Source organism: Rhizobium leucaenae USDA 9039, assembly GCF_000426285.1.
In the GTDB taxonomy this organism is placed as follows: domain Bacteria; phylum Pseudomonadota; class Alphaproteobacteria; order Rhizobiales; family Rhizobiaceae; genus Rhizobium; species Rhizobium leucaenae.
On sequence record NZ_AUFB01000028.1, the window covers coordinates 1 to 48,838 of the forward strand.

The window sequence follows — 48,838 nt, forward strand, 5'->3', positions numbered from 1 at the left end:
TAGAGCGCGGCGATCCGCACCAGCGCCTCGTCGACGATGGGCGATCCACTCTTTGGCGCGGCCTTGATCAGCTTTCTGCGCCCGTGCGCCCAACAGAAAGCCAGCTTCAAGGGATCACCGCCCATCCGGTCCGACGTGGCGAGGTGAGAGTAACCACCGTAGGCATCCACCTGGATTGTCCCGTTGAACCCGTCGAGGATTTCAGCGGCATATTCGCCTTTACGCCCGGGCCGATAATGGAACACCACGCCCGGCGGCGCAGAACCGTTCCAGCCGCGGTCGTCACGCAACACGGCCCAGAGATAACCGGTCTTCGTCTTGCCTCGCCCCGGATCCAACACCGGAGCCGTGGTCTCGTCGACATAGAGCCGCGTGCTTTCAAACAGCAGCCGTTTTGCCATGTAGTCGACCAATCTTGTGAGCGTTGATCCGGAAGTTGCCGCGAGCAACGGGCGGGCGCTCTTGCTGGTTTCGAACTTGATGGAATTGGCCAACATGGTGGAACACCTTTGTGACAGGTTGGCAGCGCGGTGGCGAGCGGAGTGTAAGGACAATTATGCCGCTAATGTAAACGAGATTATGCCGCAAGAGGACTCGCTGTATGGCATATTTCCCTAATTTGCTCAGAGAATGTCCTTGATACAAATCAGAAGTGCGGTATAATTAGCATTACATTAATGCTCGATCTCATACCCGGAGCCCGCAATGCCTGCGAAGTACGGCGGCAAGCGATCAAAGATGGATGCCCTCATCGACGAGGGCACCTTCAATCCAAATTCCGAGAAGGTGCGCGACCCGAAGTTCCGCGGCAGCGAGTTCTTCGATCCGCGCGACGCCGTCCAGGTCAAATACGAGATGCTGCGACGCGTCTCCGTCGACAACGTCTCGGTAACGGACGCTTCCGACGAGTATGGTGTTTCCAGACCGACCTACTACCAGGCCAAGGCAAACTTCGACACGAGTGGGATTGCTGGACTGGTGCCGGCAAAGCCGGGTCCCCGCGGGCCCCACAAGGTCGACGACAAAGTCCTGGCATTTCTGCAGGCAAGGCTGGTTCCGGGCGTACCCGTTCATGCACGCGAGCTCGCCAAGATGGTCCGCAACGAACTCGATATCGAGCTTCATCCCAGGACGATCGAGCGGGTGTTAAAAAAAACGATCCGCTAGACGTTGCCACGGGACCGGCATGTTCATTGCCGGCCATCGCGGACCAGTACGAGATGCTGCGCAGTGCAGCTCTCGGCGAAGTTCTGCCGCTCAAGGCCCGTAGCGGCCTCATGCTTTTTCTGCGCCGCGGCATGTGGGGATGGGCCCGTGCACTGCCTGCGGCGGCAAGCCCTGATCAAGACCCGTTTTACCTGTCATTGGCCACCCGACCGGCGCGCGACGACCTCAGCGCCGTCGTTCATGTCCTGGCGACCATCGCCATGAGCATCCACCAACGGAGAGCACCATGAACATGAATGTACACCTCAAAGTCCAGTCCCATCACCGTGAACGCAGCGCCTACCTCTACATCCGCCAATCTTCGATGCGGCAAGTCATCGACAATACCGAGAGCGCCATGCGGCAATATGCGCTTCGCGGGCGCGCTATCGCACTTGGTTGGCGCGAGGAGCAAATTATCGTCATCGATAACGATCAGGGTGAATCCGGCGCATCGGCGGTCTGGCGCGAGGGATTTCAGCGGCTGGTCAGCGATGTCGGCATGGGGCATGCCGGGATCGTCATGGGTCTGGAGGTCTCCCGGCTGGCGCGCAACAATGCCGACTGGCAGCGTCTACTGGAGATCTGCGCCCTTGCTGACACCCTGATCCTCGACGAGGACGGTGTCTATGACCCGGCAAGTTTCAACGACCGCCTCCTGCTCGGCCTCAAGGGAACAATGAGTGAGGCCGAACTGCATGTGATCAAGGCAAGGCTGCGCGGCGGTATTCTCAACAAGGCACGGCGCGGCGAGTTCCGTTGCCCCCTGCCAACCGGACTGGTCTATGACCATTCCGGCAATGTGGCTCTCGATCCGGACATGCAAATTAGAGAGACGATTGCTCATTTCTTTGAGACGTTCTCTCGCGTCGGATCCGCCTCCCAGACCGTCAAGGCCTTTCGTCAGGAAGGTATTCTCTTTCCCTCCCGCCTGCACGATAGCCAGACTGTTTTTCGGCCACTGACGCCTTCGACGGCGATGCGCGTGCTGCATAATCCACGTTACGCCGGAGCCTATGCCTATGGTCGCCGTCGCTATCGACGAACCATCGATGGCAAAAAGCTCGTCCGTGAACAAGGTACCGACGATTGGACGGCGTGTATTCCAGATGCCCATCCCGGCTATATCAGCTGGGAGCAGCACCAAGAGAACCTGAGGATTCTAAAGTCGAACATCTGCCATAAATGGAACGCCGGTGTCGCATCGCCTCCGCGGGAAGGACCGGCGCTGCTGCAGGGACGGGCCGTGTGTGGGCAATGCGGCAGGCATTTTCACATGCGCTACGCTGCCCGACGCGGTCGACAGGAAGCCTGGTACGTTTGTGACCGCGCCCGTAGCAATCGCGGAGAACACGTGTGCCAGGCGATCGCTGCTCCTCCCGTCGACGAAGCCATCGGCATGTTGATCGCGGATCAGATGACGCCGGCAGCCGTCGAACTGGCAATTGAAGTCCGCAAAGAAATCGAAGCGCGACATGAAGAGGCGGACCGGCTGCGCTGTCGCGCAATCGAGCGCGCCCAAACCGAGGCCGATCTCGCCCAGCGCCGTTTCATGCTCGTCGATCCCAATAACCGCCTTGTCGCCGACACGCTCGAAGGGGAATGGAACGAGAAGCTCCGCATCTTGGCTAATGCCCGCGAAGAGCGCGAGCGCGCCCAGGAGCACGATCAATTCATCCTCAATAAGGCCGTCCAAGAGCGGTTGGTCACAATGACGGCGGACTTCAAAAAGCTCTGGACCAATTCAGAGACCCCGAACCGCGAACGAAAGCGCTTGCTTGCCCACATCATTGAGGATGTCACCCTCCTCAAACTACCGAAGAGAGGCACAACCAAGGCTCATATTCGCTTCAAAGGCGGCAAAACCCAGACACTCGTCACCATCAGCCCAAAATCGCCCAGCCAGCAGGTCAAGACGAGCCCCGACGTCATCCAACTGATCGATAAACTCCTCGACGATCATATTTTTTCCGAGATCGCCGACATTCTCAACAATCAGGGATACCGTCCGGGCTCGGTGACGCGCCGTGACCAGCGCAACGCCCGCTTCACAACCAAACGCGTCACCTATCTTGTTCGCGAATACAAGCTGAGATCACGCTATGACCGGCTCCGGGATCGTGGGATGTTGACAAAGAAGGAGGCGGCTGCACACCTCAATATCCATGAGCATACCCTCGCCAGATGGGCTGAACATGGCCTCGTCACCAGCCATGCCTACAACGGACACTATTACCTGTACGAGCTTCCGAAGAGCGATTTACCGCAAAAGCAATGCAGTCGATGGAACCAACTCGTCGATCGCCTCGCCGCCCATAAGGAAAATGCCAGACACGCCAAAACCTTCAACTGAATCCGAAAGAGAGATGCAGTATGAATGCAGATCGTTGTAGGTTAGCACCATTCCGGTGCCATCCCACACCAGGATCTTCAGGCGATCGCCGCGCTTCGACCGGAAGATCACCGTCACCCCGGAATGCGGATCGAGCTTCAATTCGGTCTGCACCATCAGAGCCAGCGCCTGATGCCCACAGCGGAAGTCAACCGGCCGCGTTGCAATCAGGATCGGCAGGCGTTGGCCCGCGACGATCATGCCGTCCCTCGCATGGCTCGCACCAGAGCCGCCACACGTTCAACCGGCACATCGCCGGGAACCCGCATCACAACGTCCGGGCCGATCTCCAATGTCAAGACCGACGAAACCGTCGCCGGCAGCGGCGGCGCCAAAACACTCACAGCCTCGCTCGGCTCTGCCGCAATCGCCAAAGGCACAAATGCAGGCTCGGCATCGCCGCTCTCCGACTGGCCCGACATAGTCTCAAAAGGCAACGCCAGAATGCCCTCGCGCACTTGCCGGCGCCACAAGGAAAGCTGGTGCGCAACAACGTCATGACGGCGCGCGACATCAACAACACGAACGCCAGGCTCAAGGCTTTCCGCCACGATCCGCGCCTTCACATCGTCCGGCCAACGCCGGTTTCCGCGGCGCGGCTCGACAACTTCGTAACGCCCAACAAATCCATCATCTGCCATGCAAATCTCCAGATAGTCCTGGAAACCTTCTCGCACACCCGGCAAGCCTCAAAATATAGCCAATTCAATGGGGCGGAGACGGCGCTTACGCCGCAATCATAAAAATACGAAAGTTGATTCAATTTGAGAGGGCCATTGCCGATTACATCCGGATTGATGACATTGCCGACATAGCCGATCCAATCATTATATTGAGAGCCGGCGCGGCCGATGAGGAAACCACCAAGCGATATATTCGCCACAGGTAGATCGGCGCCGATCGTGCTACTATCGTCCGTATAATCGAACCGTAGAGTCGTCGTCGTCTTCAGGAGGCCATATTCAGTCTCCGTTGCCGCATTGACATAGATTTCGCTTCGCGTCAGCCAGGTGGTGCCGCTGGGTTCAACTGGGGCGTAAGGATTGTATGACGATGCCTGCGTGCGGACCATACCCCCGACTTGCATGCAGGTTTCAGATCCAGGGATATAGAAATAGCCCTTGCCGTAGGCATCGCAGATGCGGACAAGTTCAGCCGGTTCCGGCTCGACGGCGACGACTTGATCGATAGCGCATACGGAAGGCGCGACTGAAAGTGTTGCAATCCCGCCGAGAAGAATGGGTCTGATATTCACTGAAGCTCCGATGTTTGGGTCAAAGAGAAATTCATCGCCCGCGCTAAACGCGTGCTCAACAATCGTCCTGGAAAGCGAATTTTATGCATGAGATTTGGGATCAGGGATTCATTCCCATCCCTGAGCAAGCAAGGACTATCGTTACGTTTTCAAGAGAAGCAATTCGTCCTGAATATTCCTTGGTGACAAGACCAGATCTCTCCATTACGTCCGGAAATCTGATGGCAGGAGGTAGGCGGCGGCAGAGAGCATTTTGCTGACATTTTCGACATTTCCGCTCAGTTGACTTTGATCGTGAAGCGTTCGCAAATGGCTCGAAGCAATATGCATGCCGCAGGAAAAACCCTTTGTTTTGCAGTAACTTTCTTAAAGCAGCTCTCCGGCAAGTCCGCCATTGTCGCATGTCAGACAGACCTGAGCGACATCGGCGCATGATGTTTGCAGGTAGCAGCTTTTGAAACACGGGTGGATCGTCGATCAACCGTCTGCTTATCGCTTGCAGGTCTAAAGCCTCAGTTCACGCCGTGACTCCAACTGTATCGAATGAGCGGGTGATTTCCAGCGCACGTTCGGGGCATGATCGAGCACCCCGGGATGCGCGAAATTCGTTCCCTGCAGCAACGTCGATATTGCCGGGCAGGATATAACCATCCTCATCCAACTTGAAGATCTCCGGCGCTTGGAACCAGCATCGCGCGTGTCCCTGGCATTTGGCAGTGTGGACGATGATGTGCATGCCGCACCTCCGAAGCTGCATAGCGGCGCTCGAGTTATGACCATTCCAGGACCAGATTTTCGATCCCGAACACATGGCCGCCATGGGTTATGGGGGCCGTACCTTCTTTGATACGGAAATGAGGAATATGAGACAGCCATTCCTCCAAGCCGATGATGATCTCCCGCCGGGCAAGGTGCGAACCAAGACAACGATGGGGACCTGCGGCGAACGCGGTGTGGCAGTTGTCCTCGCGTGCCAGGTCAATCACGTTGGGATCCTCGAACTCCGCCGGATCACGATTGGCAATCATCGTAGCGCAGCAAACATAATCCCCTTTGCGAATCGGCGCGCCTTCGAAATCGATATCTTTCGTTGCCACACGAATCATCTGTACGGTCGAATATGCCCGCAACAATTCTTCGGTTGCGAGCACGATCCGTTCCGGTTCACTGCGCAACAAATTTTGGTCTTTTGGATTGCGTGCCAGATGGGCCAAGTCAAAGCCGATCGCGGCTGCGACCGTATCGAGCCCCGCGACGAACAATAGTACGCCGATGCCACGGACTTCGTTTTCGGCCAGCAGGCGGCTATCGATCTGTGCCTGCACGACGAAGGTCATGAAGTCGCCTGCAGGCTCTTTCCGGCGCAAGGCCGCAAGTTCATCGATAAACTCCAGAATAGACCGAGCGGCTGCCGATCGTTGGACCTTATCTCCGTGGAGCAAGGCCTTCGCCCAGCCGACAAATACGTCGAGCCGCTCGTTCGGTAATCCCAAAAACTGAAGAAAGACGCCAACTGTGAATGGAATGGCAAAATCTTTCATCACCTCGCAGCTTTTACCCGACACGGAGATCTTTTCGACAATGGTGATCGCTTGCGCACGGATAGACGCTTCCAGCGCCATCACTCGTTTTGGCGAGAACAGGGGGTTAAGCAGGGAGCGAAAGATGCCGTGGGCCGGTGGATCAAGCTCGAGTGGGATCAACGGCCAGTCGTCACCGAGCGCAGAGGCGAAAATGCTGCGATTGCTGGAAAAAGTATCAGGGTCCTGCAGCACTTTGCGTTGGTCTTTGGCCCGGGTTCTGAGCCACGTGCCACGACCATCACGCGTATTGTGGAGTGAATAAAACACTGGTGGTCCGGCGTGAACACGAGCGGCGGCTCCATGAGGATCTCCATTGGAGACGCGTTGCATGCCGGGTGACGTGAACAAGCTGAAGTCGCTCACCATTTCGCGCGGAACATGATCTGGAATTGGGTCACCCACGAATTGATTTCTCCTGAACGGCGGCTGGCTGCATTAGCCCGTCATGTTCTTTGACGGCTGAAGTCCCATTGCCGCTCTTCATCTGCCGATCGAAAAGCCAAGAGGGCGAGTGGCGATACTCGGCAACTCCGGCTATTGACCGTCGCGATCTGGTTGTCCGGTCGATCGCGACCCGACATCCCCCGATTATGAGGCCACTCAAGGTGCCGGCAGCGCTGATCGCCTCGCAGAGAGAGTTCAAAATTCATGCCAGTTCCCTTTGGTCGGCCGAAAAGCGATCTTCCCGTTGCTCTTCGGCTATTTGATCCCGAGCAAGCTGAAAAAGCTTGTGTCGAGGAGCTAACAAAAACCGGTGAAACGCGATCGCGCTCGCGCAAGCAACTTGGCGTAGAGGTCGACGAGCAAACACGCGACATTACGGTGTCGCGCTTCCGACAATGCCGGACACGGTCAAAGGCGCATGAGTAGCACTTCATTGTTTTAAAACGATGTTCTGCCTTGGCCTGAATAATGCCTGAACCGCCGCCGACTTGCTGGAGGAGGAAAATCCGACAGTCGGCCCCACACAAAAAGGTGGGTAGCTGCAAAGACACCGCCATACGTATGGCACAGAAAGCCGCCGCCACGATCCGTGCGCTCAATGCGACGGGCAAAAGAATTTTTTGCGCAAAAGTTTCGCCTGTCGCCAATCCATCGCCACCCACAGAGGAGAGCAATTGTGAGCTTTCTTGAAACGAGTTTGAAGCTGTTTCAACAAAAATATGCGCCAGACTTAGGTCCAGAACAATACGCTCACCACACTGGATGTGATCGGGACGGCAATTCGATGAGCGGCTCGCTGTTGTGGGCAAGGGCTGAAACCCAGAGGATGAACAATGCGTTGGATACCGGGACAACCAATATGGTCGACGCCGAGATCAAGTTGGCACGAGACCTTCAGCAGAGAGTAAAAGAGTATGTCCGATGGCCTCAGGGCAAGCGATCTCAAAAAGGGGTGTCAATTCTCGACTTTGGCCCCGGAACAGTGCGAGCATTTCAGCAGAAGACCCTTCCCCTTGCAACGGAGTTGCGCGGAAAAACCTCACGTTGCGTACTGGTTGATCGCTCGAACGAGTTCCTCTCGGATATAGAGCGATCGCCACCATCGTTCGACCTGAAGATCGAGTTCATACGAGATGACATTTTTTCCGGGCGGCGCTTTTTTTCCGATGAGGAAACGGCATTGGTCGTCATGTTCGGGCGGACTTTTGGGAATCTTGCCGCTTCCATAAGTGAGGCTCCTCCGGTTGCGGCGGTTGTCCAGGCGTTGAGGAGGATATCGAACAGCGCTGAGAAGTGCTGGCTTGCGATCTCAATAGGCTCGGATCTGAGGTGGAATGTCGCAAAAGCCTACTACGAAGCGCATCCAGAATTTCAGCTAAACGTATTTTATCGAATGAAGGCAGAATTACCCGTCGACGATAACTTTGATCCAGGAGTGTTTGAGTATGAGGCGGATATAAGAGGTGATGACAGCTTCATGCAGGTGATCCACACCGCGACGGTGAATAGAAATTTGTCGTTTCGACTCAAAGGAAAAAGCATCGAACTTAAAAATGGTGATCGGCTGCATTTGAAGAACTCATTTTCTTTTTCGGAAGAGTTTTTCAGAGAATGCGCGAACCTGGCAGGGCTTGTGTCGGTTGATGTGCTTTCAGATGCCGCCGGCTCAGACATTCACGTGCTGGAAAAGGCGACCTAAGAACAAGTCCTGCCGCCGCTGCCGGCGAAGAGCCAATCCTTCGCATGCTATTGGCAATAACCAGCCATTCCACCCATGTCTGGCAACGATTTGTCGTGCCCTTTCGGCCAAAGCGCGAGGGAATATCGGGCATAACGGATTGGGCAACATTCGCGGCCGAGACGCTCGGCCCCGAACTCGATGTCCCGGCGAGGAGGTCGGCAGCAGTCCCTCGCGCTCGTCAGGCGGTTAACGGGTCAAGATCACTTGGCCTTGTCCGATATGCGACAATCGATCGATATGCAACGCCGGGCGGTTTGATCGATTATGTTGAACAAGAAAACATTTTTTCCTTTGGCACGCATATTGCTGCGAAGCATTTGCAGACGCGTCACGGTCCGACGGTACCGCATGGAGATGTCGAAATGTTAGCGCCAAATTATCTGCCGGGACCTATGCCCGGTCATCCGAGAGCAGAAGGCTCCAGATCCCGAAGAAGGAACAGGCCATGTTCGCCGAGGAATATCGAACGGTGGCCACGCAGACGCATCAGGTTGTACCTGGGTGGTCGCGACGAACGCACGAGCAAACCCTCATCGTCGTCATAACCTCTAATCTGACGGCGCCTCAATAGGCGGCTTTTTGTTCGCGGCGATCAATGCCGACCGGTCCGGCGCGTTTTGAATTGATATTTGCCGAATTGCTGCAGAATCTCCCCAAACGCCCGTCGTGGAACCCTCGAACTTGGACAGCAATCGCATCCAGGCGCGAGGCCTTGGACGATTGGTCCAGATCCTTCAACCGCAGGAACCTAATCCATGGCTCACTTTGAAGACATCGACCAGTTTCGTCAGCGTATCGCCGAAGCACTCCCTTCGGCCAATATCCCAACCTTGTTGCTCCTGCTTTATCAGTTCACAGGACGAGAATATTGGCTAGGTCCGCGGTTTATTCCTGCCAAGAGCGGCTGGGACGACAACGACTCCGGTGGTCTGGCAATCGAATTGCAGGCGGAGATTCGCGATGCAGCACTGAGCGCCATCATGGCTTGGCGCCAAGGCGTTCCCATCGCAAGGGCAGACTTATCGGCAGAAGAATTGATCCGCATGCTCTCCATGTCAGAAGCTGAGCCTATTCCGCCGGAATATGCTGACATGATGATCCACAAGCTGCGGAGGTATTCAGGCGCGGTTCCTGATCCGGTGTGTTTGCCGGACAACTTCCGCATACTTGTCATCGGAGCCGGCATGTCCGGCATCGCGGCCGCAGTTCGGCTGCGACAACTGGGCGTTTCTTACATCCAGATTGAAAAGCAGGACCGCACAGGCGGGGTCTGGCATTCACATCGCTATCCTGGCTGCGGGGTCGACACGCCCGGACATCTATACTCCTTCACGTTTGCCAGCGGCGACTGGAGTAAGTTCTTCCCGTTGCAGCAGGAAATTGATGAATATCTCAACCGGGTCGCCTGCGACTTCGGTATTGAAAGCTCAATCCGCTACGGCACGGAATGCCTGTTTTCTCGTTATGATGAGGAAAGCCGGACTTGGCATTCTCGATTGCGCTTGCCAGACGGGCGGGAAGAAACCCTTGTAACCAATGTGGTCATTTCAGCCGTGGGCGGATTTACCACGCCAAAATGGCCAAACATTCCCGGGCTGCGTGACTTCGACGGACCGTTGGTGCACACCTCCAATTGGGATCCCGGGGTTACGCTCGACGGCAAACGCGTGGCTGTGATCGGAAACGGAGCATCGGCAATGCAGATTGTCCCGGCCATCGCCGATCGGGTGAGCGCCCTGACAATCTTCCAACGATCGCGCCAATGGGCGGCACCCTTTCCAAAATTTCTTATGTCGGTTCCCGAGTCGATGCAGTTCTTGCTCCGCGCGGTACCACATTACGAATGGCTTTATAGGCTCCGGCTGAGTTGGATTTTTGATACTCAAGTGCACGAATCCCTGCAGAAGGATCCGGCATGGCCGCATCCCGATCGCTCTGTGAATGCGCTGAACGACGGCCACCGCGAGACGTGTACACGATATATCGAAGAACAGCTCGCCGGGCGGCCCGAGCTACTGGCGAAGGTCATTCCCCCCTACCCGCCGTTCGGCAAGCGAATGCTCCTGGACAATGGCTGGTACAGAACCCTTCTGAAGCCGCAGGTCAGTCTGGTGGACAGCGCTGCTGCACAGGTCGAAGGCAAGTCGATCCGAGCGATAAATGGCGACAGCCATGAGGCAGATGTTCTCATCGTCGCCTCGGGCTACGATATCACACGCTTCTTGCTTCCAGTTCAGATATTCGGACGCGATGGCGTGACAGTACGTGAGGCTTGGGACGATGACGACTGTCAGGCGTATCTTGGTAGCGTCATGCCGGGTTTCCCGAACTTCTTCATGCTCTACGGCCCCAATACAGCCCTCGGTCATCGCGGGAACTTCATCTTCACGATCGAAAGCCAGCTGGACTACGTGCTGAGCGTTCTGCGCCAGATGGGAGAAAAGAAGTTATCCGAGGTGGAATGCCGGCAAGACGTTTATCAACACTACAACCGGACGATCCAGGAAATGCACCAGAAGATGATCTGGAGCCATCCCGGCATGTCCACTTATTTCCGCAACGCCCGGGGGCGAATCGTAACAAACAGCCCTTGGCGCCTTATCGACTATTGGAACCTAACGAAGGAGGCAGACCTCAGTGACTACCACATCATGGGGAACGTCGGCTACCAGTCAAAGGCCTCGGCTGAAGCGGTTTGAAAAGCGGTCGCCACTCAGGGGTCGAGTTGAGATCGAGGATTAAAATCGCTCACTGAATAAAAAGGCCTCAGGGGTGGGAAGGTGGAGGAGCAGGATGGCCGCGACCGAAACGTTTTACGATGTTATCCGTCGCCAGGGCATAACCCGGCGCAGTTTCATGAAGTTCTGCAGCCTCACGGCGGCCTGCCTCGGCCTTGGCTCCGATACGGCCGCAGCGATGGCCGAGGCACTTGAAACCAAAGAGCGTGTGCCGGTGATCTGGATGCATGGGCTCGAATGCACCTGCTGCTCGGAAAGCTTCATCCGCTCCGCCTATCCGCTGGCCAAGGATGTAGTCCTGTCGATGATTTCACTCGATTACGACGATACAATCATGGCGGCGGCCGGCTACCAGGCCGAGGCGATCCTCAAAGAGACCAAGGAGAAGCACAAGGGCAAGTACATTCTTGCCGTCGAAGGCAATCCGCCGCTCAACGAAGGCGGGATGTTCTGCATCGATGGCGGGCGACCCTTCGTCGAGAAACTCAAATGGATGGCCGAAGGCGCCCTGGCTGTCATCGCCTGGGGAACCTGTGCCTCTTCGGGCTGCGTTCAGGCCGCAACGCCCAACCCCACCGAGGCGACGCCGATCGACAAAGTGATCCGCGACAAGCCGATCATCAAAGTGCCTGGCTGTCCGCCGATCGCAGAGGTGATGACCGGCGTCGTCACCTTCATCACCACGTTCGGCAAGCTCCCCGAACTCGATCATCAGGGTCGGCCTAAGATGTTTTATTCGCAGCGCATCCACGACAAGTGCTATCGGCGCGCTCATTTCGACGCCGGCCAGTTCGTCGAGGAGTGGGACGACGAAGGCGCGCGCAAGGGCTACTGCCTCTACAAGATGGGCTGCAAAGGCCCGACCACCTATAACGCCTGCTCGACCGTTCGCTGGAATGGCGGCGTCTCTTTCCCGATCCAGTCGGGTCATGGCTGCATCGGCTGCTCGGAACAAAATTTCTGGGACGCAGGAAGCTTTTACTCCCGACTGACCGAGGTCAGCCCATTCGGCGTGGAAGCCACTGCAGACCAGGTGGGCATGACCGCAGCTGGTGTTGTCGGTGGGGCGATTGCTGCCCATGCTGCAATCAGCGCCGTCAAGCAGGTCACCGCCAAGCGCGGGAAAACCGGTCCTAAAAACGGCAATGGACAGGAAAGATCACGATGACCATCCAAACGCCAGATGGCTTCACGCTCGACAATTCCGGCAAGCGTCTTGTGGTCGATCCTGTAACCCGCATCGAAGGCCACATGCGGGTCGAGGTCAATGTCGACGAGGACAATATCATCCGCAATGCCGTTTCCACCGGCACAATGTGGCGAGGCATTGAAGTCATCCTCAAAAATCGCGATCCACGCGATGCCTGGGCTTTCACGGAACGGATCTGCGGCGTCTGCACCGGAACCCATGCGCTCACATCGGTGCGGGCGGTTGAAAATGCGCTCGGCATAACCATTCCGGAAAACGCCAATTCGATCCGCAATCTCATGCAGCTGGCATTGCAGGTTCATGACCACGTCGTGCATTTCTATCACCTGCATGCGCTCGACTGGGTGGATGTCATATCTGCCCTCACGGCCGATGTGAAGGCCACCTCGGCGCTTGCCCAATCGGTGTCCGATTGGCCATTGTCTTCGCCGGGCTACTTCAAAGACATCCAGACACGGCTGAGAAAGTTCGTCCAATCCGGCCAGCTTGGTCCATTCAAGAACGGCTACTGGGGCAATCTATCCTATAAGCTGCCGCCTGAAGCGAACCTGATGGCCGTAGCACACTATCTCGAAGCCCTCGATTTCCAGAGGGAGATCGTCAAGATCCACACGATCTTCGGCGGGAAAAATCCGCATCCGAATTGGCTGGTCGGCGGAGTGCCCTGTCCGATCAACCTCGACGGCACGGGAGCCGTCGGCGCGATTACAATGGAACGGTTAAACCAAATTTCGTCGGTGATCGACCAGCTGATCGAGTTCAACGAGAAGGTATACCTACCGGACATCATGGCGATCGGTTCCTTCTACAAGGATTGGCTGTTCGGCGGCGGGTTGTCGGGCAAGAACGTGCTTGCCTATGGCGACGTGCCGGAACACGCAAATGACTACACGGAGGCGAGCCTGAAGCTTCCGCGCGGTGCGATCATTAATGGCAATTTCAACGAAGTCCTGCCAGTCGACCATTCCGATCCAGAGCAGATCCAGGAATTCGTCAGTCACTCCTGGTACGAATATCCGGACGAGGCCAAGGGCTTGCATCCCTGGGACGGTGTCACCGTGCCGCATTACGAGCTTGGGCCGAATGCCAAGGGCACCAAGACCAACATTCAAGAGCTGGACGAAGGCGGAAAATATTCTTGGATCAAGGCGCCGCGCTGGCGCGGCCACGCCATGGAAGTCGGCCCGCTTTCCCGTTGGGTCTTGGGCTACGCCCAGGGCAAGGCAGAATTCAAGGATCCCGTCGACAAGGTCCTGAAGGACCTCGGCCTGCCGACCGCGGCGTTATTTTCGACACTAGGGCGTACCGCCGCTCGCGCGCTCGAATCCGTCTGGGCAGGCCGGCAGATGCGCTATTTCCACAACAAGCTGGTCGCCAATATCAAGGCCGGCGACAGCGCCACCGCCTTCATCGACAAATGGAAGCCGGAGACTTGGCCTTGCGAGGTCAAGGGCGTCGGCTTCACCGAGGCCCCGCGCGGCGCCCTCGCACACTGGATCAAGATCAAGGGGGGCAAGATCGACAATTATCAATGTGTGGTGCCGACCACCTGGAACGGTAGTCCGCGCGATCCGCACGGCAATATCGGCGCGTTCGAGGCCTCACTGATTGACACGCCTATGTCGGATCCGTCGCAGCCGCTCGAAATCCTCCGAACCCTCCATTCCTTCGATCCGTGCCTTGCATGCTCCACCCATATCATGAGCCCGGACGGACAGGAAATGGCCAAGGTCCAAGTCAGATGAGGAGGACGATCATGAGCATCTCTGCTATCTCAAACGCCGATGACGAACGCGCCAGCGAGCGCGAAAACGTGTATGCCTACGAGGCGCCCGTTCGCCTCTGGCACTGGATAAACGCTTTCTCCATCCTGGCGCTGGCGCTGACGGGTTATTTCATCGGCAGCCCATTGGCGGCGGCACCCGGCGAGGCGAGCGCCAATTTCCTGATGGGCTATATCCGTTTTGTCCATTTCGCCGCCGGGCAGATCCTGGCCGTGGCCCTGATCCTCAGAATCTACTGGGTCTTCGTCGGCAACGTGCATGCACGCCAAATCTTCTACGTTCCCTTCTGGAGCGGACGGTTCTGGAGCGAATGGCTGCACGAGGTGCGCGTTTACACATTCCTTACTGGACGCGCGTTGAAATATGCTGGCCACAATCCGCTGTCGCAATTCGTCATGTTCGTGACGTTCACGCTGCCGCTGACATTCATGGTGATCACCGGATTTGCGCTCTATGGCGAAAGCGTCGGCCACGACAGCTGGGCATACAGGCTGTTTGGTCGGGTATTCTTCATCTGGCCGAACAGCCAGTCCGTTCATACCCTTCATCATCTGGGAATGTGGGTGATCCTGATCTTCGTGATGATCCATATCTATATCGCGGTACGCGAGGACATCGTCAGCCGCCAGAGCATCGTTTCGTCGATGATTTCGGGCGAGCGGCTGTCCAAGCACAACGAGGACTAGGATGGACGAAGCGAACTCTCGCAAACCGAACGTTTTGGTGCTCGGCATTGGCAATATTCTCTGGGCGGACGAGGGTTTTGGCGTCCGCGCTGTCGAAGCCTTCCACCAGGCCTATGCGGTGCCGACCAACGTCACCGTGCTCGACGGCGGCACCCAGGGCCTTTATCTCGTGCAATATGTCACCGAAGCCGATCATCTGATTGTATTCGACGCGGTCGACTTCGGTCTCGCGCCCGGCACGCTGAAGATCGTCGAGAATGACGACGTGCCGAAATTCACCGGCGCCAAAAAGATGAGCCTGCACCAGACAGGCTTCCAGGAAGTTCTGAGCGCTGCCGACCTTCTCGATCGCTATCCCGCAAGACTCGCACTGATCGGCTGCCAACCGGTGGACCTCGATAGCTGGGGCGGACCGGTGACTGAGCCCGTCAAATCCGTAATCCCGGCCGCCGTAATGGTAGCCGCCGGCATCCTGGAGCGATGGGGCGTCGCCATCAGTTCGCGCCGCACCGCCGCGCCCGCTCTCCTCGCCAACGACATCGATTTTGCACATTACGAGCGGCGAGCGGACCGGGCGAATTGAGTGGTTCAGGGGGGTTCCGATGCAACCGAGGCAGTCGTCGGTTGCGTTCCTGTTCGCCGGCTGCATCCAAAACCCAAGGACCCGCGCGAGAACCCTTCCGGTTCCCAATATCATGAACCCAGGCAGATCGAGGGGCTGATTGTGTGCATAGGAATTCCGATGCAGGTGACTGGTGGCGAATTTACAGCGGAGTGCGAGCGCCACGGATCGGTTTTTGCGATTTCGATGGTGCTGGTCGGCCCGCAACCGGTTGGGACGTACGTTCTTACTCATCTAGGATCTGCGATCCGGGTGCTCGATGCCGACGAAGCACACAAGATCGACGATGCGTTGGCCGGTCTTGCTGAAGCGGTCGAAGGACGGTCATTCGAAACGCTATTTGCCGATCTTATCTCCCGCGAGCCGGAATTACCGTTGCATTTGCGGGAAAACTGGCAGTTCGTATTTCTCAACTGAACGCAATCTCCTCTTCCTTGTCGGCCACATGTTCATGTGGACTGTCCAAGGGCAGCCGGAGACGGACGAGATCGATCCTGCTGGCTGCGGGCGGATTGCTGAATATTGCGAAGCGTAACGCGCTGCCTCAGCATCGGGGCCGCGTGTGCGCATCCGCATAAGACCGCGACCGGAATTTTCCTTCAGATCAATACGACCCATCTTTCTCAGCAACTGGTACGCCGCTTGCAGATCCCAAGTGCGAGAATGAATTACACGCTGATTTGGAGCAGACAATGCCAGCCTACCCAGTTGGCTCCCTAAACGGCCGAAGCTGCCGAGCCGCAATGCTCATATCCGACATTGCTGCAACGCTTGCGGTGCAAAAAGCCGGCCAGCCGGGGCAGCTATTCGACATTTTCGAATTCGACGACGATGACAAGAAATTGGTCACGCAGACGCTCGGCAAGGGCGAGGTTTGCGGGGTAGCGGCGCTGCCCTCCGGGGTCCTGGCGCAGTTCAAGGAAGCGGTTATGGCCGGCGTCTGGCATATGCGCTTTACCGACCCCGCCGGCGACCTCATTGCGGAATATATCGAGGTCGGCCCGATTCCTATGACGGTGCGGAGGGCCTGCACGGCGCTGCCGGCCTTGGTCTCACATGGACCTGCGCCGCCTGGCGCTATGAACGTCATGCCGGTGCTGACCGAGATCGGTGACCGCATTGTCCAGTACCGGGATGGCGATCCTGCGCACGCTATCATTTTGTCGTTGTTTCCGATGAGCATCGAGGATGTGAATTTCCTGCAGGTCACGCTCGGAGCCGGTCCCGTACAACTGACATCACGCGGCTACCGCACCTGTCGCGTGACGGCAGCAGGGGCCCGAAACGTTTGGTCCGTACAGTTTTACGACAACATGGATGAGATCGTCCTCGACATGCTGCAAATCGTCGACATCCCATCCCTCGCCCTCGCGACTGAAGAGGATTTCCGCGACTCCGCCGCGCGCCTGCGTGATGTCGAGGAGGCTTATTTCAAATGATCAGCTTCGAGAATCTCGTCACGCATGTGACCGTTTCGGATAAGGATAGGGTGAAAGGCGGCACATGCTGGACGTCTATGCGCCCGCGAAAGGCGCTTCGGAAACGAGCTTGCTGGCATTCGGCGGGCGAACGACCGCATCGTCGCGACGCCACGGTTCATGATTTTGGCTGCTGTAGGCACGACTCGGAATGTGCGGGCAGGCGTGATCGAATTCATCGCCGGCAAAAATCCGAGACGACTGGCGGTTTTGATTCCTGCTTGCTGTTTTTCATGGCCTTTGAGTTTGAAACGATGGGGACGGTGTTGAAGGCGATGCGCGCATTTTTCAACATCGTTGCGCTCGCGCCGCCATCCCATCCAACCGCCAGCCCCATGCGCCGTGATCTGCGTTGGAGGGTTTTCCGAGCGCTTCGGGAGCTTGTTGCATGACCTATCTCCTTAGCGCCGGCTCGATCCGGATCGATGTGACGGTGTCGCAAGCGCTTGCCTGTTTCGTGGACGTGAGGGTCAACCGCCCGCAAGAATTGGCACGCATGTTCATTGGCCATCGACCGGAAGAGGCGCCCATGCTTGTCGGATGGGTTTTTTCGCTCTGTGGCTATTCGCAATCGGTGGCGGCGCGCCTTGCCATCCTGAATGCAGCCGGCCTACCGATGCCCATCGAGGAGCAGCTCGCGGCGGTGGCCGGATTGCTTGCCGAACGGATATTCGAAACTTTGAGGGCGCTGATTTTGCACTGGCCCTCATCAATATCGTTACGTCTGGTGGCTGACGCGGGCCAATATCTGCGCGGCGCCCTGGCCGCGTCGCAGGCAATCATCGGCCAATCGCGAGAGAAAAAAGTGAACCATAGTGCCCTGGCTGCCAACGCGCGGCGGCTTGCCGATGCAGCAGAGGGGCTCGGCATCTCGAAAGACGACGGATTGTCGCCGGATGGCACGGCTTGCGCGGCGATTTTTCGAGATATCAAGGACGACCGAACTTTTTCAGGCCGGCGCCCTGATCCGCTGAGTGCCGCCGATGATGCCGAAGTTATTGCCCATCTTTGCAAAGATGCGCACTACTGCGCCTTGCCGCATCTTGCCGGTCGGGTCGTCGAAACCGGTGCTTATGCCCGGCATTGCGACACCAGCAGGCCAGACGATCCGCACCTTAGGCAACGCTTCATGGCACGCATAGGCGACGTTGGCCTTTGCTTGAAGCAACTCGCGCATCTTGCCAAGGGCCAGAATGATCCTTCCGAACTGATGGCCGGTGGTTCGGTGCCCGGCGACGGCGGCTTTGGCGTGGTGGAATGTGGGCGTGGCAGACTTTATCATCAGGCCGAGATCGACGCGAACGGGAAACTTTGCGCCTACCGGATACTGGCCCCGACCGAATGGAATTTTCATCCGGCCGGTCCATTTGTCAAAACCCTACTGTCATCGCGGATCGGTGCTCATGAATCAGCAGCCCGGTCAGTTTATCGCCTCGCGGCTCTGTTCGATCCCTGCGTCGAGTTCAAGCTTAACGTTCGCGATGCCGCGCATGCATGAAATGTCGTTGATGGAGAGTGTGATCGCCATCGTCTGCGAGATGGCGCAGCTAAATGGTGCGAGCGCAGTCAAATCGATCCGCCTCGATGTCGGTGTCTTGAGCCATATCAATCCGGATTCGCTCCTGTTCTGCTACGAAGCTGTGCGGCGTGGGACGATTGCCGAACATGCCGCACTCGAAATCAACCGCATCGCCGGCGAGGGCTGGTGCCTCGATTGTGGGAAGACGGTGCCCCTCGATGAGCGATTTGGCGCCTGCCCGGATTGTGGGCGGTATCAGGTGCAGGCGACGGCGGGCGATGAATTGAGGATCAAGGACATGGAGGTGATCTGATGTGCACGGTATGCGGCTGCGAGATGGCAACATTGGAAGATGGCAAGAGCAAGACAGGCGCGCAAGGCGACCATGATCATCATCGCGGTCACCTGCACGATCATGGACATCCTCATGATCGTCACTACGCGGAACACGGTGCGCTCCAACATCATCAACGGATTGCCGGCGTGCATGTCCCGGGCATGAACCCGGAGCGCATCGTCCAGATCGAAAAGGACATCCTGTCCAAAAACAATGCCTATGCTGCCGAAAACCGGGCTCGGTTCGTTCGTGACAGCATCTTTGCGCTGAATTTCGTTTCAAGCCCCGGGTCGGGAAAGACCAGCTTTCTGGTGCGCGCCATTCACGACCTCAAGGACCGAATGTCGATCAGCGTGATTGAAGGCGACCAGGAGACCTCCAACGATGCCGCACGCATCCGCAAGACCGGTGTTTCCGCAATCCAGATCAACACCGGCAAGGGCTGTCACCTCGACGCCCACATGGTCGGCCACGCGGTCGAGGACCTGGCGCCCGAGCCCGGTTCAGTCTTGTTCATCGAAAATGTCGGCAATCTTGTCTGTCCCTCCGCTTTCGATCTCGGCGAGGCCCATAAGGTCGTGGTGCTTTCGGTTACCGAGGGCGAGGACAAGCCGCTCAAATATCCCGACATGTTCGCGGCCGCCGACCTGATGATTCTCAACAAGTCCGACCTGCTACCGCATCTCGACTTCGATGTCGGGCGCTGCATCGCTAATGCGCTGCGCGTCAATCCACGCCTTCGCACTCTCACGGTTTCTGCGCGCAGCGGCGACGGCATGGAAGCGTTCTATTTCTGGCTGGAGGCTGAGGCGGCCCGGATCGCGAAAGCTTCGCAGGTAGTCTGACGATGGTGAGCACCTTGGCATCCATGGCGGAAGATCGTGTCCGGCGGTTGCGAGTGCGTGTGCGCGGTGCCGTGCAAGGGGTGGGATTCCGGCCGTTCGTCTATAGGCTTGCGAGAATGATGCAGCTTACCGGCTTCGTGCTCAACGACAGCGCCGGCGTGCTGATCGAGGTCGAGGGCACCGCTGTCGACTGCTTTGCGGAACGCGTCTGGAAGGAGGCGCCGCCGCTTGCCCGCGTCGATACCGTCGATAAGCTGGAACTGGAGCCGGCCGGCGACGAAACGTTCGAAATCCTCGAAAGCGTCGGCGGCCGTGGCGCCACGCGCATTGGCGCCGACGCTGCCACCTGCGTCGAATGCCGGCACGAACTGAATGATCCGGACAACCGCTTTTTCGGTTATCCTTTTGTCAACTGCACTCATTGTGGCCCGCGCTTCACCATCACCCGTGCGCTCCCCTATGATCGCGGCCGGACCTCGATGGCTGCGTTCCCGATGTGCAGCGCCTGCGGCGCAGACTATGCCAACCCCGAAAGCCGGCGGTTCCATAGTGAGCCCCTCGCCTGCCCGGCTTGCGGCCCACAGCTTAGCCATCCTATCGCGGAGGTCTCCGCGCGGCTCATGAATGGCCAGATCATTGCGATCAAGGGCGTCGGCGGCTTCCAGCTCTTCTGCGACGCACGCAATGATACGGCGATTGATCGTCTCCGACGACGCAAAATGCGCGACGAGAAGCCGTTCGCGATCATGGTGCCGGACATTGAGACAGCCCGAATACTTGCCAGGCCCTCGCGGGCGCAAGAGGATTTGCTCGCCTCGACCGCCGCCCCGATCGTCCTTATCGAGGCGCGTGATCACCTTTCCAAGCTCATCGCTCCCGGCCTCAGTCGGATCGGCCTGCTGCTCGCCCATGCGCCGGTGCACCACCTGTTGTTTGCCGCGTTTGCAGCAGAAGCGGCCGGCGCTCCCGCCGCTCTGATTGCGACCAGCGCCAATCCGGAGGGTGAACCGCTCGTATCAGATAATGACGATGCCATGCATCGGCTTCCCGGGGTTGCCGACCTGATCGTCACACATGACCGTGACATTGCCATTCGCGCTGACGATTCCGTCATGCAGGTAATTGACGGCGCGCCGAGCTTTCTGAGGCGCGCCCGGGGTTTTGTCCCGGAGCCGGTCGATCTTGGCGAGGACGGCCCATGCGTGATTGCCACCGGCGCGGACTTCAAAAACGCGATCTGCGTGACACGGGGCCGGGAAGCGTTCCTGTCGCAGCACATCGGCGGTCTCGACAATGTCAAAGCGATCAGATTCCAGCGGGAAGCCCTCGAGCATCTCTGCTCTATCCTTGATGTCAGGCCCGAATTTGCTGCCTGCGATCTGCATCCGGATTTTCGTTCAGCGCGGATCGCGGAACATTTGGATTTGCCGCTTCTGCCGGTGCAACATCACCTCGCCCATGTCGCGGCCGTGGCGGCGGAACATCATGCCGGCGGGCCGGTCCTCGGGCTTGCACTCGACGGCCACGGCTATGGCGTCGATGGCAGTAGTTGGGGAGGCGAAATGCTGGTCGTCAACGGTCCTCGCTGGCGACGGCTCTCTTCGCTTCTGCCCTTGCCGGCGCCAGGCGCCGGCCGGGTCGCGCGGGAGCCCTGGCGCATGGGAATTGCCGCTCTTCAGGCCGCCGGCCGGCGCGACCTTGCGGCCACGCTTTGGCCCGGACATCCTGGTGTCGCGCAACTTGATGCGATGTTTTCCCGCGGCTTGCAATCAGCCGATACGTCCAGCTTGGGGCGGCTATTCGATGCAGTGGCTGCGATAGCGGGCGTCCGCCTCGTCCAGAGCTACGAGGGGCAGGCAGCAATGGAACTCGAAGCACTCGTCGATGATCCCCAATGTCTTGCCGGGGGCTACAGTCTCGCCGATGGCCTGCTTGATTTCCGACCCCTCATCATCCATCTGGCGGAGCGGCAGCTTGGCCGCCGAAAGGCCGCAGACCTATTCCACGGCACGCTGATCAGCGGCCTCGCCGATTGGGCTTCCCTTGGTGCATCGCAGGCTGGCACGCGAGCGATCATGCTCGGCGGCGGCTGCATCACAAACCGCATTCTGGCCGAAGGTCTTTCCAGCGCCTTGCGCGACCATGGCCTCGAGCCCTACCTGCCGCACCAGATCCCGCCCAATGACGGGGGTATAGCGCTCGGTCAGGCCGCCTTTGCACGGCACGTCATCAAACACGACTGCGCCCAGAACTGGGAGCACCGGACATGTGCCTAGCCCTACCGGTCCAGGTGGTGGAATTGCTGCCAGACAATATGGCCAAGGTAACGCTGGACGGCGTCTTAAAGGTCATATCGATTGCACTCGTGGAGGATGTGACGCCCGGTGACTATCTCATCCTCCACGTCGGCTACGCGCTTGCAAAGATCGAAACTGAAGAAGCAGAAAGGACGCTTGCCTTGATCCGCGAAGCTGCCCTGGGAGGTCCGGCGTGAAATATATAGACGAATACCGCGATGCCAAGCTCGCCAAAGATATTGCTCGCCAAATCGCAGCGGCGGTAGATCCGGCGCGCAGCTATCATTTCATGGAATTCTGCGGCGGCCATACCCATGCAATTTCGCGCTATGGCCTTGAAGACCTGCTGCCGTCCAATGTGCAGATGATTCATGGACCGGGATGTCCAGTCTGTGTGCTGCCGATCGGCCGCATCGACGCAGCGATCGCGCTTGCCATGTGCCCAGAAATCACACTTTGCACCTATGGTGACTTGATGCGTGTACCATCCTCAAACGGCTCGAGTCTGCTCAAGGCCAGGGCGACCGGCGCCGATATTCGCATGGTCTATTCGACACTCGATTCGCTAAACATCTCCGAAGCCGAACCGAACAGGCAAGTCGTCTTCTTTGCCATCGGTTTCGAGACCACGACGCCGCCGACGGCGCTGTCGCTGCGGTTCGCGATCGCTAAGGACCTCGCAAACTTTTCGATCTTCTCAAACCACGTGCTAACACCGGCTGCGATCCAGACTATCCTTGAAAACTCCGATGCTCGCACGCTCGGCACTATCAAGATCGACGGATTGCTCGGCCCTGCACATGTCAGCACCGTCATTGGTACGCAGCCATTTGAAGTCCTTGCCGAAGAATATAACAAGCCGATCGTGGTGGCAGGCTTCGAGCCGCTCGATGTCATCTATTCAATCCTGATGCTCGTCCGCCAGGTCAATGAGGGCGTCCATAAAGTCGAGAACCAGTATATCCGAGCCGTGACCACCCTTGGCAACGAGAAGGCGAGGCGCGAGATCGCCAATGTCTTCGAATTGCGGGAAAGCTTCGAATGGCGGGGACTGGGCGCGATTCCCCAAAGTGGGCTTGGCCTCAGGCCTGGATATGCCAAATACGATGCCGAGAAACGTTTCGACGTCGTGACGCCGGCGGCAAAAGACAATCCGGCCTGCGAATGCGGCGCCATCCTGCGCGGTGTGAAGAAGCCGTCCGACTGTAAGCTGTTTGGTAAGGTTTGCACGCCCGATTCGCCGATGGGTTCCTGCATGGTGTCGTCGGAAGGCGCCTGCGCCGCGTATTGGCTCTACGGCCGTTTCGGCAGGCAGGGAAAGGCGGACGAAAGCAGCAGGACGATCGCATGACCACGAAAGCCAAAAGGTCGCGGCTCGACCTCAGGAACGGACGCATCGATCTCTCGCATGGGGCGGGGGGGTGCGCCACGGACCAGTTGGTCAAGGGCATTTTCCACAGGGCCTTCGACAATGACTGGCTCCGGGCTGGCAACGATCAGTCGGCATTTGCGGTTCCGGCAGGGTGCATGGTGATGACCACCGACAGCTATGTTGTCTCGCCGCTGTTCTTTCCGGGGGGCAATATTGGCTCGCTTGCGGTGCATGGGACGATTAACGACATTGCCATGGCCGGCGCATGCCCGCTCTATCTTTCGGCAGGTTTCATTATTGAAGAGGGGTTTCCGCTCGCAGATCTTAATCGAATTGCCGACGCCATGGGAGCGGCCTCCCGCGCGGCAGGTGTGCCAATCATCACTGGCGATACGAAAGTGGTTGAGCGCGGCAAAGCCGACGGCGTGTTCATATCCACCTCCGGCATCGGCATGATTCGAGCCGGTCTCGACCTACGCTCCGATGCCGCGCGGCCAGGCGATGCGGTCATCATCTCTGGTTCGATAGGCGATCACGGCGTCGCCGTGATGTCGAAGCGCGAGAACCTGGATTTCGATACGGACATCATATCGGATTGCGCTGCGCTGCACGGGTTAGTAGCGGCAATGGTCGAGGTCGCCGGATCGTCAATCAGGCTGATGCGAGATCCAACGCGCGGTGGACTTGCGGCGACACTCAACGAAATCGCCAATGCCTCAAATGTCGGCCTCCGCATCGACGAGGAGACCATTCCGATCAAACCGGAAGTAGCCGCGGCCTGCGAATTGCTCGGCCTCGACCCGCTCAACGTCGCCAACGAGGGCAAGCTCGTCGTATTGGTGGCGCCAGAGTTTGCGAATGCGCTGCTCGCCGTCATGCGCGCGCATCCGTTGGGTGCGCAGGCCGCATTGATCGGCCATGCCGAGGATGACGACCATTGCTTCGTCCAGATGGCGACGTCGTTTGGTGGCAGTCGCATTGTCGATTGGCTATGGGGCGAACAGTTGCCGCGGATCTGCTGAGCACGGCTGTGCATATCGCTTCACGCAAGACGGCGTGCCCGGAGCCAGCAACGAGCTTGGTGAGCAGCTTTAATGCGTACTTTCCATACGCACTCCCTCCTGTGGCCATGAAGAGATCTAAGTGCGGGCACACAAACATGATTGGTTCACAAGATCTCGCGCTGATCGCTGAATCGCGCGAGCATCTGTCGAATCTGCATATTTTCTTGACGAAGATATTTCATCAGCAAAGCCTTAAGCCGTCGATTCTCTTCTTCAAGTGCGATTAGCTCCTCGCCTGAGATATCGTCGTGGCTGGCGTTTGATTGGCCGCTTGTCATTTCGTCGGCATTATCGATATTCGCTTCACGTCGACGCTTTATGTTCTTTCGAGACCGGCTGGAAGAGCCCTCTTTCGGTTGTGAAACAGAGGCGAAGATCGCCCCATCGTCCTTCTGAGACGGGCACGTTTGTTCGGTTTCGAGAGAGGACGCCGCAATCCGTTTATCATCGCCGGTTTCAACCTCGTCGTTGAGATGAGTCTCTGGTATTGGATCCGACCACAGCTCGCTTTCTCGCTTCGGAACATCTGAGACGGTGTCAGGCTCGAAGAGATGTGGTGCGTCTGCCTCCGCCTCGCGCGCCAGCGTCTTGAGGTCGGTATCACCCCAGATAGAAGCTGGCTGGATCGTTGATCTGCGCCGGGCCGATTTGAGCTCGACAACGAATTTTCGCTGCTGTGTTTTCATGTATGTCCCATCTTTGAGATCGTAAGGAGGATTACGATCGGTCAAATCGCTCAAGCATCTTTTTAAGCTGATCATTCTGCAAAAGCAGCTTTTGAGCCAATTTAACCCTCAGTTGCGTGATTTCCTCGTCCAGGTTTGTCACCTCTTCGAAAAAGCCGTCCTCAGACGATGAGGATGTCTCATCTTGAGCATTGCTTGAGACAGCTGTGCTCTGCGCAGTGACGTCAATGTGAACTCCTTTCGCATGTGCCGGCTTTTTCGTCCGCGGTATGCCAGGGACCCGACTGCGCGTATTGCTTTCAAGCGGCACCGCGGAAGCTTCAGCGCTCGGCTGCCCGACCTCCGGAGGCGACAGTTCTTGAACCTCGTCACCTTCAACCGGTGCCGCACCTTCAATTTCGACCTCACCTTCGAATTCTTTTGAATCAGTCCTTATGATCTCAATAGATCGGCTTTCATCGGGCTCGGAGCTACTGGAGGGCTCTGGTGGGTTTAGCGCAAGCTGCGGTACGTCTTGAGTTTTGCTTTGGCTTGCGTCGGTATCGACACCATGCCCAATCGAACTTTCGGGTGCGGACTGTCGCCGCGACGTTAATCGAGCAAGGAATTTCCAGGGTAATTTCATAGTGCCTCAACCTCGACCAGTCCGTATCCATAGTGGCGCCGCAGCTTGACACCGGGCTCGGAAGGCGAGCCCGGCGAACGCATCTTCTGCCGAGAAGGATAGCTCAGGTCGATTTCGCCACCATCCCGCTGTTGATCGGCGATCAATCTAGCCCGAGCCGCTTGCGCAGATCGGCATTTTCGGCACGCAATTTCTCTGCCAAGAGGTTACGCAGCCTCTTATTCTCTTCTTCCAGCTGAAGAAGATCCGCCATCTCGTCCCTTGCCGAAATGGCCGTCGTACCTTTTTGCACGGACTGCTGTGCCGGCCTCTTGGCTGCAGTGTCCTTTATGGGTTCCTTGACGGAGATGTCGGCCACCTGCATTTCGACAGGCTGGGACTTTGTGTCTGCGGCTTGGTCGCTACGCTTCCTGCGACCTCGCGGCGCCTTCGCGGGTTTCCCAACCTGCGTAGTACCCGCTGCCTCGGCAGTTGCTTTCGGGCGTCGCGGAGCGCGCTGTTTTTTAGGCGCCGGCGTTTTTACCGGTATATTCGTGTCTGCCATCTCAGTGCTTGTGCCAGTATTATTCTCGTCAGCCATGAGTATCTCCCTCTGTCGGCAGGAGTTCTTTTCGGCTGAGTGAAAGACAGAGTCAACATTGGTGATTTTGTGGCCTACTTTTTGGACAGCACCTCTCAAAACTCGTGCCTAAAGGCGAGCGGCTGGCCTGCGGACTTTGGCAATGAAAAAATGCAGAGCTTGCGAGGTCGAACCGTCTGTCGAACGACGAGTTAGCGACCACATCTGCCAGGAAAGGGAGCTCCCCCTACCAGCTTCTGCGATCGCTCACGTCATTCAATGTTCGGATTTTCCTAAATCATTTGCAATAGATCGATGCTTCAGCTGGCACCCGATTCTTGACAGATATGTGCAAAGCCCGTTTGCACCGTCATGGAAATTGGCCCTTGGTTTGACCGACAAAGAGGATACGAAATGCGTGCACCATCAGGTTCTGTTCCCGGACTTTGCTCTGCCTCCGCCACCATGTTCGCTGTCGGAATGGCGTTCCTTGGCTATTGGGGAGTGTATGAGCCAGGCGGCTGGCATCGGTCCGATTTGATCGTCGTGTCTTGGCGCTAATCGGTTTTGCGGCGCTTGGCTCAGTTCCTTGGATCGTAACGACCCCTGTCGCGGAGGAAGGCCAGGAAAAGATCGTAGCCGCCAGGCGAGCGCTGTTGCTGGGCGTCGCATTGATCTGGTTGTCCGTTCTCGTGTCGTTTTTTTCTTAAGCCTCAGTCCGCACCAGACTGGGATTGCAGGGTCTGTGCAGTTCCTTGGCTGGATCGAGCACATCCAGTACGCAACTCCATGCGCCAACAGCTTCAGCTGCCCAGGAACCCCCAAATCCACCAGCAATTTGTTGCAATTCGGTTTTCGAGAAAGATGGCGGTTTTCATTTGAAATGTGGATGATTGCAAAGGATTTGACCAGATGCGGTCTCTAAGGACTGGGGCCGTTCTCTGCTTAGATTATGAAATTCAGCAATTCGCAGACGACGAGACCCGCCGCGCCGCGCAGGCCGGCGACATCTTCACGATCGCCGAGGGCAAGGGCGATCTCGTTATCTCCGGGATTGAACATCAGTTGCCTGACGCTCTTTCGAATAAGATCTAACATCAATTTTCCGCCATGCACGATGTCGCCATGCAAAGTGATGCAGCTGGGTGCCATCAGCTGTTGAAGGTTCACTAACCCGACAGAAATATTGGACGCGTAGTCTTCAAGCAGTTCTTTTGCCCCTTTAGCGCCAGTTTCGGCGAGCCACACCAAGCGGCTCGCATCCAACAAGCCAGCCTGCGGCAGGCCCCTGGCCCTTGCTTCGCCTCTCAGCCATGGCAGTGTCGCGATCGTTTCCCAACATCCGCGTCGTCCGCATCTGCACATTTGGCCATTGAGTTGCACGATGGTATGGCCGATCTGGCAGTGTTTACCCCCGGCGGCCCTATAAGGATGTCCATCGACATAGAGGGCCGCGCCCAACGACTGACCGATGTAAACGACCGCAAAATTTCTCTGTCCACGTCCTTGCCCGAACCAACGGTCGCCAACCAGCAAGGCTCTGGCATCTTGGTCGACGCAAGCCGGAACCCCGAAACGCTTTGCTAACTCCGCTTTTATCGGAAAGCCATGAAGGTACGGCGCGAAATCCATAGCCGCGATCGAGCCCGTTTGCGGGTTGAGCTCTCCTGCAACTGCCATGCCGATGCCTAGAACCTCTTGGTCGGCAGATGCGACTGACTTCTCAATGCAGGCACTGACGATCTGAAATGCATCGGCAGCATCTGTCAGATCTTTCGCCAAATCCACCTCGTGTTGAGCATAGAGCTCGCCCTCCAGAGAGACCAAGCATGTGTGGACACGGTCGTGCATCAGCCGAACTGCGCAGATCGGCTTGGCCCCTTTCGAGAACCACAGCTTTGTAGCGGGTTTTCCGCCGGACCGATCGGGGGGTACCAGGTCGCCTTCTTCAAGAATACTCTGATTGATCAGTGGTTGGACTATGCCGCCGATGGTTGCGCGGCTGGCACCGGTGACGCGCGCAAGCTCGACCCTGCTGGACGGACCCATATCGTAAAGGGCCTGCAGCAAGCGTCCTCGATTTGCAATCCCTAGCGTCCGCGCGGCGATTAGGGGATGAGCTGGCCTAAATCCTTTACTGTCGCTCTGGTCCCCCTCGGCCGGCCTGATGAGGCGCTTGCCAGATCCTTCGTGAGTGTTCGCGTTGCTCGCACACGCAATTGATGGTTTTTCCGTTCTTTTTATCATGGACTCCGTCTGATCCGACTTTCTCTTGTTGTGGAAACTCGATCGTCTTTACGCCACTCCCGCCTGAGTGCCTGCAGTCGTTGCCGAACGCTCCCGAACCCCCGAACCGATATAGCAATCATCACACACCTGCTTTTCTCCACCGCCGTTTGAATGTTCATTTCGAAAACGAAGAATTATCCTTCGAGTATATATTTATATTCGGGATTAAAATTTCCAAAAACCGGAGCACTACAACAGAAAGTCCCACAAACGCAAAATATACTTTTAAATATATTTCAGAACTACTGTTGATCTGACCTCCTAAAACATTAGAACTCTTCAGCAAATCGACAGACATCGACGTAACCAATCGCCGGAGGAATAAATGAACGAATTTGCCAGCAATAATCTGGACCTCTGTGAGTCCGGAGGGCACCAGCGAGAAAGGGATCTCGCTCTCCTTGGTGGGGAGCCCACCGTTCCTTCCGGGCGGATCACGCCTTGGCCAGCCACACAGACGGAGCATTTGGATGCACTCCGCGAAGTTGTAGACAGTGGAAAGTATCATCGGGTCAATCACCCTATCGTGGCCGATTTGGAGCAGGATCTCGCTACTTGGACGGGGAAGTGGAAGGTGCGCGCCGTCGGCAGTGGTACGGCGGCAATCCATATCGAGCTTGATTATTTTAAAGGTCGAGGCGAGCAGGTGGTGACTGCGGCGCTAAATTGGCCGGGCGCGGTGGGGCCAATTGCGATTAGTGGCCTTCAGCCCGATTTCGTTGATGTCGACATGAACCTCGCCGGGATCGATCAAGACGCGGCAGCCGACCGATTCGGACCCGGTGTCGGAGCGGTTCTCATTACCCATCTCTTCGGGAATAACATTCGTGTTCCTGATGCAAGATCTGCCGCGCGCGCCGAAGGGATTGCCGTGATTGATGACGTCTGCCAATCGATCGGCGCCATAAAAGCGATCGCAAATGGGGCATACATTGATACAGACGCCCTCGCTTTGTCTGGCAACGGCGCCAAGCATCTTGGAGCCGGCGAGCTCGGATTCGTGATTACGGAGGACAAAGATCTAATTGAACATGTGGACTGCGTTTCACTGACGAGTTCATCTCGAAACGGAGATCGGACTTTTTCGCCGTCTTCAGCAGGATATAACTACCGTCCGAACGTCTTCTCCTCCTCCATAGCAAAAATGCGATTGAGCAACCTCGAGACACAACTTCAGATTCGAAGGAATAATGGGAAAATTCTATGGGAAATGATCCGAGATCTCTCCGGTATATTTCCCCTCTTCGACCCATCTGACTGCAATCAGTCCATGCTCAGCTTCCCACTTCGCATCGAGCCGGAAGCTCTCGGTTTTGGTCCGGGTCCGACGGCAAGGGATACCATCGTCAAACTGCTGCAGGCGGAGGGCGTGCCCGTTTTGATCTGGCTCAGGAAGCCAGTGTTCGAATATCTGCCGAATATTGCCAAGGATTGGAAAGCCGCCGATTTTCCAAACACGGTAAAACTTTTAGATACCATGTTTTGCGTATCGGAAATCGCGCCACCCAACGAAGCCGGGGTAATGGAACTTTACGCAGAAGCATTTCATCGGGTCTGGACGGCTCTTTCCAAGTTTGGCCCAAAGATTTCCGATATCATGACAACCGTCTGAACAAGCTGAATCCAAGCAAAGTCACCTTCGCGCTTGCTCTCTTGCAACGCCGTTTTCCAGCGACAACGGAGTGATCCCATGACCTCGTACAAAACGCCAAAACTTCTGATTTTCGATTGTGATGGAGTCCTAATCGACAGCGAAATCATTGCGACAGCGGTTCATATCGAAGTGTTGGCAGCGCACGGATATAATATAGCTGCGGAGACTTACAATCGTCGCTTCACAGGCATGACTGATCGGCAAACCTATTCAACCATCGAAGCTGAGTCTGGCTTGCGCTTGCCGGCGGGGCATCATGAATATGCTATGGCAGAAATTGGTAGACGGTATGCCAGCGATCTCAAAGCCATCTCAGGCGTCAACGAAGTTCTGGATGCCATTGATGTGGCGCGTTGCGTGGCATCGAGCAGCAATCTGAAGGAACTGCATTTCGCGCTCAAGCTAACAGACCTCTACGATTATTTTTCGCCGAATGTATTCAGTGCTTCCCAAGTCTCACGTGGCAAGCCCGCCCCGGATCTTTTTCTATTTGCGTCTGAGAGAATGAACACGTCGGCGGATAATTGCTTGGTCATCGAAGATAGCGTTGCCGGGGTCCAGGCGGCTGTGGCGGCTAAAATGCGGGTAATTGGTTTCGTCGGTGGTTCTCATTGTCCTCTTGGACATGCTGAAAAATTGCTGGAAGCCGGCGCCATGAGAACATTCAGCCAGATGGCGGCTTTGCCAGAAATTCTATCAAGTTGATGGTTGGGCGATGGTGTGCCAGGCAGGCTGGAGCCGTAGCGAGCGAACCAAACGCGCAAATGCGTTTGCGTTGGAGGGTTACCCAGGTGAGGACCCCTTTTGTCCGCGGCTACTGATCAGCGTCAGATTATCCCGCTGCAATGCTCTTTAGGAAGAGCTTCAATCTAAAGCAACCCGACACTCGGCAAATAGGAAGAGACGATGGCTGAAAAGCAAATACACATTCAAGCTCCAATAGTGATTGAGTATCTGGAGAATTGTCGCGATCTGGTTCCGGTTTGTGCAAGCTGGTCCTTTGGGCAATGGGGTTGTCAGGCCAATGGCTCATTCGAGCAGACACAGCGTGAGTTCCAAGCCTCCTCAAGAAGTTCTATGCCGCTAACTTTGGTTGCTAGCGAAGACAGCAGACCCACAGGGATGATCAGCCTTTCCAATTGTGATTTTAAAGGAAGGCCTGATCTTTCGCCCTGGCTAAAGTCGCTGTACGTCCATCCATTTCATCGCAATAAGGGTACAGCTTCATTGCTGGTTAAGAGGCTGGAACACGAAGCTTTGCGCCTCGGCTACGAAAGGCTTTATCTTACCACGGAGAGCGCAAAGCTCCTCTATACAAAGAATGGCTGGTCGGAAATGGACCACGTACAGACACCTTATGGTGATGCGACTTTAATGACAAAGATGTTGCTGGTCGCAAGTACGGCCTAGGTCAGACGGGCCAAGGGGCGCCTGTGTTGGTCTGCGTGTACTCAAACCTCCTCCGGGACTCCAACTGATCTGACCGTGTGAACATATCGTAGACTGCCATGAATCGTGTTTCGGACCATCAGATCATGGAAGGCGTGACCTCAGCCAGACTGTCATCTATAGTGGACTTCAAAAATCACGTCCCCACGAATCCTTAAGCAGCCCAAAGCGTTGTGGCGTTTGAATTTCCCGGCGTCACGCGGTCTTCAATTGCATCGACAGAGGAAACTGAAAAATGTGGCTTTGCGAGAATGCTCTCCAATGTCGCGGAATAGCCGTTCCAACTTCCGCTGGTGAACAGGTCCCCGCAAAGGCTGACGCGGCCTATAATGCGGTACTTCAATTGCTTTACCGCTATGCTCGCGTGCCGGTGCAACATCTTAGTGATCAGGAGCTTGCCTGCGAACTGGACCTTGGGCGGACACCGATACGCGAAGCACTCATCCGACTTGCCGCAGAGGGCAAGATCGTTTCGATCCCTCAGAAAGGCTATTTCACCAGGCCGCTCGTGGAGGGAGCATTGTTGGACTTGTATGGTATCGCACGTCAAACCCTCACCTACGCGCTCTGGCGTATGCGGCCGCATGTGCCGGATACTGACGGCGAGCGTGACAACCCGCCCCGCGACCAGCTCGCGATACATGCCGAAGCCGTCTTTGCCCAAATTGCCCAGCTGTCGGCAAACTGCGAAATCTGCCGAATTGTCGACAAATTCTGTTTTTGCTCACATCCCGTCCGGATGGAAATAATTATCTCGGAGCTTGGCCCTTCCTACGAACAAAGCCTTGCAAGGCTGATCGACGCGATGCGGTTATTGAGCAAGGCAACGGGCGCGGTGGAATCAGCATTGATGAGTCACCTTGATCTCGAACAGAACGCGCTCCCACGCGTCGTACAAGAGGTAAACAGGCGGCGGTCGACAAGTTTTCCTCGGCTGGTGAGAAGTTTGTAAATATGCAGTTGTGATTGCCGAAATCGAGCTCCGCGGCTGGACACATGACGGCAACCTTCGTCATGCCTCCTACAAGGGTTTGCGCGAAAACCAGGATAATGCCGCTGTCTTCGACATCGCCGAGCGGCCTGCGAGGGCGCTCGACCCTTTCGAGGAGCGCCCTATCGAACCTGGACGATCGCGCGCGGCGGGCCGAGCAAATCACCTGCTGACATTACTCACCCCAAATTCGTCCGCCGATGCCCCCATTTGGAGCGATCTCGTCGATACGCTTGAGGTCCGCGTCCGTCAGTACCAGTTCCGCGGCGGAAATGTTCTCCGACACACGTTGCTGATTGCGAGCACCTGGGATCGGCACGATGTAGTCCTTTCGCGTGAGCAGCCAAGCCAACGCAAGCTGGGAGAGGCTGACGCCTTTCGCCGCGGCGAGCGAGGTGAGCTCTTTTGCAATCTCGACGTTCTTGGCGAAATTCGCCGGCGCCCACCACCCGAGGTTCTGCCGGAAATCGTCGGCGGCGTATTGATCGCGAGATGCTACGTGGCCAGTCAGGAAACCACGCGCCAACGGGGAATAGGCAACCAGTCCGATGCCTAATTCTTCAAGGACCGGCAGCAGCGGCTCCACGTCCCTGGCGAGGATGGAATACTGGTATTGCTGAATCGAGATAGGGGCAACGGCACTGGCGCGACGGATGGTGTCCTCATCCGAGTTGGAGAGGACCGAGGCATTTCACCTTACCCGCGTGGACAAACTCCTGCATCACGCCGACCACGTCTTCGATCGGGACGTTGGGGTCGGGAATGTGCTGGTAAAGCAGATCGATGGTGTCGATGTTCAGATTCTTGAGTCTGGAGTCCACAACGTCACGGATGGTCTCCGGCCGGGAGTCAGGGGAGTAGCTTTCCGTCAAGCCGAATTTCGTTGCGATCGTCACCTGATCACGAATTGGCCGCAGCGCAATGCCGAGCAGCTTCTCACCTTCACCCCAGCCGTACATGCGTGCGGTGTCGAAGTGGGTGACGCCGAGCTCATGGGCGCGGCGGATGGCCGTGATCGATTCCTGATCGTCGCTGGGGCCGTAACCGATGGCGGTGCCCGTGGCACCGTAACCAATGGCGCCGACCGTAAGGCCGTGTCGGCCAAGCTTGCGTTGCTGCATCGTGAATGTCCTTTCTTATCCGATGCGCCCATTTTGAGTTTGACACTTCGATTGACGATGTCCGATCCTACCGTTTCATTGCCTGATCCTGCTGATCGCTTGACGTTTGCAGGCTAACGAGGGCAGAGGGCCCCATGACCGATCTTGCCCAGCTCAAAGCCATTGTCTTGCGCCATGCAGGCAAGCCCCAACCGAAGATGCCGCGGGTCAGCGTCAGCACCTTCGATCGACCGTCGGAGCCGGGCTGGCGGTCTACAACCCGGTTGTCTGCTTCGTGCTGCAAGGATCCAAGCAGGTCTTCATCGGCGACCAGGTGCTTGAGTATGGCGCCGGCCACTGCATGGTCGTGGCGGCCGAACTCGCCGCCATGGGACAGATCAGCGAAGCGTCACCCGAGGAGCCCTATGTCGCTCTCAACCTCTACATCGATCCGGAGGTAATATCCGCACTGCTCCTGGAGATGGGCAGCATGCCGGAACCCCCAATGAATAAAGGATTCGGCTTCAGCCCCGCAGGGCCGGCATTGATCGACGCCTGGCGGCGCCTCGTTGAACTTCTCGACCGCCAGGATGAAATCCCGATCATGGCGCGTCACAGGGAGCACGAACTCATGTTTCGCTTGCTCATGGGACCTCAAGGGGCGTTGCTCCGGCAGATTGCCGGCAACGGTAGCCGCCTGTCCCATGTCCGGCGGGCAATGGCATGGATTCGCGAGCATTACACGGAGCATCTCAGCATCGCAGCCATGGCCACTGTGGCCGGCATGAGCGTGTCGGTGTTCCATCGCCGCTTCAAGGCGATTAGCGGCTTGAGCCCGCTCCAGTACCAGAAGCAAATCCGCCTGCACGAGGCGCGTCGGCGCCTGATCGCGGAGCGCTCAGAAGCAGCAAGCGTCGCCTACGCTGTCGGCTACGAGAGCGTTTCGCAGTTCAGTCGCGAATACAAACGGCTGTTCGGCGCACCACCCCGGCAGGACGCCGGAAAACTGCAGAACATCGTTGAATCGGTAGCCTAGTCTTCTTAGAGCTCATGCACGAACCAGCGCGCGACAGGCTTCAATTTCGCCCAGATGATCCAGCACCCAGGTCGCCAGTTGCATGATCGGTGCGGCAAGAGACCTGCCGAGATCTGTCACGCCATACTCGACCTGAGGCGGCACGGTCGCATAGACCTTGCGGGTCACCATCCCGTCCGCTTCCAGAGACTTCAGGTTGCGGGTGAGCATTTGTTGGGAAATCTCGCCTATCACGCGTTTCAACTCATTGAAGCGCCGCGGCCGGTCGGCAAGCATCGTGATCTTCAGGATGGTCCATTTGTCGCGGATGCGGCCGAGAATCGCGTTGACCCTGCGACAGTTGGGGTTTGGTATAAGGCTGATTTGGCGGGACAGGCATATGCATGTGACTACGCCTCGAAAATATGCGTTGTTGCGGCATCGGCAGTCAGTAACGACCGTTCCTGCCAGATCATCGACGTGGGATTTGAAGTGGTGGAACGAGAGAGCACACGACAGTCTGATTGGGTCTCGCGCAAACCCTAAGCTGGTTCCGGCGATGAGTCGTGATCGGCGGCGCGTCGGAACTCAAACAACGTCGTTCTTTGCCTCACAGGACTTGACGGGGTGTGGCCCATAATGGAGATGTCGCTTCGTGGCTTTGCCGCTCAATTCTCCCTTCTTCGCGTAGGAGAAAGTCACTTTGAACAGAAAGTCACCGGTCTATCTGAACGCGCTGCGTGCCTTTGAAGCCAGTGCACGTCACGGCAGCTTCTCCGGGGCTGCCGAGGAACTCAAAGTCACCTCAGCTGCGGTAGGACAGATGGTGCGGGGGTTGGAGGATTGGCTGGGAATGCCGCTCTTTCATCGTACCACCACCGGAAAGGCGAGGCTTACCCCGACCGAACGGGCCGAACATGCCCTTCCCGATATCAGGGCAGGGCTCGATCAGCTAGTCATTGGGCTGGAGCGTCTTCGCGCGTCCGCAACGAGCGGAATCCTCAACGTAACCGTCAGTCCTGCTTTCGCCGCCAAATGGCTATTGCCCCGCATCGACCGCTTCCAGGCCAGATGTCCGGAGACCGACATTCGGCTCGAGACGAGCCTGAAGCTGGTCGATTACAAGGCACATGGAATAGACATTGGCGTGCGCTACGGAGATGGAAGCTGGCCGGACCTGATCGCCGAAAAGCTGATGGACGAGGAAGTCTTTCCTGTCTGTTCGCCCAGGTTTTCAGAAATTGGAAGTCTAAACGTCCCAGCCGATCTGACGCGCCAGACGCTCATACACGATCTCTCCGTGGACCCGGCACTCGGTTTTGTCACCTGGGACCGCTGGCTGCGCGCCGGCGGCGTATCAGATTCCCAGCCGCAAAGGGGCATGAGTATCAATAATTCCGCTGCCGTCCTGCAGGCTGCGATCGAGGGTCGGGGCGTAGCGCTGGCCCGCAGCATCCTCGCCCATGACGATCTGACTGCGGGAAGGCTCAAGCGGCTCTTCCCCGATGTGACCGTGCCATCGACGCTTGCCTACTACATCGTCTACCGGTCGCAGTATGCGTCGCTGCCGAAACTGCAGGCCTTTCGCAACTGGCTGCTTGAAGAAGCCGGCACGGCACGGCCCTAACTCGGCCGCAGCGCAGCGCGCCAAGATTTTCTTTGCCGCGCCCAAGAAACTCTCATTTGTCAAGCCGGCCATGCGGGCGCATCAAACGGCGCATATGCATTTTTGGCGAGGAACATCCCTCGCCGCGTGCGGCCAAGCGAAACCCGAAAGTATGACCGTGGCTTATCTCCAAATCACCCTTCAGATCGCCGCCGCGAACCGTCGCGCTGCCATCGGCATCTATCAGAAATACAAGGAAACGTTCCTCACAGACATCGGAGCGACCTCCAAGGAGCTTCTGATCCGCGACGATGACGTGCAGGTTCTCCATGGGTTCAACAGCGTTGAGGACGCAGGGCCTATCTCGAAAGCGAACTCTTCAACGACGACGACGTCACCGATTGAAGCCGCTGCTGGCGGCAGCGCCGGACATTCGGATTTACGCCATCGCCTGAACTGCAGCGAGCATAACATCCAGATAACCCGCTAATGGCTTCAACGACAACAATATCGACTAAGGCCATTGTCATCGTCGGCGGCGGCCTTGCCGGACTTACGGCAGCCTATCACCTTCATCGCAACGGGCTCGACTTTACCCTGGTCGAGGCACGGGAACGGCTGGGCGGCCGCATTCTCACGGCTGACCCGCAAACCGATGTCTCGCACGACGGTTTCGATCTCCGCCCTTCCTGGCTGGCCCGACATGCATCCGTCGGTTCAGGAATTTGCACGCGAGTTGGGGGGTCGATCAGACCTGGCAGAGCTGGATCAGTTTGGCAGGCAGCGAACAGCACTCAACGATCCCGGTTATCTGGCTGGGGCCATCGAAGCCGGTGAGCGTGTGGCCACGCCCCTGATCACCAGGCGAGACGGAGATCGTTCATCCCCTATCTTGAAATGCGAGGAAAGGAGCAGGTCATGAAAACAACCTATCGGGCGATGCAGATATCCACGTCCGGCGGCCTTGAGCTTGTGGACCGACCGACGCCGGGCGACGAAGAAGTGCTGATTGCGGTTGAAGCCTGCGGCATCTGCGGCGCGGATTTAAGCGACATCGACAAGGCGGACCGGAGACTACAGCCGCCGCGCGTTCCCGGCCACGAAGTGGTCGGCCGGATCATCGCGCTTGGATCAAACACGCCCTCGGCTTGGAAGCTCGGCCAGCGCGTCGGCGTTGGCCGGCTCGGCGGGCATTGCAACGAATGCAATGAATGCCGTGGCCGTTTCAATCTATGCCGCAACCAGCCCGTTCTCGGTTCTTCCTGCGATGGCGGTTACGCGGAAATGATGATTGCGCGCGCGACCGGACTCGTTTCCATTCCGGACAAGCTTTCATCGGAAGAGGCAGCACCGATCCTTTGCGCCGGCATCGCCACATTCAATGCCTTGAAGAAATCGGGCGCTGAGGCAGGCGATACGGTTGCTATTCTCGGAATAGGCGGGCTCGGGCACATGGCGCTGCAATATGCCCGCAAGATGGGCTTCCGCGTGGTCGCGGTGGGTCGGGGCGACAATATTGCCGAAGATGCTGTGAAGCTCGGCGCCCATCGTTACATTGACACGAACAAGGAAAATGCCGCCGAGGCTTTGAATAAGATGGGCGGCGCCAAAGCGATCCTGACCACGATCGGCAATCCGGACGCCGTCTTGGTTTTGATGCCTGCACTTACACCGGAAGGCCGCCTGGTCGTGCTCGGCGTCGGCAAGGATCCCCTGCCGGTATCGACTGGATATCTGGTGGGCGCTGAGCGAGGCGTGATCGGCTCAATTACGGGGTCGCCGTTCGAGAACGAGAAGACATTGGACTTCAGCGTCCTGGCCGGCGTGCGGCCGATGATCGAAACCATGCCGCTGGAGCAGGCCGCCGAAGCGGTCCGAAGAATGCGTTCCGGTGAGGCGAAATTCCGGATCGTTCTGACGATGGGAGACCAGACCAATGCGGATCAATGAAGACCTGACAAAGCCGGTCATCGCCCATGCGGCCAAGCTCGACTGGGTGCCGAGCCCCGCCGCCGGCGTCGACCGACGGATGCTCTACCGCGTCGGCGGTGAAGTCGCGCGTGCGACCTCGATCGTGCGCTACGCGCCGGCAAGCGCCTTTCCCCGCCATGTCCATAGCGGCGGCGAAGAAATTCTTGTGCTTCAGGGGACGTTCCAAGATGAGCATGGCGACTATCCGGCCGGAAGCTATTTCCGCAACCCGCCCGGCACCTCGCACGTACCGGCGCCGGAGGAGGGCTGCATGATTTTCGTGCGCCTTTGGCAGTTTCGTCAGGGCGACAGCATGCAGATTGTCCGGCAGCCAGGCGAAGGCCAAGCGGCCCCATTGCGCGCCGGCGCCCGTGCGGCGCGTGTTCTCTTCGAGGATATCGCGGAACGCGTTTCGATCGAGACCTGGCAGTCCGGCTCAGCCATTGCCATCGAAAATCGCCGTGGCCTCGAATTTCTGGTGCTGTCCGGCAGCCTGATATTGCAGGGCGAGACGCTGGAGCCGCAATGCTGGGGACGGTTGCCGGCAGGCAGATCATTTGAGGTGGCGACAGGCCCAGAGGGCGCCGAAATCTGGATCAAGGACGCCCCTCTTCAGCACGCCGATGTGCTGCCGATGCCCTCCTCGGCCAAATGGGGATCGCCGAGGCGACGTTCCGCGACAAGGACGATGTCGCGAAACAGGAAAAAATTGCGTCAAGAAACGTCTGGGTTCTGACGGCGGCACAGTCGCTCGGGGGCGCCAATTCTCCCATCGTCATTTCGCTCGGCGGGCTCGTCGGCCAGCATCTGGCATCTGATCCGGCCGCAGCAACTTTGCCGGTCAGCATGCTCAACCTGGGGCTTGCTCTGGGAACGCTGCCGGCTGCGGCCGTTATGCGCCGGTTCGGACGGCGCGCCGGATATATAATAGGTGCAGCGCTCGGTACGATCGCGGGGATCGTTGCCACGATGGGCATCGTCCAATCAAGCTTCATTGTCTTCTGCATGGGCACGCTGATCGCCGGTTTTTACTCGGCCTATGTCCAGAGCTACCGCTTTGCGGCGACCGACGGCCTGACTGGCGCCGGGCGTGACCGCGCAATATCGCGCGTGATGGTCGGCGGGCTGATTGCTGCCATCATCGGGCCGCAACTCGTCATATGGACGCGTAACGCTCTGCCGGGACATGCCTTTGCCGGCAGTTTCCTCAGCCAGGCGATGCTCGCCCTGCTCGCGGTGCCGATCCTTTTGCCACTGCGCCGCCCGGCGGGTTCCGCCGCCGTGCATGCCACCGCCATCAGCGCCCGCCCGCTTGCACAGATACTGACCTCGCCAGGCTATCTGCTGGCCGTTGCGACCGGCGTCGTCTCCTACGGCCTGATGACCTTCGTCATGACGGCGGCACCTATGGCCATGGTCGGACACGGCCATTCCGTCGATTCCGCAGCGCTTGGTATTCAGTGGCACGTTCTCGCCATGTTCGGGCCAAGCTTCATTACCGGCCGCCTCATGGCACGCTTCGGCAAGGAGCGCGTGGCGGCGGTGGGACTTCTCCTGATCGGCGGGTCGGCGCTTATTGCGCTCAGCGGTGTCGATATCGCGCACTTCTGGGGATCGCTTATCCTCTTGGGGCTGGGCTGGAATTGCGGCTTCATTGGCGCCACGGCGATGGTTGCCGAGTGTCATTCGCCATCCGAACGCGGCAAGGCGCAGGGCGCTAATGCATTTATGGTGTTCGGGACAGTTGCCTGCGCCTCCTTTTTCGCCGGTTCGCTGCTGCACAGCTCAGGCTGGAGCACGGTCAACTGGCTTGTGCTGCCGGCCGTAGCTTTTATGCTCGTTCCGTTGGTATCGCGCGCCGCCAGCTTACCCCGCAACAGATGAGGAAGGACTCTAGTGTCGGTTTCCGCGCGTCGCTCGATCAGATTGTACTCGCGCTTCATGTCTTGAGGCCGCAGCGCGTTTCTACGAGCGCTTGGCTTCCGGCGTGGCGCGCGCAACCGTCACCCAGGACGCCTTGGCATGGCAATCGGTTTTGTCTCGGACGGCTAATGCGGCAGGACACGCAACTTGCGCGGCGAACGAAACTGCCTCACCACGCATCCCGCAATCACGCGAGGGGTGTGCGGCCCATCTCTCGGGCAAGCGTCAGGAAGCCATCGATATAGGAGATGGTCTCCTCGCCGCGCCTGACGCCCAGATTGATGCTCTTCCGGATGCCGGCTTCTCCGAGGCTGAGCGCCCGTATCGGCATTCCTGCCCCATCCTCGTGCAGCAACCAGTCCGGAAGGACGGTGACCCCCCTGCCCGCGCAGACGAGTTGCAACATCAGGTCTACGGTTTCGGCCGTGCGGTGCTGACGGGGCCGATAATGGGCGGGAACGAGAAACTTGGTGTAAATGTCCAATCGCTCTAGGGTGACGGGAACAGTGATTAGCTCTTCGTCCATCAGATCGTGCGGTTGCACGCATGTCCTGCCGGCAAGAGGATGGGACTCGTGCACCATAAGGACCAGCTCGTAATCGAACACGGGCGTGAACAGCAGCTCCGGCGCCTCTACCGGGTCCGGCGTTATCAAGAGGTCGATTTCATAACCGAGCAGCGCCTCGACCCCGTCGAAGCGAAAGGCGGTGCGCACGTCGAAATCCACGTCGAGCCACTGAGCCAGATAGGGTGTCGCCATTCTCGAGAGCCAGCGCTGGCAGGGATGGCATTCCATGCCAACTCGGAGCATTCCTCTTCGCCCCAATGAGAAGTCTATGAGGACCCGTTCCGCGTGCTCCAGTTGCGGCAGAACCCGCTCGGCCACGGTGAGCAGGTATTCGCCCGTTTGCGTTAGGCGCAAACCCCGACCGGTTTTCATCCAGATCTTGATGCCATGCCGATCCTCGAACTTCGCGATCGTGTGGCTGAGCGCCGACTGTGTGACGTTCATCTTCTCGGCCGCCGCGGTGACGCTGCCGTGACGGTTGACTTCCCTCAGGATCGCAAGATGCTGCCGATCTATCATTATGACCTCCGCTCATCACCACATGAATTCATACCATTTCCATTCATAATGAACTGCGATTAACCTTTTCGTCAACCATGATCCTGCCGAGGCAGCCGCGACGGACGAAAGGAAATGTATTGACGAAGCTTGCAACTGCGCCGCATCCGCGTGGGGATCACGCCATGCCGTCATCTATTTTTGACGAGGTCATCGATCGCAAGAACAGCAACTCGATGAAATGGGCTTTCGCCGAGCGCCTGCTGTCCGCAGACGAAGCGGCCGCCGATCCTCTTCCCATGTGGGTTGCCGATACCGATTTCAAAGCCCCGCGACCGGTCATCGATGCGCTTGCCGAGGCTGTCCAGCACGGCGTCTTCGGCTATCCCGGCGGCATGACCAAAAATTACCTTGAGGCCGTGACCGGATGGCAGGCAAAGCGCTTCGGTTTTGACGTGGCGCCGGAATGGGTTGTTGCCTCGGCCGGCATCATTACCATCCTGAAGGTCGCCGCACAGGCGTTTTCCGCGCCTGGCGACTCCATTCTCATCCAGCCGCCCGTCTATGCCCATTTCCACAACGACATGCTGATGAATGGCCGTCATCTGGCCTTCGCCCCGCTCGTTCGCACCGAGGACGGCTACCGGTTCGATGCCGCCATTTTCGAGGCGGCCATACGGCCCAACACGAAGATCTTCATCCTCAGCAATCCGCACAATCCGACCGGAAATGTCTGGTCGGAAGAAGAACTGCGGACCATGGGAGAGATCTGCGCCCGGCACGACATTCTGGTGATTTCCGACGAAATTCACCAGGACCTGATCCTCAACCCGGCGAAGAAACACATCGCCTTCGCATCGCTGGGCGAAAAATTCGCGCAAATGAGCATCACGTGCACCGCGCCGAGCAAGACCTTCAATCTGCCGGGTCTGCAATGCGCAAATATCTTCGTGCCGAATCCGCGGCTGCGTGGTGAACTGCTGCGCCAATACGACCGCAACATGTTCCCGCTGGTCAACGTACTGGGCATGGTCGCTTGCGAAGCGGCCTATGCCCATGGCGAACCCTGGCTGGAGGAGATGCTCGCCTATGTGCGCGGCAATCACCTCTATTTCGCGGATCGGATCAATAATGCGACCGACAAGGTCCGCGTGCTTCCGGCAGACTCGCTCTATCTCGCCTGGATGGATTGCCGTGGGCTCGGCATGGATGCCGCAACACTCGAAAAATTCATGCTGACCAAGGCGCGCGTCTGGCTCGACAAGGGCCAGAAGTTTGGGATTGAGGGCCGCGGCTATATGCGCGTCAATCTCGGCTGTCCTCGCTCGACTGTCGATGATGCGATCACCCGCATCAACGCCGCCATCTCTAAACTGTGAGGCGCGCCGATGTCTCAAACGATTGAAAAACGCATGGCCGAACTCGGGCTAGAACTGCCTGAAGCGGCGAAGTCGGTAGCGAACTATCTCCCCATCGTCGCAAGCGGCAATCTCATTCTCACGTCGGGTCAGCTGCCACTGTCGAACGGCAAGTTGATTGCCACAGGTCTCGTCGGCCGCGAGCTTGACGTCACGGCCGCAGCGCTGGCTGCCAGACAATGCGCCTTGAACATCCTCGCCCAGGCGCAGGCACATCTCGGCAGCCTCGATCGGATTGCACGGATCATCAAGATCACGGTCTTCGTGGCTTCGGCTGAGGACTTCACCGAGCAACATCTCGTTGCAAACGGGGCGTCTGATGTCCTCCTCGCTGTCTGCGGCGACAAAGGCAAGCACGCGCGCTCCGCCGTCGGCGTCGCCGCTTTGCCGATGAATGCACCCGTCGAGATAGAGGCGATGCTCGAAATCGACCAATAACAATACGTGTCACCAGGCTCTGCGGAACGACGAACAATCGGGAACTCAACCGATCCCAAAGCGGAGAACCGGCAGGAAGCCGCTGCTTTCGGATCACAAACCGGGAGAATGTCAATGAAGAAGACTTTGTTGTTGGCCACAGTGGCCGCGGCGACGCTGACGGCGGGCATAGCGTCGGCCGGCACGATGGCCGACGTCCAGGCGCGTGGCAAGCTCAACTGCGGCGTGACCGGTGGTCAGGCTGGTTTCTCCGCGCCGGATGCGTCCGGCGTTTGGCAAGGCATGGACGTCGCCTATTGTCGGGCGATCGCCGCCGCGGTCCTGAAGGACCCCAATGCGGTGAACTTCGTGCCGACGACCGGCCAGACGCGCTTTACGGCGCTCGCATCGGGCGAAATCGACATCCTGTCGCGCACTACGACCTGGACGTTTTCGCGCGACGTCGACCTCAAGTTCACCTTTGCCGGCGTGAATTTCTATGACGGGCAAGCCTTCATGGTGCCAAAGGCGCTCGGCGCAAAGAGCGCCAAGGACCTGAACGGCGCGACGATCTGCATCCAGACAGGCACCACCACCGAGCTGAACCTTGCGGAATATTTTCGCAAGAACAGCATGACCTACGAGCCGGTACCGGTCGAGAACAATGCCGACATCGCCCAGAAGTACTTGGCTGGCGCCTGCGACGTTTATACCAGCGACGGATCGGACCTCGCCTCTACGCGCTCCAGCTTCAAGACTCCGCAGGACCACGTCATTCTTCCGGATGTCATCTCGAAAGAGCCATTGGGTCCGCTTGTGCGTCAGGGCGACGACCAATGGGCTGATGTGGCGCGATGGACGTTGCAGGCGCTGATTGCTGCCGAAGAGCTCGACGTCACCGCAGAGAATGTCGAGAAGCTTTCCGCCGGCACCGACAACCCCGAAATAAACCGCCTGTTGGGCAAGGAAGGCAATCTCGGCGAACAGCTCGGCCTCGATGCCGCCTGGGCCAAACGTGTGATTGCCGCCGAGGGCAATTACGGGGAAATCTTCGCCAAGAACATCGGCGAGAAAACGCCGATCGGATTGGCCCGCGGACAAAACGCCTTGTGGAACCAGGGCGGTCTTATGTACCCGCTGCCGTTCCGCTGAGAGCCTTCAAGGTGCGGGCTTGCCCCCGCGCCTTTCGCTTTCGCCTCGTCTGCCCGCACCGAAGGCCGCGCAGACCTTCAGGGAGATATCTCGCATGACAATGAAAACCGGTGCTCCGCGCCAGCCGTTTCACCTGGGCATGCTGTTTAACGACACCCGTTATCGAGCACGGACGATCCAGATCCTGGCGTTCATCCTGCTCCTGCTTGCGGCAGCGTGGCTGGTCGACAACACGATTCGCAATCTCGCCGCACTTGGAAAAGACTTCTCCTTCGGTTTTCTATGGAGCACGGCCGGTTACGACATTTCTCCGCATGCCATCGACTACTCCAGCACAAGCACACACGCCCGTGCCGCCGTCGTCGGCCTGCTCAACACGCTGATTGTCGCCGCAATGGCGTGCTTGACCGCATCAATTCTTGGCGTTTTGGCAGGGGTGCTGAGGCTTTCAGACAACTGGATCGTCGCCCGCTTGATGACGGTTTATGTCGAGAGCTTCCGCAACATTCCGGCTCTGCTCTGGATCATCGTCGTAGCTGCGGTGATGTCGCAGGCGATGCCGACACCGAACGCATTTCGCGGCGAGCATCCCACAGCAGCGATAATGCTCTGGGACAGCATCGCGGTTACGAACCGCGGCATCTACCTACCCACGCCCGCCTTCTCGCAAAGCCTGGGGCCGGCTCCTGATGTGCTTGGAGCATTTGATCTCAATTACGTAGCGATTCTGACTATTGTGGCGCTTTCACTCATCGGGCATCGGGGATTGGTAAAAGCACGCCGCGCAGGTCCAAGGCAAAACCGGTCAGCGCCCGGCCACGTGGTGGAAGAGCCTGGGCGTCTTTGCGTTGCCGATGATAATCCTCCTTTACGTACTCGGCTTCCACTTAGACTGTCCGGCCTTGAAGGGCTTGAACTTCACCGGCGGTCTGCAGTTGCGCAATGCCTTCATCGCGCTCTGGATAGGGCTGAGCCTCTATACCGGCGCCTTCATTGCGGAAATCGTTCGTTCCGGCATTCTTGCCATTTCGAAGGGCCAGTCTGAAGCGGCGCATGCGCTTGGGCTCTCCTCAGGACGCACGATGCGTCTGGTAATCTTGCCGCAGGCCCTGCGGGTCATCGTGCCGCCGCTGATCTCGCAATATCTCAACATCACGAAAAATACGTCGCTGGGCCTAGCCGTCGGCTACATGGATCTCCGTTCGACGCTCGGGGGCATCACGATCAACCAGACCGGGCGCGAGCTCGAAGGCATGCTGATGCTGATGCTGACTTATGTCGCGATCAGCCTCAGCATCTCGGCTGCCATGAACATCTACAACAATCGCGTCAGCCTGAAGGAGCGTTGAGATGAACATGCAAAACCTCTCCTTTGTGCGCCAGGACATGGTCGCCGCATCGCCAAGGCCTTCGGGGCGAGGGGGGACGCTCGAATGGACGAGAAAAAATCTTTTCAACAGCTGGCTCAGCACGCTTCTAACAGTCGGGTCCGTACTTACGGTCGCATGGCTCATCGTGGCCGTCGCACCATGGCTCGGCAATTCAGTCTGGCGGGCCAACTCACTTGTCGAGTGTCGGCAAGTCCTGGGCGATGCGCCGGGCGCGTGTTGGGGCGTGATCCGCGACCGCTGGCCGCAGCTTCTCTTCGGTTTCTACCCTGCGCATCTCTACTGGCGGCCGGTGCTGGCATTCGCGCTGCTCTTCGCCGCTTTGGCGCCAGTTCTGCTCCGCGCTTTGCCGCGACGGGCTCTCTGGTTCAGCATCGTCTACCCCGGCATAGCCTATTTCCTGATCTGGGGTGGCAGCCTCTGGTTTCCGATCTCGGTCTATTTCGGCTTCGCTGTCGGCGCTGGACTGTTCATGTTGGCAGCACGGGCCGGAAAAGGGCCGAGCGTCGGCATTGCTGTCATCGGCGCGAGCGTCTGGTGGGTTTATGCGGCCCAGCCGATCTCGTCCCTCGCAGACGGCATGGCTCCAATCGCTCTCGATAGCATCGCCTCGCGCGATGTCGGCGGCTTCCTGCTATCGATCATCATTGGCGTAACAGGGATAGCTATGTCGCTGCCGCTCGGGATCCTGCTTGCACTTGGCCGCCGTTCCAACCTGCCCTCATCCATATGCTGAGCGTCGTGTTCATTGAATTCATCCGCGGCGTGCCGCTGATCACGCTCCTTTTCACGGCTTCGCTGCTGCTCAACTACTTCCTGCCGCCCGGCACGAACTTTGACCTCATCCTGCGCGTTGTGATCATGGTGACGCTCTTTGCCAGCGCCTATATGGCCGAGGTCATTCGTGGCGGTCTGGCCGCTCTACCGAAAGGACAGTATGAGGCGGCGGAAGCGCTCGGCCTTGACTACTGGAAGTCCCAGCAGCTCGTCATCCTGCCGCAGGCCCTCAAGATCTCAATCCCCGGCATCGTCAATTCCTTCATCGGGCTGTTCAAGGACACGACGCTCGTCATGTTCATCGGATTGCTTGACCCGATCGCCCTTGCCGCCGCCATTCGTGCCAACACCAACTGGCAGGGCATATACTGGGAGCTCTTCATCTTCATCGGCGCCGTGTTTTTCGTCTTCTGCTTCAGCATGTCGCGCTACTCGCAATATTTGGAGCGTCGGCTGAAGACCGACCACCGGTAGGAGGATATCATAATGACCAACATCATGATGAAAACGGCGTCGTTACAGGACGACCGGCCAAGTCTTGCAGATATCGCCGTCGAGATTAGCGCCATGAACAAGTGGTATGGCGAGTTCCACGTCCTGCGCGACATCAATCTCACCGTGCAGCGGGGCGAGCGGATCGTCATTTGCGGACCGTCCGGCTCCGGAAAATCAACCATGATCCGCTGCATCAATCGGCTTGAGGAACATCAGGCCGGCAAGATCGTCGTCGACGGTATCGAACTGACCAACGACCTGAAGAAGATCGAGGAAGTCCGCCGCGAAGTCGGAATGGTGTTCCAGCATTTCAATCTCTTTCCGCATTTGACGATCCTTCAGAACTGCACCCTCGCACCGATCTGGGTCCGCAAGATGCCGCAAAAGGAAGCCAGGGAACTCGCCATGCACTTTCTTGAGAAAGTGAAAATACCGGATCAGGCGCATAAATATCCGGGTCAGCTCTCCGGCGGGCAGCAGCAGCGCGTGGCGATCGCGCGAGCTCTCTGCATGAAGCCGCGGCTGATGTTGTTCGATGAGCCGACCTCCGCGCTTGATCCAGAGATGATCAAGGAAGTGCTCGATACGATGATCGCGCTTGCCGAAGAAGGCATGACCATGCTCTGCGTCACCCATGAAATGGGTTTTGCCCAAGCGGTGGCCAACAGGGTGATCTTCATGGATCGGGGTCAAATCGTAGAACAGAACGAACCCAAGGCATTTTTCGGCGCGCCGCAATCGGAACGCACGCGCGCATTCCTCAGTCAGATCTTGGGTCACTAGGCAATAGCTACCGTTGAAGTTTGGGCACTGGCCGTATAGCATTTGATGACACAGCAGTGTCAGTGACGAACCGACTCGGGACTGCACGGACATCTGTTTGAGGCGGTCTAAATCCAAGCACTGACGCCCTGAACTTACCGGCAATCATCCGGAGACATTCATATCTTGGCCAAGTTTCTATTCTCGCGCCTCGCCGCGGGAATTCTCAGTGTTTGGATTGGCAACCTTCCAACCGCATCTAACGCGGGGGACATGATGCACCCGTAGGGCGTGCGGACCGCCGATTGGCTCCGCCTCAGCACCCGTCACCGTGATCGAATACTCGTCGCCGACCTGCCCCCATCGCGTCGAATACCGAACGCATGTCGCACTGCAGATCGAAGAGGAATTCGTCCGCACCGGTAAGGTCAGGATTGTCTTCCGACTAATTGTGCGCAACAATGTGGACATGGTCATCTTGATGCTTGCCGAACGGCAGCCCGCACCGAAGTCCCAGCAAATCCTGGATGCCTATTATGCAAGGCATGACGAGATCGTGCAATCGAGCAACATCGAACAGCACGGCGCTGAATCCGGGTTAACAGTCATGCTCGGATGATTTCGGCCATGTATTGTGGGTTTCTGCCTGCTTTGTTTCGTCTGAGTTTGATACTGCGCTTGTCGTTATGGCTTCGAACCATGTTGATGGCGAAGTGTCGGACGACGGCCATGTTGGCTGGTCCATGCCCGGTTCGAGATCGGGCGGCATCCTCGTTGAAGGTGACGTCGAGTACCCAATGGAGGGAGTTCTCGATGGCCCAATGGCCACGTATGGCCTCGGCGAACTGGAGCGCGGTCATCGACCGCGAGGAGATATAGAAGCGGACCTGGCTGCTTTGCCTGGACTTTTCATAGACTTGTG

General features: G+C 57.9%; 54 protein-coding genes and 3 pseudogenes. 41 read left to right on the forward strand and 16 right to left on the reverse strand.

From position 1 onward, the window contains the following. The coding region (locus K290_RS35125) for an IS66 family transposase (RefSeq protein ID WP_037136416.1) at positions 1 to 497 on the reverse strand (497 nt) is incomplete at its 3' end. Between the two features lie 208 nt (positions 498 to 705). Here K290_RS35125 and K290_RS0127555 point away from each other — a divergent pair. From K290_RS0127555 to K290_RS0127565, 3 genes are read left to right on the forward strand one after another with little or no spacing between them, the layout of a single operon-like run. Beyond that, positions 706 to 1,167 (forward strand): helix-turn-helix domain-containing protein, encoded by a 462-nt coding sequence (locus K290_RS0127555; protein WP_004112894.1) that lies wholly within the window; start codon positions 706 to 708, stop codon positions 1,165 to 1,167. 53 nt (positions 1,168 to 1,220) lie between these two features. After that, positions 1,221 to 1,457 carry a hypothetical protein gene (locus K290_RS0127560; RefSeq protein ID WP_028754843.1) on the forward strand — a complete coding sequence of 79 codons (237 nt, stop codon included), beginning with the start codon at positions 1,221 to 1,223 and terminating at the stop codon, positions 1,455 to 1,457. Continuing rightward, positions 1,454 to 3,559, forward strand: coding sequence for a recombinase family protein (locus K290_RS0127565; protein WP_240535394.1), 2,106 nt, complete (start codon positions 1,454 to 1,456; stop codon positions 3,557 to 3,559). The genes K290_RS0127560 and K290_RS0127565 overlap by 4 nt, the downstream gene beginning before the upstream one ends. Here the strand turns inward: K290_RS0127565 and tnpB are convergent. The 5 genes from tnpB to K290_RS0127585 form a co-directional block, all read right to left on the reverse strand. Next, a complete protein-coding gene (tnpB, locus tag K290_RS36525; protein WP_081598427.1) occupies positions 3,467 to 3,799 on the reverse strand; it encodes an IS66 family insertion sequence element accessory protein TnpB in 333 nt (110 codons plus the stop codon). The genes K290_RS0127565 and tnpB overlap by 93 nt on opposite strands. Continuing rightward, positions 3,796 to 4,239, reverse strand: coding sequence for an IS66-like element accessory protein TnpA (tnpA, locus tag K290_RS36530; RefSeq protein ID WP_015341991.1), 444 nt, complete (start codon positions 4,237 to 4,239; stop codon positions 3,796 to 3,798). The genes tnpB and tnpA overlap by 4 nt, the downstream gene beginning before the upstream one ends. Next, complete coding sequence (locus K290_RS35130; RefSeq protein WP_004112883.1) at positions 4,161 to 4,853, reverse strand: porin; 693 nt, start codon at positions 4,851 to 4,853, stop codon at positions 4,161 to 4,163. Before K290_RS35130 ends, tnpA begins: the two co-directional genes overlap by 79 nt. 517 nt (positions 4,854 to 5,370) lie before the next feature. After that, positions 5,371 to 5,589 carry a ferredoxin gene (locus K290_RS0127580; RefSeq protein WP_004112880.1) on the reverse strand — a complete coding sequence of 73 codons (219 nt, stop codon included), beginning with the start codon at positions 5,587 to 5,589 and terminating at the stop codon, positions 5,371 to 5,373. Between the two features lie 34 nt (positions 5,590 to 5,623). Then, a complete protein-coding gene (locus K290_RS0127585) occupies positions 5,624 to 6,802 on the reverse strand; it encodes a cytochrome P450 (RefSeq protein ID WP_051043313.1) in 1,179 nt (392 codons plus the stop codon). A gap of 754 nt (positions 6,803 to 7,556) precedes the next feature. On the opposite strand from K290_RS0127585, the gene K290_RS0127590 reads away from it, so the two are divergent. Next, positions 7,557 to 8,579 carry an L-histidine N(alpha)-methyltransferase gene (locus tag K290_RS0127590; protein ID WP_240535393.1) on the forward strand — a complete coding sequence of 341 codons (1,023 nt, stop codon included), beginning with the start codon at positions 7,557 to 7,559 and terminating at the stop codon, positions 8,577 to 8,579. A 606-nt stretch (positions 8,580 to 9,185) separates the two neighbouring features. Here K290_RS0127590 and K290_RS37720 read toward each other — a convergent pair. After that, complete coding sequence (locus K290_RS37720; RefSeq protein WP_154660802.1) at positions 9,186 to 9,359, reverse strand: hypothetical protein; 174 nt, start codon at positions 9,357 to 9,359, stop codon at positions 9,186 to 9,188. A gap of 17 nt (positions 9,360 to 9,376) precedes the next feature. Here K290_RS37720 and K290_RS0127605 point away from each other — a divergent pair, with 17 nt between their 5' ends. The 15 genes from K290_RS0127605 (at position 9,377) to hypE (ending at position 24,531) form a co-directional block, all read left to right on the forward strand. After that, the gene (locus K290_RS0127605; protein ID WP_004112870.1) at positions 9,377 to 11,320 is read left to right on the forward strand and encodes a flavin-containing monooxygenase; all 1,944 of its coding nucleotides are present in this window, start codon (positions 9,377 to 9,379) and stop codon (positions 11,318 to 11,320) included. A 94-nt stretch (positions 11,321 to 11,414) separates the two neighbouring features. Further along, on the forward strand, positions 11,415 to 12,527 hold the full coding sequence (locus tag K290_RS0127610) for a hydrogenase small subunit (RefSeq protein ID WP_004112868.1): 1,113 nt from the start codon (positions 11,415 to 11,417) through the stop codon (positions 12,525 to 12,527). Beyond that, positions 12,524 to 14,314, forward strand: coding sequence for a nickel-dependent hydrogenase large subunit (locus tag K290_RS0127615; RefSeq protein WP_004112865.1), 1,791 nt, complete (start codon positions 12,524 to 12,526; stop codon positions 14,312 to 14,314). Before K290_RS0127610 ends, K290_RS0127615 begins: the two co-directional genes overlap by 4 nt. Continuing rightward, positions 14,311 to 15,039, forward strand: coding sequence for a Ni/Fe-hydrogenase, b-type cytochrome subunit (cybH, locus tag K290_RS0127620; protein WP_004112862.1), 729 nt, complete (start codon positions 14,311 to 14,313; stop codon positions 15,037 to 15,039). Before K290_RS0127615 ends, cybH begins: the two co-directional genes overlap by 4 nt. Before the next feature lies 1 nt (position 15,040). Further along, the gene (locus K290_RS0127625) at positions 15,041 to 15,622 is read left to right on the forward strand and encodes a HyaD/HybD family hydrogenase maturation endopeptidase (protein WP_004112860.1); all 582 of its coding nucleotides are present in this window, start codon (positions 15,041 to 15,043) and stop codon (positions 15,620 to 15,622) included. Between the two features lie 141 nt (positions 15,623 to 15,763). Continuing rightward, positions 15,764 to 16,078, forward strand: a complete 315-nt coding sequence (gene hypC / locus K290_RS0127630; RefSeq protein WP_004112857.1) for a HypC/HybG/HupF family hydrogenase formation chaperone — start codon at positions 15,764 to 15,766, stop codon at positions 16,076 to 16,078. Between the two features lie 326 nt (positions 16,079 to 16,404). After that, positions 16,405 to 17,100, forward strand: coding sequence for a hydrogenase expression/formation protein (locus K290_RS0127635; RefSeq protein WP_004112855.1), 696 nt, complete (start codon positions 16,405 to 16,407; stop codon positions 17,098 to 17,100). After that, a complete protein-coding gene (locus K290_RS0127640) occupies positions 17,097 to 17,531 on the forward strand; it encodes a hypothetical protein (RefSeq protein ID WP_028754846.1) in 435 nt (144 codons plus the stop codon). The genes K290_RS0127635 and K290_RS0127640 overlap by 4 nt, the downstream gene beginning before the upstream one ends. A gap of 251 nt (positions 17,532 to 17,782) precedes the next feature. Next, positions 17,783 to 18,637 (forward strand): hydrogenase assembly protein HupF, encoded by an 855-nt coding sequence (locus K290_RS0127645; protein ID WP_245276690.1) that lies wholly within the window; start codon positions 17,783 to 17,785, stop codon positions 18,635 to 18,637. Next, positions 18,630 to 18,971, forward strand: coding sequence for a hydrogenase maturation nickel metallochaperone HypA (gene hypA, locus K290_RS0127650; protein WP_004112848.1), 342 nt, complete (start codon positions 18,630 to 18,632; stop codon positions 18,969 to 18,971). The genes K290_RS0127645 and hypA overlap by 8 nt, the downstream gene beginning before the upstream one ends. After that, positions 18,971 to 19,840, forward strand: coding sequence for a hydrogenase nickel incorporation protein HypB (gene hypB, locus K290_RS0127655; protein WP_004112846.1), 870 nt, complete (start codon positions 18,971 to 18,973; stop codon positions 19,838 to 19,840). The genes hypA and hypB overlap by 1 nt, the downstream gene beginning before the upstream one ends. A 2-nt stretch (positions 19,841 to 19,842) precedes the next feature. Beyond that, positions 19,843 to 22,116: a carbamoyltransferase HypF gene (gene hypF, locus K290_RS0127660; protein ID WP_004112843.1), complete on the forward strand. Its 2,274-nt coding sequence runs from the start codon at positions 19,843 to 19,845 to the stop codon at positions 22,114 to 22,116. Next, complete coding sequence (locus K290_RS0127665) at positions 22,107 to 22,334, forward strand: HypC/HybG/HupF family hydrogenase formation chaperone (RefSeq protein WP_004112840.1); 228 nt, start codon at positions 22,107 to 22,109, stop codon at positions 22,332 to 22,334. Before hypF ends, K290_RS0127665 begins: the two co-directional genes overlap by 10 nt. Beyond that, on the forward strand, positions 22,331 to 23,488 hold the full coding sequence (hypD, locus tag K290_RS0127670; protein ID WP_004112837.1) for a hydrogenase formation protein HypD: 1,158 nt from the start codon (positions 22,331 to 22,333) through the stop codon (positions 23,486 to 23,488). Before K290_RS0127665 ends, hypD begins: the two co-directional genes overlap by 4 nt. Further along, a complete protein-coding gene (gene hypE / locus K290_RS0127675; protein WP_004112828.1) occupies positions 23,485 to 24,531 on the forward strand; it encodes a hydrogenase expression/formation protein HypE in 1,047 nt (348 codons plus the stop codon). The genes hypD and hypE overlap by 4 nt, the downstream gene beginning before the upstream one ends. Positions 24,532 to 24,677: 146 nt before the next feature. On the opposite strand, the gene K290_RS0127680 is transcribed toward hypE, so the two are convergent. The 3 genes from K290_RS0127680 to K290_RS0127695 all read right to left on the reverse strand — a co-directional run bounded on the left by K290_RS0127680 (position 24,678) and on the right by K290_RS0127695 (position 26,464). Beyond that, complete coding sequence (locus K290_RS0127680; protein ID WP_244441506.1) at positions 24,678 to 25,313, reverse strand: hypothetical protein; 636 nt, start codon at positions 25,311 to 25,313, stop codon at positions 24,678 to 24,680. Further along, entirely contained in the window at positions 25,291 to 25,884 is a 594-nt protein-coding gene (locus tag K290_RS0127685; RefSeq protein WP_004112823.1) for a hypothetical protein, read from the reverse strand. The genes K290_RS0127680 and K290_RS0127685 overlap by 23 nt, the downstream gene beginning before the upstream one ends. 142 nt (positions 25,885 to 26,026) lie before the next feature. Continuing rightward, positions 26,027 to 26,464, reverse strand: coding sequence for a hypothetical protein (locus K290_RS0127695; RefSeq protein ID WP_004112820.1), 438 nt, complete (start codon positions 26,462 to 26,464; stop codon positions 26,027 to 26,029). A 393-nt stretch (positions 26,465 to 26,857) separates the two neighbouring features. Here K290_RS0127695 and K290_RS38500 point away from each other — a divergent pair. Beyond that, positions 26,858 to 27,153 (forward strand): annotated as a pseudogene (locus K290_RS38500) (hypothetical protein). A gap of 235 nt (positions 27,154 to 27,388) precedes the next feature. Here the strand turns inward: K290_RS38500 and K290_RS0127700 are convergent. Beyond that, positions 27,389 to 28,513, reverse strand: a complete 1,125-nt coding sequence (locus K290_RS0127700; RefSeq protein ID WP_240535390.1) for an ROK family protein — start codon at positions 28,511 to 28,513, stop codon at positions 27,389 to 27,391. Between the two features lie 544 nt (positions 28,514 to 29,057). Between K290_RS0127700 and K290_RS0127705 the strand changes: the two genes are divergently transcribed. The 5 genes and pseudogenes from K290_RS0127705 to K290_RS38505 all read left to right on the forward strand — a co-directional run. Then, positions 29,058 to 30,344: a DegT/DnrJ/EryC1/StrS family aminotransferase gene (locus K290_RS0127705; protein WP_004112816.1), complete on the forward strand. Its 1,287-nt coding sequence runs from the start codon at positions 29,058 to 29,060 to the stop codon at positions 30,342 to 30,344. Between the two features lie 78 nt (positions 30,345 to 30,422). Next, a complete protein-coding gene (locus K290_RS0127710; protein WP_004112813.1) occupies positions 30,423 to 31,091 on the forward strand; it encodes an HAD-IA family hydrolase in 669 nt (222 codons plus the stop codon). 201 nt (positions 31,092 to 31,292) lie between these two features. Beyond that, on the forward strand, positions 31,293 to 31,796 hold the full coding sequence (locus K290_RS36545; protein ID WP_004112810.1) for a GNAT family N-acetyltransferase: 504 nt from the start codon (positions 31,293 to 31,295) through the stop codon (positions 31,794 to 31,796). 274 nt (positions 31,797 to 32,070) lie between these two features. Then, positions 32,071 to 32,787 carry a GntR family transcriptional regulator gene (locus K290_RS0127720; RefSeq protein WP_004112807.1) on the forward strand — a complete coding sequence of 239 codons (717 nt, stop codon included), beginning with the start codon at positions 32,071 to 32,073 and terminating at the stop codon, positions 32,785 to 32,787. 10 nt (positions 32,788 to 32,797) lie between these two features. Beyond that, positions 32,798 to 32,905, forward strand: a pseudogene (locus K290_RS38505) (non-homologous end-joining DNA ligase); the annotation flags it as partial. 96 nt (positions 32,906 to 33,001) lie between these two features. Here K290_RS38505 and K290_RS38785 read toward each other — a convergent pair. Both K290_RS38785 and K290_RS38790 read right to left on the reverse strand, forming a co-directional pair. After that, positions 33,002 to 33,481, reverse strand: coding sequence for an aldo/keto reductase (locus K290_RS38785; RefSeq protein ID WP_312872685.1), 480 nt, complete (start codon positions 33,479 to 33,481; stop codon positions 33,002 to 33,004). 7 nt (positions 33,482 to 33,488) lie between these two features. After that, entirely contained in the window at positions 33,489 to 33,947 is a 459-nt protein-coding gene (locus K290_RS38790) for an aldo/keto reductase (RefSeq protein ID WP_004112801.1), read from the reverse strand. 274 nt (positions 33,948 to 34,221) lie between these two features. Here K290_RS38790 and K290_RS0127730 point away from each other — a divergent pair, with 274 nt between their 5' ends. Then, a complete protein-coding gene (locus tag K290_RS0127730) occupies positions 34,222 to 34,962 on the forward strand; it encodes an AraC family transcriptional regulator (protein ID WP_240535389.1) in 741 nt (246 codons plus the stop codon). A 12-nt stretch (positions 34,963 to 34,974) separates the two neighbouring features. Here the strand turns inward: K290_RS0127730 and K290_RS0127735 are convergent, their stop codons facing one another. Next, entirely contained in the window at positions 34,975 to 35,238 is a 264-nt protein-coding gene (locus tag K290_RS0127735; RefSeq protein WP_004112797.1) for a winged helix-turn-helix transcriptional regulator, read from the reverse strand. Positions 35,239 to 35,644: 406 nt separating this feature from the next. Here K290_RS0127735 and gcvA point away from each other — a divergent pair, with 406 nt between their 5' ends. The 6 genes from gcvA (at position 35,645) to K290_RS0127765 (ending at position 40,402) form a co-directional block, all read left to right on the forward strand. Next, complete coding sequence (gcvA, locus tag K290_RS0127740; protein WP_004112795.1) at positions 35,645 to 36,568, forward strand: transcriptional regulator GcvA; 924 nt, start codon at positions 35,645 to 35,647, stop codon at positions 36,566 to 36,568. Then, on the forward strand, positions 36,540 to 37,037 hold the full coding sequence (locus tag K290_RS38510) for a hypothetical protein (RefSeq protein ID WP_240535388.1): 498 nt from the start codon (positions 36,540 to 36,542) through the stop codon (positions 37,035 to 37,037). Before gcvA ends, K290_RS38510 begins: the two co-directional genes overlap by 29 nt. Then, positions 37,037 to 37,384: an FAD-dependent oxidoreductase gene (locus tag K290_RS36555; protein WP_081598424.1), complete on the forward strand. Its 348-nt coding sequence runs from the start codon at positions 37,037 to 37,039 to the stop codon at positions 37,382 to 37,384. Before K290_RS38510 ends, K290_RS36555 begins: the two co-directional genes overlap by 1 nt. Positions 37,385 to 37,465: 81 nt before the next feature. After that, positions 37,466 to 38,497: an alcohol dehydrogenase gene (locus K290_RS0127755; RefSeq protein ID WP_004112791.1), complete on the forward strand. Its 1,032-nt coding sequence runs from the start codon at positions 37,466 to 37,468 to the stop codon at positions 38,495 to 38,497. Further along, on the forward strand, positions 38,484 to 39,254 hold the full coding sequence (locus K290_RS0127760; RefSeq protein WP_004112789.1) for a cupin domain-containing protein: 771 nt from the start codon (positions 38,484 to 38,486) through the stop codon (positions 39,252 to 39,254). The genes K290_RS0127755 and K290_RS0127760 overlap by 14 nt, the downstream gene beginning before the upstream one ends. Next, positions 39,170 to 40,402 (forward strand): MFS transporter, encoded by a 1,233-nt coding sequence (locus K290_RS0127765; protein WP_015341989.1) that lies wholly within the window; start codon positions 39,170 to 39,172, stop codon positions 40,400 to 40,402. The genes K290_RS0127760 and K290_RS0127765 overlap by 85 nt, the downstream gene beginning before the upstream one ends. A gap of 226 nt (positions 40,403 to 40,628) precedes the next feature. Here the strand turns inward: K290_RS0127765 and K290_RS0127770 are convergent, their stop codons facing one another. Beyond that, positions 40,629 to 41,528: a LysR family transcriptional regulator gene (locus tag K290_RS0127770; RefSeq protein ID WP_004112786.1), complete on the reverse strand. Its 900-nt coding sequence runs from the start codon at positions 41,526 to 41,528 to the stop codon at positions 40,629 to 40,631. A 164-nt stretch (positions 41,529 to 41,692) separates the two neighbouring features. On the opposite strand from K290_RS0127770, the gene K290_RS0127775 reads away from it, so the two are divergent. The 9 genes and pseudogenes from K290_RS0127775 to K290_RS35150 all read left to right on the forward strand — a co-directional run bounded on the left by K290_RS0127775 (position 41,693) and on the right by K290_RS35150 (position 48,535). After that, positions 41,693 to 42,886, forward strand: coding sequence for a MalY/PatB family protein (locus K290_RS0127775; RefSeq protein ID WP_244441505.1), 1,194 nt, complete (start codon positions 41,693 to 41,695; stop codon positions 42,884 to 42,886). 9 nt (positions 42,887 to 42,895) lie between these two features. Further along, a complete protein-coding gene (locus K290_RS0127780) occupies positions 42,896 to 43,363 on the forward strand; it encodes a RidA family protein (RefSeq protein WP_004112782.1) in 468 nt (155 codons plus the stop codon). A 114-nt stretch (positions 43,364 to 43,477) separates the two neighbouring features. Next, a complete protein-coding gene (locus tag K290_RS0127785) occupies positions 43,478 to 44,494 on the forward strand; it encodes an amino acid ABC transporter substrate-binding protein (RefSeq protein ID WP_004112780.1) in 1,017 nt (338 codons plus the stop codon). 394 nt (positions 44,495 to 44,888) lie between these two features. Beyond that, a pseudogene (locus tag K290_RS38515) lies at positions 44,889 to 44,969 on the forward strand (hypothetical protein); the annotation flags it as partial. Positions 44,970 to 45,348: 379 nt separating this feature from the next. After that, positions 45,349 to 45,843 (forward strand): ABC transporter permease subunit, encoded by a 495-nt coding sequence (locus K290_RS38520; protein ID WP_081598423.1) that lies wholly within the window; start codon positions 45,349 to 45,351, stop codon positions 45,841 to 45,843. A gap of 1 nt (position 45,844) precedes the next feature. Further along, positions 45,845 to 46,618, forward strand: a complete 774-nt coding sequence (locus K290_RS38525) for a hypothetical protein (protein WP_004112775.1) — start codon at positions 45,845 to 45,847, stop codon at positions 46,616 to 46,618. A gap of 5 nt (positions 46,619 to 46,623) precedes the next feature. After that, positions 46,624 to 47,133: an amino acid ABC transporter permease gene (locus K290_RS38530; protein WP_240535386.1), complete on the forward strand. Its 510-nt coding sequence runs from the start codon at positions 46,624 to 46,626 to the stop codon at positions 47,131 to 47,133. A gap of 12 nt (positions 47,134 to 47,145) precedes the next feature. Continuing rightward, a complete protein-coding gene (locus K290_RS0127800; RefSeq protein ID WP_004112771.1) occupies positions 47,146 to 47,937 on the forward strand; it encodes an amino acid ABC transporter ATP-binding protein in 792 nt (263 codons plus the stop codon). Positions 47,938 to 48,220: 283 nt separating this feature from the next. After that, a complete protein-coding gene (locus K290_RS35150) occupies positions 48,221 to 48,535 on the forward strand; it encodes a thioredoxin domain-containing protein (RefSeq protein ID WP_081598422.1) in 315 nt (104 codons plus the stop codon). Here the strand turns inward: K290_RS35150 and K290_RS0127810 are convergent. After that, a partial coding sequence (locus K290_RS0127810) for an ISAs1 family transposase (protein ID WP_028754851.1) occupies positions 48,522 to 48,838 on the reverse strand: 317 nt, incomplete at its 5' end. The two genes, K290_RS35150 and K290_RS0127810, sit on opposite strands and share 14 nt — an antisense overlap.

What these genes read in the sequence shown, in the direction of transcription:
- K290_RS0127755 (WP_004112791.1), top strand. Translation starts at nt 37,466, where the DNA reads ATGAAAACAACCTATCGGGCGATGCAGATATCCACGTCCGGCGGCCTT.
- K290_RS38790 (WP_004112801.1), bottom strand. Translation starts at nt 33,947, where the DNA reads ATGCAGCAACGCAAGCTTGGCCGACACGGCCTTACGGTCGGCGCCATT.
- hypF (WP_004112843.1), top strand. Translation starts at nt 19,843, where the DNA reads ATGGTGAGCACCTTGGCATCCATGGCGGAAGATCGTGTCCGGCGGTTG.
- K290_RS0127610 (WP_004112868.1), top strand. Translation starts at nt 11,415, where the DNA reads ATGGCCGCGACCGAAACGTTTTACGATGTTATCCGTCGCCAGGGCATA.
- K290_RS0127665 (WP_004112840.1), top strand. Translation starts at nt 22,107, where the DNA reads ATGTGCCTAGCCCTACCGGTCCAGGTGGTGGAATTGCTGCCAGACAAT.
- K290_RS0127585 (WP_051043313.1), bottom strand. Translation starts at nt 6,802, where the DNA reads ATGGTGAGCGACTTCAGCTTGTTCACGTCACCCGGCATGCAACGCGTC.
- K290_RS0127705 (WP_004112816.1), top strand. Translation starts at nt 29,058, where the DNA reads ATGAACGAATTTGCCAGCAATAATCTGGACCTCTGTGAGTCCGGAGGG.
- K290_RS36555 (WP_081598424.1), top strand. Translation starts at nt 37,037, where the DNA reads ATGGCTTCAACGACAACAATATCGACTAAGGCCATTGTCATCGTCGGC.
- K290_RS0127685 (WP_004112823.1), bottom strand. Translation starts at nt 25,884, where the DNA reads ATGAAATTACCCTGGAAATTCCTTGCTCGATTAACGTCGCGGCGACAG.
- K290_RS0127800 (WP_004112771.1), top strand. Translation starts at nt 47,146, where the DNA reads ATGACCAACATCATGATGAAAACGGCGTCGTTACAGGACGACCGGCCA.
- K290_RS38525 (WP_004112775.1), top strand. Translation starts at nt 45,845, where the DNA reads ATGAACATGCAAAACCTCTCCTTTGTGCGCCAGGACATGGTCGCCGCA.
- K290_RS0127560 (WP_028754843.1), top strand. Translation starts at nt 1,221, where the DNA reads ATGCTGCGCAGTGCAGCTCTCGGCGAAGTTCTGCCGCTCAAGGCCCGT.
- K290_RS0127555 (WP_004112894.1), top strand. Translation starts at nt 706, where the DNA reads ATGCCTGCGAAGTACGGCGGCAAGCGATCAAAGATGGATGCCCTCATC.
- K290_RS0127735 (WP_004112797.1), bottom strand. Translation starts at nt 35,238, where the DNA reads ATGCTTGCCGACCGGCCGCGGCGCTTCAATGAGTTGAAACGCGTGATA.
- K290_RS0127615 (WP_004112865.1), top strand. Translation starts at nt 12,524, where the DNA reads ATGACCATCCAAACGCCAGATGGCTTCACGCTCGACAATTCCGGCAAG.
- K290_RS0127625 (WP_004112860.1), top strand. Translation starts at nt 15,041, where the DNA reads ATGGACGAAGCGAACTCTCGCAAACCGAACGTTTTGGTGCTCGGCATT.
- K290_RS38520 (WP_081598423.1), top strand. Translation starts at nt 45,349, where the DNA reads ATGATAATCCTCCTTTACGTACTCGGCTTCCACTTAGACTGTCCGGCC.
- K290_RS0127640 (WP_028754846.1), top strand. Translation starts at nt 17,097, where the DNA reads ATGATCAGCTTCGAGAATCTCGTCACGCATGTGACCGTTTCGGATAAG.
- K290_RS0127605 (WP_004112870.1), top strand. Translation starts at nt 9,377, where the DNA reads ATGGCTCACTTTGAAGACATCGACCAGTTTCGTCAGCGTATCGCCGAA.
- tnpB (WP_081598427.1), bottom strand. Translation starts at nt 3,799, where the DNA reads ATGATCGTCGCGGGCCAACGCCTGCCGATCCTGATTGCAACGCGGCCG.
- hypA (WP_004112848.1), top strand. Translation starts at nt 18,630, where the DNA reads ATGCATGAAATGTCGTTGATGGAGAGTGTGATCGCCATCGTCTGCGAG.
- K290_RS0127720 (WP_004112807.1), top strand. Translation starts at nt 32,071, where the DNA reads ATGTGGCTTTGCGAGAATGCTCTCCAATGTCGCGGAATAGCCGTTCCA.
- K290_RS0127580 (WP_004112880.1), bottom strand. Translation starts at nt 5,589, where the DNA reads ATGCACATCATCGTCCACACTGCCAAATGCCAGGGACACGCGCGATGC.
- K290_RS0127780 (WP_004112782.1), top strand. Translation starts at nt 42,896, where the DNA reads ATGTCTCAAACGATTGAAAAACGCATGGCCGAACTCGGGCTAGAACTG.
- K290_RS0127695 (WP_004112820.1), bottom strand. Translation starts at nt 26,464, where the DNA reads ATGGCTGACGAGAATAATACTGGCACAAGCACTGAGATGGCAGACACG.
- K290_RS0127770 (WP_004112786.1), bottom strand. Translation starts at nt 41,528, where the DNA reads ATGATAGATCGGCAGCATCTTGCGATCCTGAGGGAAGTCAACCGTCAC.
- cybH (WP_004112862.1), top strand. Translation starts at nt 14,311, where the DNA reads ATGAGGAGGACGATCATGAGCATCTCTGCTATCTCAAACGCCGATGAC.
- K290_RS0127775 (WP_244441505.1), top strand. Translation starts at nt 41,693, where the DNA reads ATGCCGTCATCTATTTTTGACGAGGTCATCGATCGCAAGAACAGCAAC.
- K290_RS0127765 (WP_015341989.1), top strand. Translation starts at nt 39,170, where the DNA reads ATGGGGATCGCCGAGGCGACGTTCCGCGACAAGGACGATGTCGCGAAA.
- hypB (WP_004112846.1), top strand. Translation starts at nt 18,971, where the DNA reads ATGTGCACGGTATGCGGCTGCGAGATGGCAACATTGGAAGATGGCAAG.
- K290_RS36545 (WP_004112810.1), top strand. Translation starts at nt 31,293, where the DNA reads ATGGCTGAAAAGCAAATACACATTCAAGCTCCAATAGTGATTGAGTAT.
- K290_RS0127785 (WP_004112780.1), top strand. Translation starts at nt 43,478, where the DNA reads ATGAAGAAGACTTTGTTGTTGGCCACAGTGGCCGCGGCGACGCTGACG.
- K290_RS0127760 (WP_004112789.1), top strand. Translation starts at nt 38,484, where the DNA reads ATGCGGATCAATGAAGACCTGACAAAGCCGGTCATCGCCCATGCGGCC.
- hypE (WP_004112828.1), top strand. Translation starts at nt 23,485, where the DNA reads ATGACCACGAAAGCCAAAAGGTCGCGGCTCGACCTCAGGAACGGACGC.
- K290_RS0127710 (WP_004112813.1), top strand. Translation starts at nt 30,423, where the DNA reads ATGACCTCGTACAAAACGCCAAAACTTCTGATTTTCGATTGTGATGGA.
- K290_RS0127565 (WP_240535394.1), top strand. Translation starts at nt 1,454, where the DNA reads ATGAACATGAATGTACACCTCAAAGTCCAGTCCCATCACCGTGAACGC.
- tnpA (WP_015341991.1), bottom strand. Translation starts at nt 4,239, where the DNA reads ATGGCAGATGATGGATTTGTTGGGCGTTACGAAGTTGTCGAGCCGCGC.
- K290_RS0127635 (WP_004112855.1), top strand. Translation starts at nt 16,405, where the DNA reads ATGCTCATATCCGACATTGCTGCAACGCTTGCGGTGCAAAAAGCCGGC.